The organism is Paracoccus sp. MC1854 (genome assembly GCF_014164635.1).
Taxonomy (GTDB): Bacteria; Pseudomonadota; Alphaproteobacteria; order Rhodobacterales; family Rhodobacteraceae; genus Paracoccus.
On record NZ_JACJFU010000018.1, the window covers coordinates 1 to 48,016 of the forward strand.

At 67.2% G+C, this 48,016-nt stretch carries 50 protein-coding genes, 3 tRNA genes and 1 pseudogene; 26 read left to right on the forward strand and 28 right to left on the reverse strand.

The window, feature by feature from the left end:
• The 9 genes and pseudogenes from H5395_RS12850 to H5395_RS12890 all read left to right on the forward strand — a co-directional run.
• On the forward strand, positions 1–194 hold a 194-nt coding region (locus H5395_RS12850; protein ID WP_182791347.1), incomplete at its 5' end, for a transposase.
• Between the two features lie 90 nt (positions 195–284).
• Positions 285–833 (forward strand): aminomethyl transferase family protein, encoded by a 549-nt coding sequence (locus tag H5395_RS12855; RefSeq protein ID WP_182792982.1) that lies wholly within the window; start codon positions 285–287, stop codon positions 831–833.
• 535 nt (positions 834–1,368) lie between these two features.
• Complete coding sequence (locus H5395_RS12860; RefSeq protein WP_182793024.1) at positions 1,369–2,625, forward strand: DEAD/DEAH box helicase; 1,257 nt, start codon at positions 1,369–1,371, stop codon at positions 2,623–2,625.
• A gap of 250 nt (positions 2,626–2,875) precedes the next feature.
• Positions 2,876–4,042, forward strand: a complete 1,167-nt coding sequence (locus H5395_RS12865; protein ID WP_182792983.1) for a D-alanyl-D-alanine carboxypeptidase family protein — start codon at positions 2,876–2,878, stop codon at positions 4,040–4,042.
• Positions 4,043–4,054: 12 nt separating this feature from the next.
• Positions 4,055–4,492 (forward strand): annotated as a pseudogene (gene tmk / locus H5395_RS12870) (dTMP kinase); the annotation flags it as partial.
• Positions 4,493–4,800: 308 nt separating this feature from the next.
• A complete protein-coding gene (locus H5395_RS12875) occupies positions 4,801–5,904 on the forward strand; it encodes a DNA polymerase III subunit delta' (protein ID WP_182792984.1) in 1,104 nt (367 codons plus the stop codon).
• Positions 5,905–5,908: 4 nt separating this feature from the next.
• Positions 5,909–6,712, forward strand: a complete 804-nt coding sequence (locus tag H5395_RS12880) for a TatD family hydrolase (protein WP_182792985.1) — start codon at positions 5,909–5,911, stop codon at positions 6,710–6,712.
• Positions 6,709–7,509 (forward strand): MBL fold metallo-hydrolase, encoded by an 801-nt coding sequence (locus H5395_RS12885; RefSeq protein ID WP_182792986.1) that lies wholly within the window; start codon positions 6,709–6,711, stop codon positions 7,507–7,509. Before H5395_RS12880 ends, H5395_RS12885 begins: the two co-directional genes overlap by 4 nt.
• Positions 7,506–8,450 (forward strand): AEC family transporter, encoded by a 945-nt coding sequence (locus tag H5395_RS12890; RefSeq protein ID WP_182792987.1) that lies wholly within the window; start codon positions 7,506–7,508, stop codon positions 8,448–8,450. The genes H5395_RS12885 and H5395_RS12890 overlap by 4 nt, the downstream gene beginning before the upstream one ends.
• Here the strand turns inward: H5395_RS12890 and H5395_RS12895 are convergent.
• The 12 genes from H5395_RS12895 to obgE form a co-directional block, all read right to left on the reverse strand.
• Positions 8,447–9,004 carry a hemerythrin domain-containing protein gene (locus H5395_RS12895; protein WP_182792988.1) on the reverse strand — a complete coding sequence of 186 codons (558 nt, stop codon included), beginning with the start codon at positions 9,002–9,004 and terminating at the stop codon, positions 8,447–8,449. The genes H5395_RS12890 and H5395_RS12895 overlap by 4 nt on opposite strands.
• Positions 9,001–9,972 carry an ABC transporter permease gene (locus tag H5395_RS12900; protein ID WP_182792989.1) on the reverse strand — a complete coding sequence of 324 codons (972 nt, stop codon included), beginning with the start codon at positions 9,970–9,972 and terminating at the stop codon, positions 9,001–9,003. Before H5395_RS12900 ends, H5395_RS12895 begins: the two co-directional genes overlap by 4 nt.
• A 5-nt stretch (positions 9,973–9,977) precedes the next feature.
• Positions 9,978–11,273, reverse strand: a complete 1,296-nt coding sequence (locus H5395_RS12905) for an ABC transporter permease (protein WP_182792990.1) — start codon at positions 11,271–11,273, stop codon at positions 9,978–9,980.
• Positions 11,274–11,312: 39 nt separating this feature from the next.
• Positions 11,313–12,386, reverse strand: coding sequence for an ABC transporter substrate-binding protein (locus H5395_RS12910; protein ID WP_182792991.1), 1,074 nt, complete (start codon positions 12,384–12,386; stop codon positions 11,313–11,315).
• A 54-nt stretch (positions 12,387–12,440) separates the two neighbouring features.
• Positions 12,441–13,520 carry an ABC transporter substrate-binding protein gene (locus H5395_RS12915; protein WP_182792992.1) on the reverse strand — a complete coding sequence of 360 codons (1,080 nt, stop codon included), beginning with the start codon at positions 13,518–13,520 and terminating at the stop codon, positions 12,441–12,443.
• 62 nt (positions 13,521–13,582) lie between these two features.
• Positions 13,583–14,665, reverse strand: coding sequence for an ABC transporter substrate-binding protein (locus H5395_RS12920; protein WP_182792993.1), 1,083 nt, complete (start codon positions 14,663–14,665; stop codon positions 13,583–13,585).
• A 27-nt stretch (positions 14,666–14,692) separates the two neighbouring features.
• Entirely contained in the window at positions 14,693–15,793 is a 1,101-nt protein-coding gene (locus H5395_RS12925; RefSeq protein ID WP_255440650.1) for an ABC transporter ATP-binding protein, read from the reverse strand.
• Between the two features lie 199 nt (positions 15,794–15,992).
• Positions 15,993–16,079, reverse strand: a tRNA-Leu gene (locus H5395_RS12930).
• 49 nt (positions 16,080–16,128) lie between these two features.
• Positions 16,129–19,860 carry a methionine synthase gene (gene metH / locus H5395_RS12935; protein ID WP_182792994.1) on the reverse strand — a complete coding sequence of 1,244 codons (3,732 nt, stop codon included), beginning with the start codon at positions 19,858–19,860 and terminating at the stop codon, positions 16,129–16,131.
• A gap of 170 nt (positions 19,861–20,030) precedes the next feature.
• A complete protein-coding gene (locus H5395_RS12940; RefSeq protein ID WP_182792995.1) occupies positions 20,031–22,625 on the reverse strand; it encodes a calcium-binding protein in 2,595 nt (864 codons plus the stop codon).
• Between the two features lie 334 nt (positions 22,626–22,959).
• A complete protein-coding gene (gene proB, locus H5395_RS12945) occupies positions 22,960–24,078 on the reverse strand; it encodes a glutamate 5-kinase (protein ID WP_182792996.1) in 1,119 nt (372 codons plus the stop codon).
• Positions 24,066–25,094 carry a GTPase ObgE gene (obgE, locus tag H5395_RS12950; RefSeq protein WP_182792997.1) on the reverse strand — a complete coding sequence of 343 codons (1,029 nt, stop codon included), beginning with the start codon at positions 25,092–25,094 and terminating at the stop codon, positions 24,066–24,068. The genes proB and obgE overlap by 13 nt, the downstream gene beginning before the upstream one ends.
• A 177-nt stretch (positions 25,095–25,271) precedes the next feature.
• On the opposite strand from obgE, the gene H5395_RS12955 reads away from it, so the two are divergent.
• From H5395_RS12955 to H5395_RS12975, 5 genes are all read left to right on the forward strand, one after another.
• Positions 25,272–26,684, forward strand: coding sequence for a YdiU family protein (locus H5395_RS12955; RefSeq protein WP_182792998.1), 1,413 nt, complete (start codon positions 25,272–25,274; stop codon positions 26,682–26,684).
• Between the two features lie 46 nt (positions 26,685–26,730).
• Complete coding sequence (locus H5395_RS12960) at positions 26,731–27,423, forward strand: endonuclease/exonuclease/phosphatase family protein (protein WP_182792999.1); 693 nt, start codon at positions 26,731–26,733, stop codon at positions 27,421–27,423.
• 97 nt (positions 27,424–27,520) lie between these two features.
• Entirely contained in the window at positions 27,521–28,798 is a 1,278-nt protein-coding gene (eno, locus tag H5395_RS12965; protein ID WP_182793000.1) for a phosphopyruvate hydratase, read from the forward strand.
• 320 nt (positions 28,799–29,118) lie between these two features.
• Entirely contained in the window at positions 29,119–29,532 is a 414-nt protein-coding gene (locus tag H5395_RS12970) for a DUF983 domain-containing protein (RefSeq protein WP_182793001.1), read from the forward strand.
• Entirely contained in the window at positions 29,529–30,215 is a 687-nt protein-coding gene (locus H5395_RS12975; protein ID WP_370576453.1) for a DNA mismatch repair protein MutT, read from the forward strand. The genes H5395_RS12970 and H5395_RS12975 overlap by 4 nt, the downstream gene beginning before the upstream one ends.
• Here the strand turns inward: H5395_RS12975 and H5395_RS12980 are convergent.
• From H5395_RS12980 to H5395_RS13010, 7 genes are all read right to left on the reverse strand, one after another.
• On the reverse strand, positions 30,203–30,667 hold the full coding sequence (locus H5395_RS12980) for a cytochrome c-type biogenesis protein (protein WP_200559485.1): 465 nt from the start codon (positions 30,665–30,667) through the stop codon (positions 30,203–30,205). The genes H5395_RS12975 and H5395_RS12980 overlap by 13 nt on opposite strands.
• A 5-nt stretch (positions 30,668–30,672) precedes the next feature.
• Entirely contained in the window at positions 30,673–32,631 is a 1,959-nt protein-coding gene (locus tag H5395_RS12985) for a heme lyase CcmF/NrfE family subunit (RefSeq protein ID WP_182793003.1), read from the reverse strand.
• A 92-nt stretch (positions 32,632–32,723) separates the two neighbouring features.
• The gene (locus H5395_RS12990) at positions 32,724–33,335 is read right to left on the reverse strand and encodes a holin family protein (RefSeq protein WP_182793004.1); all 612 of its coding nucleotides are present in this window, start codon (positions 33,333–33,335) and stop codon (positions 32,724–32,726) included.
• Positions 33,326–33,937 (reverse strand): holin-associated N-acetylmuramidase, encoded by a 612-nt coding sequence (locus H5395_RS12995; protein ID WP_182793005.1) that lies wholly within the window; start codon positions 33,935–33,937, stop codon positions 33,326–33,328. The genes H5395_RS12990 and H5395_RS12995 overlap by 10 nt, the downstream gene beginning before the upstream one ends.
• Before the next feature lie 75 nt (positions 33,938–34,012).
• The gene (gene ccmE, locus H5395_RS13000; RefSeq protein ID WP_182793006.1) at positions 34,013–34,456 is read right to left on the reverse strand and encodes a cytochrome c maturation protein CcmE; all 444 of its coding nucleotides are present in this window, start codon (positions 34,454–34,456) and stop codon (positions 34,013–34,015) included.
• An 18-nt stretch (positions 34,457–34,474) separates the two neighbouring features.
• Entirely contained in the window at positions 34,475–35,287 is an 813-nt protein-coding gene (locus H5395_RS13005; protein WP_182793007.1) for a glutamate racemase, read from the reverse strand.
• Between the two features lie 82 nt (positions 35,288–35,369).
• Entirely contained in the window at positions 35,370–36,179 is an 810-nt protein-coding gene (locus H5395_RS13010; protein WP_234450810.1) for a M48 family metallopeptidase, read from the reverse strand.
• Between the two features lie 140 nt (positions 36,180–36,319).
• On the opposite strand from H5395_RS13010, the gene H5395_RS13015 reads away from it, so the two are divergent.
• Complete coding sequence (locus H5395_RS13015) at positions 36,320–36,562, forward strand: hypothetical protein (RefSeq protein WP_182793008.1); 243 nt, start codon at positions 36,320–36,322, stop codon at positions 36,560–36,562.
• Between the two features lie 2 nt (positions 36,563–36,564).
• Here H5395_RS13015 and H5395_RS13020 read toward each other — a convergent pair whose 3' ends face one another.
• Positions 36,565–36,825, reverse strand: a complete 261-nt coding sequence (locus H5395_RS13020) for a DUF167 domain-containing protein (protein ID WP_182793009.1) — start codon at positions 36,823–36,825, stop codon at positions 36,565–36,567.
• 105 nt (positions 36,826–36,930) lie between these two features.
• Here H5395_RS13020 and H5395_RS13025 point away from each other — a divergent pair, with 105 nt between their 5' ends.
• On the forward strand, positions 36,931–37,497 hold the full coding sequence (locus H5395_RS13025; protein ID WP_182793010.1) for a nitroreductase family protein: 567 nt from the start codon (positions 36,931–36,933) through the stop codon (positions 37,495–37,497).
• Positions 37,494–38,186, forward strand: a complete 693-nt coding sequence (locus tag H5395_RS13030; protein ID WP_370576454.1) for an EI24 domain-containing protein — start codon at positions 37,494–37,496, stop codon at positions 38,184–38,186. Before H5395_RS13025 ends, H5395_RS13030 begins: the two co-directional genes overlap by 4 nt.
• On the opposite strand, the gene H5395_RS13035 is transcribed toward H5395_RS13030, so the two are convergent.
• Both H5395_RS13035 and mce read right to left on the reverse strand, forming a co-directional pair.
• Entirely contained in the window at positions 38,167–38,436 is a 270-nt protein-coding gene (locus H5395_RS13035) for a DUF1467 family protein (protein ID WP_182793011.1), read from the reverse strand. The two genes, H5395_RS13030 and H5395_RS13035, sit on opposite strands and share 20 nt — an antisense overlap.
• Entirely contained in the window at positions 38,436–38,840 is a 405-nt protein-coding gene (mce, locus tag H5395_RS13040) for a methylmalonyl-CoA epimerase (RefSeq protein WP_182793012.1), read from the reverse strand. Before mce ends, H5395_RS13035 begins: the two co-directional genes overlap by 1 nt.
• 126 nt (positions 38,841–38,966) lie before the next feature.
• On the opposite strand from mce, the gene H5395_RS13045 reads away from it, so the two are divergent.
• The gene (locus H5395_RS13045) at positions 38,967–39,701 is read left to right on the forward strand and encodes a response regulator (protein WP_182793013.1); all 735 of its coding nucleotides are present in this window, start codon (positions 38,967–38,969) and stop codon (positions 39,699–39,701) included.
• A 9-nt stretch (positions 39,702–39,710) separates the two neighbouring features.
• Here the strand turns inward: H5395_RS13045 and H5395_RS13050 are convergent, their stop codons facing one another.
• Positions 39,711–39,980, reverse strand: a complete 270-nt coding sequence (locus H5395_RS13050) for a DksA/TraR family C4-type zinc finger protein (protein WP_182793014.1) — start codon at positions 39,978–39,980, stop codon at positions 39,711–39,713.
• A gap of 162 nt (positions 39,981–40,142) precedes the next feature.
• Between H5395_RS13050 and ihfA the strand changes: the two genes are divergently transcribed.
• The 4 genes from ihfA (at position 40,143) to H5395_RS13070 (ending at position 42,311) form a co-directional block, all read left to right on the forward strand.
• Positions 40,143–40,442, forward strand: a complete 300-nt coding sequence (gene ihfA / locus H5395_RS13055) for an integration host factor subunit alpha (protein ID WP_182793015.1) — start codon at positions 40,143–40,145, stop codon at positions 40,440–40,442.
• Positions 40,443–40,449: 7 nt separating this feature from the next.
• Entirely contained in the window at positions 40,450–41,031 is a 582-nt protein-coding gene (locus H5395_RS13060) for a MerR family transcriptional regulator (RefSeq protein ID WP_182793016.1), read from the forward strand.
• 67 nt (positions 41,032–41,098) lie between these two features.
• Positions 41,099–41,176 (forward strand) — tRNA-Pro (locus tag H5395_RS13065).
• A gap of 67 nt (positions 41,177–41,243) precedes the next feature.
• Positions 41,244–42,311 carry a 2'-deoxycytidine 5'-triphosphate deaminase gene (locus H5395_RS13070; RefSeq protein ID WP_182793017.1) on the forward strand — a complete coding sequence of 356 codons (1,068 nt, stop codon included), beginning with the start codon at positions 41,244–41,246 and terminating at the stop codon, positions 42,309–42,311.
• Between the two features lie 3 nt (positions 42,312–42,314).
• Here H5395_RS13070 and H5395_RS13075 read toward each other — a convergent pair whose 3' ends face one another.
• The 5 genes from H5395_RS13075 to H5395_RS13095 all read right to left on the reverse strand — a co-directional run bounded on the left by H5395_RS13075 (position 42,315) and on the right by H5395_RS13095 (position 46,076).
• Positions 42,315–42,536, reverse strand: coding sequence for a hypothetical protein (locus tag H5395_RS13075; RefSeq protein ID WP_182793018.1), 222 nt, complete (start codon positions 42,534–42,536; stop codon positions 42,315–42,317).
• A gap of 9 nt (positions 42,537–42,545) precedes the next feature.
• Positions 42,546–43,130 (reverse strand): SMC-Scp complex subunit ScpB, encoded by a 585-nt coding sequence (scpB, locus tag H5395_RS13080; RefSeq protein WP_182793029.1) that lies wholly within the window; start codon positions 43,128–43,130, stop codon positions 42,546–42,548.
• A gap of 41 nt (positions 43,131–43,171) precedes the next feature.
• Positions 43,172–43,939, reverse strand: coding sequence for a ScpA family protein (locus tag H5395_RS13085; RefSeq protein ID WP_182793019.1), 768 nt, complete (start codon positions 43,937–43,939; stop codon positions 43,172–43,174).
• A 153-nt stretch (positions 43,940–44,092) separates the two neighbouring features.
• Positions 44,093–44,710 (reverse strand): 30S ribosomal protein S4, encoded by a 618-nt coding sequence (gene rpsD / locus H5395_RS13090; RefSeq protein WP_182793020.1) that lies wholly within the window; start codon positions 44,708–44,710, stop codon positions 44,093–44,095.
• 127 nt (positions 44,711–44,837) lie between these two features.
• On the reverse strand, positions 44,838–46,076 hold the full coding sequence (locus H5395_RS13095) for a multidrug effflux MFS transporter (RefSeq protein WP_234450808.1): 1,239 nt from the start codon (positions 46,074–46,076) through the stop codon (positions 44,838–44,840).
• Between the two features lie 101 nt (positions 46,077–46,177).
• On the opposite strand from H5395_RS13095, the gene H5395_RS13100 reads away from it, so the two are divergent.
• The 4 genes from H5395_RS13100 to H5395_RS13115 form a co-directional block, all read left to right on the forward strand.
• Positions 46,178–46,603 (forward strand): DUF1489 family protein, encoded by a 426-nt coding sequence (locus H5395_RS13100; RefSeq protein WP_182793021.1) that lies wholly within the window; start codon positions 46,178–46,180, stop codon positions 46,601–46,603.
• Positions 46,604–46,643: 40 nt separating this feature from the next.
• A tRNA-Gly gene (locus tag H5395_RS13105) sits at positions 46,644–46,717 on the forward strand.
• Between the two features lie 584 nt (positions 46,718–47,301).
• The gene (locus H5395_RS13110) at positions 47,302–47,721 is read left to right on the forward strand and encodes a hypothetical protein (protein WP_182793022.1); all 420 of its coding nucleotides are present in this window, start codon (positions 47,302–47,304) and stop codon (positions 47,719–47,721) included.
• A gap of 34 nt (positions 47,722–47,755) precedes the next feature.
• Positions 47,756–48,016 (forward strand): transposase (locus tag H5395_RS13115; protein WP_182793023.1); only part of this gene is annotated, 261 nt, incomplete at its 3' end.

Sequence of the window (48,016 nt, forward strand, 5' to 3'; positions counted from 1 at the left end):
GCATTGCTCGGCGGACAGTGGACAGCAGCGAGAGGTTGGGCTGCCACCGCTGGGTCGTCGAACGAACGCTTGCCTGGCTCAACCGCTTCCGCCGTCTGACTATCCGCTATGAGCGACGCGCCGACATCCACGAGGCCTTCGTAATCCTCGGCTGCGCCCTCATCTGCCTCAACCAGATCAGAAGGTTTTGTTAGATGCTCTTAGGCCTCTTTAGTCTTGGCTTCGGTCCATTCCTGGTCTGCTGCTGAGCTTTGTCAGACGCCGGCCCCCGTGACCTGACCTGCATGTGCCGCGTGGCGCAGGACCGGGGGCTGGACGTCACCCTGACCGACGCCTCCGAGGACCGCATCACCATCGGCTTCTGGGGCCCCGAGGCCCGCGCGAAGCTGCAGAAGGTGGTGGAAGACCCCGCCGCGCTGGAACCCGAGGCCTTCCCCTTCGCCGCCCTCCACCCGATCAGGATCGCGGGGCGCGAGGTCACGGCCTTCCGCATCTCCTATGTCGGGGAACGGGGGTGGGAACTGCACATGGCCTACGAGGACGGGCTGGCCGTCTGGGACGCCCTGCGCTCGACCGGCGCCATCGCGGTGGGGATCGAGACCTACGCGAACTCGCGCCGGATGGAGAAAAGCTTGCGGCTGCAGAACGCCGACCTGCGGACGGAATACAACCTGTTCGAGGCGAGCCTTGCCCGGCCGAAGGTGAAAGAGGCAGATTTCCGCGGCAAGGCGAAGCATCTGGAATATGCCGCGCGGGACCACCAGCCGGCGATGCTCTGCACGCTGGTGATGACCGACAACATCGACGGCAACGGGATTGCCCGCTATGCCTGAATGATGCTGCGCGGTTGCCGGACCAGACGCCGGCCGAGGAATCCGGAACTCAAGGGATTCTGACGAAGCTGGCGGAAGCCGCAATCAACCGATCGACCGCCTGCCTGTTTTCCGCCACGTTTTCGGCAGCGGCAACCCTCTGTCCTTGACTTTTCCCCCAGACTGGCCATGTTGTCCCGGTCGCCACCCGCTGCCGCGTGAGCAGCCGCAGGGCATCCTGTTCCCGCCAGGGCCGACGATCAGACTGGTTCCCCATGTCACGCAGGGTTGCCGGCGGGTTTCGTATCTGACCCGCGCCCCTGCCTGCCGCAGCCCCGTGCCGCGGCCTTCCGCGCGTCCCGGTACGAGGGACGGCGACCAAGGACATGAGATGACAGACACCACCACCACCCGTCCGGCACGCGCCCGGACCGACCGCAACCAGCGCGACCACGACAAGCCGCGCTCGGCCGGCTTCGACGCCCGCCGCGGTCCCGGCCGCGCCAAGAAGGCCCGCACCGAACCCGAGCCCTTCATCCGTCGCGCCATCCCGGACATGGACACGCCCTTCACCCGCATGGGCATCGACGCACGCGTGGCGATCAACCTGCCGGAACTGGGCCTGAACGAACCCACCCCGATTCAGACCGAGGCGATCCCGGCGCTGGTCGCGGGCCGCGACCTGCTGGGCCTCGCCCAGACCGGCACCGGCAAGACGGCGGCCTTCAGCCTGCCGATGCTGTCCCGCCTTGTCATCAAGGGCGAGCGGGCCGAGCCGCACAGCTGCAAGGCGCTGATCCTGGCCCCCACGCGGGAACTCGCGACCCAGATCGCCCAGAACGTCGAGGGCTTTGCCCGCGGCACCGGCATCCGCGCCTTCCGCGTGGTCGGCGGCGCCTCGATCAACGTGCAGATCGACCGCCTGTCGCGCGGCGTCGATGTGCTGATCGCGACGCCCGGCCGCCTGATCGACCTGATCGAGCGCAAGGCCGTCCGCTTCGATCAGACCCGCTATCTGGTGCTGGACGAGGCCGACCAGATGCTCGACATCGGCTTCATCCACGCGCTGCGCCGCATCGCCAAGCTGCTGCCGCGCGACCGCCAGACGATGCTGTTTTCCGCCACCATGCCCAAGCTGATGGAGGAACTGGCCGAAAGCTACCTGACCGATCCGGTCCGGGTGGCGGTGGACCCGCCGGGCAAGCCGGCCGAAAAGATCGACCAGGGCGTGCATTTCGTGAACCAGGGCGACAAGGCGGAGCTGCTGACCGAATACCTGTCGAAGTATCCGGGCGAGCTTGCCATCGTCTTCGGACGCACCAAGCACGGGTCCGAAAAGCTGGCCAAGCTGCTGGAGAAGTGGGGCTTCAAGGTGGCCGCCATCCACGGCAACAAGAGCCAGGGCCAGCGGGAACGCGCCTTGGCCTCGTTCCGGGCCGGCGAGACGCAGGTGCTGGTGGCGACCGACGTGGCGGCGCGCGGGCTCGACATCCCGCAGGTGGCGCATATCTACAACTACGACCTGCCGAACGTGCCGGAAAACTATGTCCACCGCATCGGCCGCACCGCGCGGGCGGGACGCGATGGCCGCGCCGTGGCTTTCTGCGCCCCGGCCGAGGCAGGGGAACTGCGAGCGATCGAAAAGGCGATGAAGGCCGCAATTCCGGTGATCGGGGGCGAGCCGCCGGTCGGCATCCCCGCCGCGCCGCGCCCTTCCGGCCGCCCTGCCCGGTCGACCCGTCCCGAGGGACAGCACAAGCGTCCCGCCCGCCGCCCCTCGCGCGCGCCAAAATCGCAGCAGCGCGACGGCTGATTACGGCTCTGAGAACCATCTGGAAAACGCGCCACCGGCGCGTTTTTCACATTGAGGCCTTGTCGCAGGCCGATAGCGGCTGTTCTGTCGCGGCAGAGGGTGGCGGTCGGTCGGGCTGGTCTGCACGCTTCCCGTGCGAACGGCATTCAGCGAATCTTTATCTCTGGATGCAATGACTGCGGGGACGGGCAACGTTGCGGGGCGGAACCGGCTGGGCTAACGCTTGGCCGAAACTGGGAAAGGAAACCTCATGCGCGCGCTCTGGTCCCGTGTTCTCGCCGGAATCGTTGCGGCGGTCGTCCTCGGCCCGCTCGGGGTGGCGGCGCAATCCTTTGACACCAATGCCCAGTCCGCCTGGGTCTATGACGTCGCGACCGGCAGCGTGCTGATGGAAAAGAACGCGCATGAGCCGATGCCGCCCGCCTCGATGTCCAAGCTGATGACCGTCTACATGCTGTTCGAGGCGCTGGATCAGGGCCGCGTGACGCCCGATACGCGCTTTCCCGTGTCCACCAGGGCACGGCAGATGGGCGGCTCGACGATGTTCCTGAACGAACTCGACCGGCCCACGGTGGACGAGCTGATCAAGGGCATCATCGTGCTGTCGGGCAACGACGCCTGCGTCGTGGTGGCCGAAGGGCTGGCGGGAACCGAGGAGGCCTTTGCGCGCGAGATGAACGCCCGCGCGCAGGAACTCGGCCTGCAGGATACGCATCTTGTCAATTCCTCGGGCTGGCCCGCGCCGGGGCACGTCATGTCGGCCAGCGACCTGGGCAAGCTCGCCCAGCATCTGGTCGAGGATTTTCCCAAGCTTTACAGGAACTTCGCCCTGAGCAGCTTTGAGTATGACGGCCGCGCGCCCGCCAATACCCGCAACCGCAACCCGATTCTGGGGCTTGGCATCGGGGCGGACGGGCTGAAGACCGGGCACACGCAAGAGGCGGGCTATGGCCTTGTCGGCTCGGCCGTGCAGGACGGGCGGCGGGTGATCTTCGTGGTCAACGGCCTGCCCTCGGAACGCGCGCGGGCCGAGGAATCCGAACGCATCGTCAACTGGGCTTTCCGGCAGTTCACCATGAAGACAGTGATCCCCAAGGGCGAAACCGTTGCTTGGGCGCCGGTCTGGCTGGGTCAGTCGCGCCGCGTCGCCCTGACCGCGCCCGAGGGCGTGAACGTGCTGATACCCGCGGGCGCGGCCTTGGGCGTGACCGCGGAAGCCGTCTTTGACGGCCCCATCGAGGCGCCGATCGCCGCCGGTCAGCGGGTGGGCGATCTGGTTGTATCCGTGCCTGGCTCGGTCGAATCCCGCCTGCCGCTGGTTGCCGCGACCGAGGTGGCCCGCGCGGGCTTTGTCGGGCGGCTGCAGAACGCCGCCTTCCGGCTGGGCGAGCGCGCCGTGGCCGCTGTCGGCGGCTGAGACGGCGCCACGGTGTTCATCAGCTTCGAAGGCATCGACGGGTCGGGCAAGTCCACCCAGGCGCGGCGGCTGGCCGAAAGCCTGCAGGCCGAGGGCCGCGAGGTCGTGCTGACCCGCGAGCCGGGCGGCTCGCCGGGGGCGGAACAGATCCGCCGCTTGCTGGTCGAGGGCCGCGCCGACCGCTGGTCGCCGGAAACCGAGCTTCTGCTGTTCACCGCCGCCCGCCGCGACCACCTGGAACGCACCATCCTTCCCGCGCTGGATCGCGGCGCCTGGGTGGTGACCGACCGTTTCGCGGATTCCACCCGGGTCTATCAGGGCGTCGCCCGCGCCGATCTGGCGCAAGCTGTCGAGGACCTGCATCGCCTGCTGATCGGGATCGAGCCGGACCGGACCTTCGTGATCGACCTCGACCCCGCCGAGGCGCTCGCAAGGGCGACAGGCCGGATGCCCGCCTCACCCTTCCCCATTGCCCATGATCCCGCTTGGGCCTCGCCGCCCCCTTTGGCCAAGGATGTCGAATCGCCGGTCCCTGCCGGGACCGTCACGCCTGCGGTTGCAGACCGGCAACCTGATCCCTCGCCCCCTCCGGTTGCGGATCTTGCCGCCGAGGACCGCTTCGAGGCCATGGGCCTCGGCTTCCAGACCGCGCTGCGCCAAGGCTTCCAAGATCTCGCCCGCGCCCATCCCAACCGCGTCCGGCTGATTGACGGCAGCGGCCCGGCCGAAGCCGTGGCCGCCCGCGTCAGGGGTGCTTTATGAGCGACGATCCCGATCTCCCGGTTGAATCCGACCGCGTTCCCGGCGCGCCGCACCCGCGCGAGACGCGCCGGCTGGTCGGTCAGGACCCGGCACTTGCCGCCTTCCGAACCGCAGCCGCCTCGGGCCGGATGCATCACGGCTGGCTCATCACCGGCCCCCGCGGCACCGGCAAGGCGACGCTGGCCTGGATCATCGCCCGCTGGCTTCTGGCCGGAACAGGCTCGCCCGACCTGTCGGTGCCCGAGGATCACCCCGTCGCCCGCCGCCTGCGCGCCCTGTCCGAGCCGCGCCTGCATCTGGTCCGCCGCTCTCTCGACGACAAGGGCCGCCTGCGGGCCGAGATCGTGGTCGAGGATATCCGCAAGCTGCTGTCCTTCTTCCACATGAGCGCGGCCGAGGGCGGCCGCCGCGTCGCCATCATCGACGCCGCCGACGACATGAACACCGCCGCCGCCAACGCCGTGCTGAAAATGCTGGAAGAACCGCCCGAGGGCGCGGTCCTGCTGCTGGTAGCGCACCAGCCCGCGCGGCTTCTGCCGACGATCCGCTCGCGCTGCCGCGAGTTGCGGCTGATGCCGCTGTCGCCCGAGGACATGGCGACGGCGCTCGCGCCGCTTGAGGTGGCGGGCAATCCGGCGCGACTGGGGGCGCTGGCAGGCGGTTCGGTCGGCGAGGCGCTGCGGCTTTCGGGCCAGGACGGGCTGGACCGCTATGCCGATCTCGTCGCGCTGTTTGCCCGGCCCGAGATGGACCGGCAGGCCGCCGCTGCCTTCGCGCAGGACGCGGCGGGCCGTCCGGGCGCCGGGGGCGATCCCTTTGACCTGACCATGACACTGCTCGACCGCTTTCTTTCCCGCGCGGCGCGCACCGGGCTGATGGGCGCGCAACTGCCCGAGGCGGCCGAGGGGGAAAGCGCGGTGCTGGCCCGCATCTCGCCCGACGACCGCGCCGCCCGGCACTGGGCCTCTGCGCAGGCCGAACTTTCGGCGCGCGCCCGCGCCGGGCGGGCGGTCAACCTTGACCCTGTGGCGCTGGTGATGGATATGCTCCTGACCCTGGCGCAGACCCCCGGTGCCACCGAGGCGCGGGGCCGAGGATGACGCGATGACCCCGACCGACAATCTTGCGCCGGCATTGGTGGACAGCCACTGCCACCTGGACTTTCCCGATTTCGACGGGCAGCAGACCGATCTGGTTGCCCGTGCCCGTGCCGCCGGCGTCACCCGCATGGTCACGATCTGCACCCGCCTGCGGCTGGAACCGCAGGTCCGCGCCATCGCCGAGGCGCATGAGGGCGTCTTCTACGCCGCCGGCACCCACCCGATGCAGGCGGCCGAGGAACCCCTTGCCAGCGTCGGGGAACTGGCTGTCCTGTCCGCGCATCCCAAGTTCGTCGGCATCGGCGAAACCGGGCTGGATTACCACTATACCGCCGACAGCGCCGCCATTCAGGCCGAAAGCTTGGAAGTCCACATAGAGGCCGCGCGGCAAACCGGGCTGCCGCTGATCATCCATTCGCGCGATGCAGACGACGACATGGCCGCGATCCTGACCCGCGAGCACGCGGCGGGGCCGTTCTCGGCCGTGATGCACTGCTATACCTCGGGGCCGCAATTGGCGCGCACGGCGCTGGACCTCGGCTTCTACCTGTCGATGTCGGGGATCGCGGCCTTCCCCCGCTCGACCGAGATCCGCGAGATCTTCGCGGCCGCCCCCCGCGACCGGGTGCTGGTGGAAACCGACGCGCCCTTCCTTGCGCCCCCGCCCCATCGCGGCAAGCGCAACGAACCGGCCTATGTCGCCCATACCGCCCGCGTCGGCGCCGAGCTTTTCGGCATGACCTTCCCTGAGTTCGCGGTGCTCACCAGCGCCAATTTCGACCGCCTATTCCCCAAGGCCGCCGCATGATCCGCGCGACGATCCTCGGCTGCGGGTCGTCGGGGGGCGTGCCGAGGCTGGGCGGAAACTGGGGCGCCTGCGATCCGGCGAACCCCAGGAACCGGCGCCGGCGCTGCGCGCTGCTGGTCGAACGGCAGGGCGCCGGGGGGGCGACCCGCGTGCTGATCGACACCGGGCCGGACATGGTGCCGCAACTGCTGGACGCGGGCGTAGGACTGCTGGACGGGGTGGTCTGGACCCATCCTCATGCCGACCACATCCACGGCATCGACGACCTGCGCCAGATCGTCCACAACCGGCGATCCATCCTGCCGGGCTGGGCCGACCGGCCCACCACTGCGGCGCTGATGAACCGCTTCGGCTATGCCTTCGAGACGCCGCCCGGATCGCCCTATCCTCCGATCCTTGAACTGCATCTGATCGGCGGTCCCTTCACGATCCACGGCGAGGGCGGCCCGATCCATGTCACCCCCTTCACCGTGGACCACGGCATTCCCGCGCTGGGACTTCGCATCTTTGGGGGTGAGGACGCCCCGGCGCTGGTCTATCTGCCGGACGTGCTGGCGATCCCCGATGACGCCTGGCCCGCGATCATGGACGCAGAGGTCTTCATCTGCGACGCCCTGCGCCGCACGCCCCATCCCAGCCACGCGCATCTGGCGCTGGCGCTGGAATGGATCGAGCGCTCACGCGCCCGGCGTGGCATCCTGACCAACATGCACATCGACCTGGACCATGACGCAGTGATGGCCGAGACGCCCGATCACGTCATCCCCGCCCATGACGGGATGGTCGTCGAGCTTTGAGCGCGCTGTTCGACGTCATCCTGCCGGTCTTCCTGGTGATCGGCGCGGGCTATCTCGTCTCTTGGCGCGGGTGGTTCAGCCCGGCGGGGGTCGACGGGCTGCAGCGCTATGCCCAGAACTTCGCGGTGCCGGTGCTGCTGTTCAGCTCGATGGCGGCGCTGGACCTGTCGGCCGACTTCGATCCATGGCTGTTGCTGGCCTTCTACCTTGGCGCGTTCACCTCGTTCCTGGTCGGCTGGATCGTCGCGTGGCGGGTGATCGGCCGCTCGCCCGAGGATGCCGTCGCCATCGGCTTCGCCTGCCTGTTCTCGAACTCGCTGCTGCTGGGCATCCCGATCATGGAGCGCGCTTACGGTCCGCAGTCGCTGGCCGGCAACTTCACCATCATCGCACTGCACTCGCCCCTGCTTTACACGCTGGGGATCACGGTGATGGAGTTCACGCGCGCCCATGGCAGCGGGGTCTCGCCCGGCCGGGTCGCCCTGCGGGCACTGCACGGGGTCGTGCGGACGCCGCTGGTCATCGGTATCCTTTGCGGGCTGGCGGTGAACCTGCTGACGCAAGGCGGGCTGGTCCTGCCCGAAGGCTTCTGGGCGGCGGTCGAGATGATCGCGCGCTCTGCCCTTCCCGCGGCGCTGTTCGCCTTGGGGGGCGTGTTGCTGCGCTACAAGCCCCAAGGGGACGCGGCGTCCATCGCCCTGATCTGCGGCTGCTCGCTGATCCTGCACCCCGGCCTGACCTATGGGCTGGGGATGATCTTCGGGCTGGATACGGACGGGCTGCGGTCGGCGGTGGTGACGGCGACGATGGCGCCGGGCGTGAACGCCTATCTGTTCGCCAATCTTTACGGCACAGCCATCCGAAGCGCGGCTTCGGCGGTGCTCATTGGCACGGCCCTGTCGATCCTGACGGTCTGGGGCTGGCTGGAGATCCTGCCCTAGACCCGCACCCCGTAGTAGCCAATCGCGGGGCCGATCTCGTCTTCCTCGTAGCGGAAATGCGACCGCACGGCGCGGTCCAGCGCGGCAAAGCGCTCGGCGCAGGCATCGAACCGTGCAGGCGACGGATCCGTGGCCAGCGCATCGGCGGCCTCGGCCAGCACCTCGATCAGATGCTCAAGCCCGCGATGTTCCTGCCGCAGCCGGAACAGCACGGCGTTCAGGACCTCGTTCCCCTGCACTTCCAACTGCGGGTAAAGGTGGAAATCCTTGATCTGGTGATGCGTGGTGATCGCCCGGCAGGATGCCCCGCAGGCCGTCCCGAACAGCCTCAGGTTTTGCGCCATCGGCATCCCGCGCACCGCAGGCGCAAGCTCGCCGGGCTGCCGCAGCCCCGCCCGGATGTCGCCCATCAGCGCGCCCACCGCCGACAGGTCGCGCAGATACAGGCGGTGGATCGCGGCCAGACCCCGGCCGTTCAGTTCCTGAAAAGGGTCCAGCGTGAAGCCGGGCGCGCGGGGGCGGGCGACATCGTCCGCGATCTCCTCGGGCGTCATGAGTGGGTCAACCCGCGCAGCCGCTCGCCCCGGCGGCGCAGCAGTTCCACCGTCGCCAGCAGCGCGATCGAGAAGATCACCAGCAGCGTGGCGACGGCGAGGATCGCCGGGCTGATCTGCTCGCGAATGCCGTTCCACATCTGCCGCGGGATCGTCTGCTGGTCGGGGCCGGCAATGAACAGCACCGCCACCACCTCATCGAACGAGGTGACGAAGGCGAACAGCGCGCCCGAGATCACGCCCGGCAGGATCAGCGGCATCGTGACCTTGAAGAAGGTCGTCCTCGGGTTCGCCCCCAAGGACGCTGCTGCCCGGTTCAACGACTGGTCAAAGCCGATCAGCGTCGCGGTCACGGTGATGATGACGAAGGGAATCCCCAGTGTCGCATGGGCGAGGATCACGCCCAGGTAGGTATTGGCCAGGCAGCCCGAGTTCGACAGCACCGGCGCCAGCAGTCGCCCGAAGGTCGAGGTCGTGTCCACGCAGGCGGACGAATAGAAGAAGAACATCCCTGTCGCGGTGATGATGATCGGCACGATCATGGGCGAGATCAGCACCGCCATGATGATCCGGCGGAACGGCATCTCTTTCCGCGCCAGCCCCAGCGCCGCCAGCGTCCCCAGCACGGTGGCAAGGATCGTCGAGAAGAAGCCGATGATCAGCGAGTTCTTGGCCGCATTGATCCAGCGCGCGTTGTTCCACGCATCCGCCCACCAGCTTGTGTCCCGCGGCGCATCCGGGTTCGCCATGCCGAATGTCAGCAGCGTGTCATACCAGCGCAGGGAATAACCCTCGGGGTCGAAGGAGCGCATCCTGTCGGTGAAGGTGAAATAAGGCTCGGCGTTGAAGCTGAGCGGGATCACCACCACGATCGGCGCGATCAGGAAGAAAAAGATCGCTACGCAGATCGCGATGTAGATCCAGTGCCAGATCCGTTCCAGCGGCGAAGCATAGGTCGGCAGCGCCATTCGGTTCACCCCAGCTTGAGATTGTCGATCCCGACCATGCGGTCATAGACCCAGTAGAGGATGAGGACTCCGGCCAGCAGCAGCGCGGCCAATGCCGCGGCCATCGACCAGTTCAGCGTTTCCGTCATGTGCATGGCGATCATGTTGGAAATCAACTGCCCCGAGGACCCGCCCACCAGCGCCGGCGTGATGTAGTAGCCGACCGCCAGGATGAACACGAGCAGGGCGCCCGCTCCCAGCCCCGGCAGGGTCTGTGGGAAATAGACCCGGCGGAAGGCCGTCCAGCTTGTCGCCCCAAGCGAGCGGGCGGCGCGGACATAGCTGGGATTGATCGTCCGCATCACGGAATACAGCGGCAGGATCATGAAGGGCAGCAGGATATGGGTCATGGCGATGATCGTGCCGGTCCGGTTGTAGATCATCTGCAGCCGCCCGTCCTGCCCGATCATCCCCAGCCAGACGAGGATGTCGTTCACGACCCCCTGCTGCTGCAGCAGGACCATCCAAGCTGTCGTCCGCACCAGAAGCGAGGTCCAGAAGGGCAGCAGAACCAGGATCATCAGCAGGTTCGATTTCCGCGTCGGCAGCGTCGCCAGCAGATGCGCGATGGGGAAACCCAGCACAAAGGTCAGCCCGGTGATCAGCAGCGACAGCCAGAAGGTCCGCATGAACAGCATCCCGTAGACCTGCTGGCGCTCGGGGACGCTGACGATCTCGTTCTGGTCGTTGCGGGTCAGGTCCATTGCGGCCAGGTAGAAATTCGCCGTATAGGCTGTCGAGGCCGAACGCATGGCCCGCCACAGCGTCGGGTCCTGCCACCGAGGATCGACCTCGGTCAACGCCTCGCGGTAAGGTGGCTCGAACCCGCCGCGCGCCTGCCGGCCGGTCGAGGTGAACAGCGAGCGGGTGCCCGGCACGTCATAGTTCATCCGGGTGCCGACGATGCCGATGGTGCGGGCCTCGGCCGCCGCCGTCAGGTCGGCGGTCAGCGCGGCGAAAGCCGTCTCGTCGGGCTGGGTGCCGGGCGGGTTCTCGGCGAACCAGGCGGAAATCTGCGGCATGTTGGCCGCAAAGCCGTCGTTGTACATCGAGCGGTGCAGCATCTGCCCGATCGGAATCACGAAGGTCACGACCACGAACAGCAGCAGCGGCGCCACCAGCAGGAAGGCCCGCCGGCGTGACCGAGCCGAACTGCGGGCCAATGCCCGGGCCAAGGGGCGGCCGTCCGCGGTCGTCAGCATTGCGGGCGCGCCGCCGGCTTTCCTGACGATGGCTGCATGGGGGTCGAGAGCGGTTGCCATGTCGGTCCTATCGCTTTGGCCGCGGTATCGGGCCGGTCGTCATTCGCTGCCCAGCCACGCGGTGAAGCGGGCGCGCAGTTCGGTTTCGTGGTCGGCCCAGAATGCCGGGTCCACGAACAGGGAACTGGTCATGTTGTCGGGTGCGGTTGGCAGGTGCGGACCCATCGGCGTTGTGCCATCGCCTACGAAATTGCCTACCATCGCCTGCGCCGACCGGCGGGGCGGACCATAGGGCAGGATCTCGGCGGCATGGGCCAGCACCTCGGGCGAGGTCGAGAAAGCCACGAAATCCCGCGCGGCCTCAAGGTTCGGCGCACCTTTCGGGATCACCCAGCCCTCGACTTCCAGCATCTGGGCGTCCCACAGGATCGCCAGCGGCAGCCCGTCCACCTGCGCGGCCTTGAAGACGCGGCCGTTATAGGCATGGGCCAGCGCGACCTCGCCATCGGCAAGAAGCTGGATCGGCTGGGCCCCGGCCTCCCACCAGACGATCTCGTCGCGAATGGTGTCGAGCTTCGCCAGCGCGCGTTCCACCCCCTCGGGCGTGGCCAGCACGTCATAGACCTGGTCCAGCGGCACGCCGTCGCCGACCAGCGCGAGTTCCATCGTGAACTGGGGCGTGCGGCCCAGGCCGCGGCGTCCGGGAAAGCGCTGCAGGTCGAAGAAGTCGGCAGCCGTGGCGGGGGGCGTTTCAAGCCGCCCCGCATCATAGGCGATGACGGTCGAATAGATATCCGTGGCGACAAAGCATTCGGTCAGGGTGCCGGGCAGGAAATCCTCGGCCACCGTGCCGTTCGCCGCCGGTGCGAGGCGGGAGGGATCGATCGGCTCGGCATCGCCTTCCTCGCAGAGCCGCATCCCCGCCCCCTGCCCGACGCTGGCGACATCGGCGGAAACGTTGCCGGCCTCGACCTGCGCCTTGACCATTCCGGCAGGGTCATCGGTATCGACGAAGCGCACCGGACGGCCGGTCCGTTCAGTAAAGGGGCGGGCCATCGCGGCATCCTGCAGCGCCGCAAAGTCGCCGCCCCACGAGACGATCACCAGCGGCTTCTGCTGCGCCCAAGCGGGCGCGGCAAGCATCACGGCGGCAAGGATCAGCGATCGGTGCATCGGAATGTCCGGGTTGCAAGGGGCAGCCGGGGCGCGAACGCCCCCGCCATCATGTCAGCCAGCAAGCCAGGCGTTGAAGCGTTCCGTCAACTCGGTGCCATGGTCGGCCCAGAAGCCGGCGTCGTTGACCAGCGCGCTTTCGGCGTTCTCAGGGGTGGTCGGCAGGTAGGGCGCCATCTCGGTGGTCCCGTCCTTGTAGGTGCCGACGCTGGCCGCCGCCGATTTGCGCGGCGGGCCATAGGCGATGTATTTCGACAGGTCTGCCTGCCGCGCCGGGTCCGAGGCAAAGGCGATGAACTGCATCGACTTCTCGACATCCGGCGCGCCCCTCGGCACCACCCAGTAATCCATGTCCAGGTTCGCGCCGTCCCAGATAAAGGCGAAAGGCTTCCCTTCCTCGACAATGGCGTCGAAGATCCGACCGTTATAGGCCAGCGTCATCGAGACCTCCCTGTCGGCCAGCAGTTGCGGCGCCTGCGCGCCTGCCTCCCACCAGACCACCTGGTCCTTGATCGTGTCCAGCTTGGCAAAGGCGCGGTCCACGCCCTCGGGCGTCGAAAGCACGTCATAGACTTGGTCGGGCGGCACGCCGTCGCCCAGCAGGGCGAATTCCAGCGCATATTTCGGGCGCTTGATGATGCCGCGCTTGCCGGGGAACTGCGCCGTGTCAAAGAAATCCGCGACAGTCGCGGGCGCGCCGTTCGGGAAAGCCTCGGTGTCATAGGCGATCACGGTCGACCACACCATGATGGCGGTCGCGCAGTCATGCAGCGCCTGCGGCAGGTAGTCGTCGGCAGCGGTGGTCCCGTCCGCCGCGGCGGGCAGCGTCGCCGGGTCGATCGGCTCGATCAGCCCCTCGTCGCACAGGCGGATCACGTCCGACTGCTCGACGTCATAAACGTCGCTGGTGACGTTGCCGGCCTCGACCTCGGCCTTCAGCTTGGCCGGAGGGTCCGAGTTGTCGACCATGTTGGCCTGGATGCCGGTCGCCTCGGTGAAGGGCCGGGCGAAGGCCTGGTTCACCGCCTCGCCGAAGGCGCCGCCATAGGTAGTGATGTTGATTGAATCCTGCGCCTGCGCCGCGCCCGCGAGGGCCAGCGCCAAAGCCGTTCCCGCGATCAGGTTCCGTGCCATGTCCGCTCTTTCGCAACCATAAGGGTGAAGGCGGCGCCATGCCCGGCGCCGCCGCAGGACCGTCAACCGGCCAGCCAGGCGTTGAAACGCTCGCTCAGTTCGCCGTCGTGATCGACCCAGAAGTCGAGGTTCGAGGCGATCCCCTGTTCGAGGTTCTCGGGCGAGGTCGGCAGGTGCGGCGACATCGGGGTTTCGGTGCCCGCGACATTGCCGACCAGCGACGACGACGACCGGCGCGGAGGGCCGTAGCTGATATGCTCGGCGGCCTTGGCAAGCTGCTCGGGGCGGGTCGAGAACTCGATGTATTTCAGCGCGTTTTCCATGTTGGGCGCGCCCTTGGGGATGACCCAGCCTTCCATCTCGTAGATCTGGCCGTTCCAGATGATGTTGAAGGGCTTGTTCTCGCCAATGGCGGCGTTGAAGATCCGGCCGTTGAAGGCAAAGGCCATCGTGACCTCGCCATCCGCCAGCAGTTGCGGCGGCTGGGCGCCGGCTTCCCACCAGATCACGTCGTTCTTGATCGTGTCGAGCTTGGCAAAGGCGCGATCCACGCCCTCGGGCGTCGCCAGCACGTCATAAACCTCGGCCGGGGGGACGCCATCGGCCATCAGCGCCAGTTCCAGGTTGAACTTGGCCCCTTTCCGCATGGTGCGCTTGCCGGGGAAGGCGGCGGTGTCGAAGAAATCGGCCGGGGATGCCGGCTTGGCGTCGGGGAACTTGCTGTCGTCATAGGCCAGCACCATCGAATAGACATCGGTCGCCACGAAGCAATCCGTCAGCGCGCCCTCGATGAAATCCTCCTCGGCCGAGGTGCCGTCGGCAGCCGCGCTGAGGATCGACGGATCGATCTCTTCCAGCGCGCCCTCGTCGCAAAGCCGAACAGCGTCGGCATATTCGACCGAGGCCACGTCGGCGGTGACGTTGCCCGCCTCGACCATCGCCTTGATCGGGGTCGCTGGGTTGTCGGCGTCGGCCACGGTGATGCGGATGCCGGTCTCGGCCTCGAAGGGCGCGTTATAGGCGATGGCATGGGACTGGCCGTAGGCCCCCCCCCAGTCCAGAACGTTCAGCACGCCGCCGCTTTGGGCAAAGGCCGCCGAGCCAAGACCGACCAGCGCGGTCGTGGCGATCAGAAGTTTCTTCATGTCTTTCCTCCCTTTATTGTTATTCATTCAAACCGGATCGAGCGCCCGCGCATCCTGCGGGTTCCAGCCGATGCGGATATGCTGGCCGGGCTGCAGACGGGTCTGGCCCAGCGTGTTGCGGAATTTCATCACGAAGTCGTCGCTGCCCGCGACCTTCATCCGCGCCCGCAGGATATCACCCATGTAGATCACGTCGCGCACCTCGGCGTCGATCGTATGGGTGCCCGCGGGCATCAGGTCGGGCTTGAACTCGACCCGTTCCGGGCGGATCGAGACCATCGTCTGCTGCCCCACCTCACGGATGTTGACGGCAGTGGCGTCGATCAGCTCGCCCGTCGCCAACCGAACCTCGGCGCGTTGGCCATCCAGTTTCTCGATCGTGCCGGACAGCTTGTTGTTTTCCCCGATGAACCCGGCAACAAAGCTGTTTTCCGGCTGTTCATACAGCACCGAGGGCGGCGCGAGCTGCTGGATGCGCCCGTCGTTGAAGACGGCGATGCGGTCCGACATCGTCAGCGCCTCGCCCTGGTCATGGGTCACATAGACGACCGTGATCCCGAGATTGTCATGCAGCGACTTGATCTCATACTGCATATGCTCGCGAAGCTGCTTGTCCAGCGCGCCCAGGGGTTCATCCATCAGCACAAGCTGCGGGTCGAAGACCAGCGCGCGGGCCAAGGCGATCCGCTGCTGCTGACCCCCCGAAAGCTGCGCCGGACGGCGGTTGCGGAAGCGGCCCATCTGCACCATGTCCAGCGCCCGGATGATCCGGCTTTCGCGTTCGGCCTTGCCCATGCCGCGCACTTCAAGCGGAAAGGCCAGATTCTCGCCCACCGTCATGTGCGGGAACAAGGCGTAGTTCTGGAACACCATCCCGATGCCGCGCTTGTGCGGCGGCACGTCGTTGATGTTGCGATCCCCCAGCCTGATCTCGCCATGGGTCGCTGTCTCGAAGCCCGCCAGCATCATCAGGCAGGTGGTCTTGCCGGAACCGGACGGCCCCAGCATCGTCAGGAACTCGCCCTTGCCGATCGACAGATTGAGGTCTTTCACCACAAGCGTCTGGCCGTCGTAACTTTTCTGGACGTGGTCGAAGACGACGAATCCGTCATTGCCGGTCGGGGTCAAGGCGTCTGCTCCCTGTCTTCCTGTTCTTTGTTGCGTCACTCTATGCAACGGAAACGCAAAGCTGCAACGTGATAATGCGGCAGGTTTTACCGGGCGTGGCACGGACCGGAAACTTGCCGGATGCAAGGGCATCCTGCCGGACAGCACGGCATTCCACGCCCGGGACATGAAAAAGGCGCCCCGAGGGGCGCCCTTGTCATGGTGCGGTCGAAAAGACTCGAACTTTCACTCCGGTTAAGGAACAGCGACCTCAACGCTGCGCGTCTACCAATTCCGCCACGACCGCATTCCGTGGTGGGCGTGACATAGCCGCGCCCGCCGCGTTTGAAAAGGGGTCATTCGGCGGCGATCACCGCGCCGGGCACATAATTCAGCACGGGCGCGAGCCAGCGTTCCGCCTCGGCCAGGCTCATCTCCTTGCGGGCGGCATAGTCGGCAACCTGGTCAGCCTCGACCTTGGCGACGCCGAAGTAATAGGCATCCGGGTGCGCGATATAGAGGCCCGAGACGGAAGACCCCGGCCACATCGCCATCGACTCGGTCAGTTCAACCCCCGTCGCGGCGGTGGCGTCCAGCAGGTCGAAAAGCGTGCGCTTCTCGGTATGGTCGGGCTGGGCAGGATAGCCGGGCGCGGGGCGGATGCCGCGATAGGGTTCGGGGATCAGTTCCACAGGCGTGAAGGACTCGTCGGGGGCATATCCCCAGAACTCGCGCCGCACCCGTTCGTGGACCATCTCGGCCAAGGCCTCGGCGAAGCGGTCGGCCAGAGCCTGCAGCAGAATCGCCGAGAAATCGTCATGCGCATCCTTGAACGCCTGCACGCGGGCTGATTCGTCGCCTGCTGTCACGACAAAGCCACCGATCCAGTCGGGCTGCCCTTCCGGCGCCACGAAATCCGCCAGCGCAACGTTCGGCCGCCCGTCGCGCTTGGTCACCTGCTGGCGCAGCGTGTGCATCGTGGCAAGCTCGGTCCCGCGATCCTCGCCCGTCCACAAGCGGATGTCGTCGCCGACGCGGTTCGCGGGCCAGAAACCCACCACGGCCCGAGGGCTGAGCCACTTTTCCTCGACAATCTGCTTCAGCATCGCCTGCGCATCCGCGAACAGCGCGCGGGCGGCCTCGCCCTGAGCAGGATGGTCCAGCAGCTTGGGATATACGCCCTTCATCTCCCAAGTCTGGAAGAACGGCGTCCAGTCGATGTAGCGGGCGGCCTCGGCCAGATCCCAGCCATCAAGGGTCTTCGTGCCGACGAACTGCGGCGGCGTCGCCTCGTAGGCCGACCAGTCAACCTTCACCGCATTCGCCCGCGCATCCTCGATCGACAGCCGGGCACGCTTGTCGTCGCCACGGTTATAGCGGGTGGCAACCTCCTGATATTCATTTCTCACATTGCTGATGTAGCTGATCTTTTCGTCCGACAGCAGGTTCGAGACGACGCCCACGGCACGGCTTGCATCGGTGACATAGACGGTCTGGCCCTTGTGATAGCGCGGGTCGATCTTGACTGCCGTATGCACCCGGCTGGTCGTCGCGCCGCCGATCAGCAGCGGAATGTCGAAGCCCTCGCGTTCCATTTCCGCGGCGACATGCACCATTTCGTCCAGGCTGGGCGTGATGAGGCCGGAAAGGCCGATGATGTCCACCTTCTCGGCCTTGGCGGTCTCAAGGATCTTCTGCGCCGGGACCATCACACCGAGGTCGATGATCTCGTAGTTGTTGCAGGCGAGGACCACGCCGACGATGTTCTTGCCGATGTCATGGACGTCGCCTTTCACGGTCGCCATCAATATCTTGCCCGCGGAACTTGAAGCTCCGTCAGATTTTTCCGCCTCCATGTATGGCAGAAGGTGGGCGACGGCCTGCTTCATCACACGGGCGGATTTCACCACCTGCGGCAGGAACATCTTGCCCGCGCCGAACAGGTCGCCCACGACGTTCATCCCCCCCATCAGCGGGCCTTCGATGACGTGCAGGGGGCGGGCGGCGACCAGCCGCGCTTCTTCGGTGTCCTCGGTGATGAACTCGGTGATGCCGTTGACCAACGCGTGTTCCAGCCGCTTGTCCACCGGCCATTCGCGCCAGCGCAGGTCTTTCTCGCGCGCCTTGGCCCCCCCTTCGCCCTTGTAGCGCTCGGCCAGTTCCAGCAGCCGCTCGGTCGAATCCGCACGGCGGTTCAGGACCACGTCCTCGCAGGCCTCGCGCAGTTCCGGGTCGATCTGGTCATAGACGGCAAGCTGCCCCGCGTTCACGATCCCCATGTCCATGCCGGCCTGGATCGCGTGATACAGGAAGACGGCGTGCATCGCCTCGCGCACCGGCTCGTTGCCGCGGAAGCTGAAGGACAGGTTCGAGACGCCGCCCGAGACATGGACATGCGGCAGTTGCTGCCGGATGCGGCGCGTGGCGTTGATGAAATCTACGCCGTAGTTGTCGTGTTCCTCAATCCCCGTGGCGACTGCGAAGATGTTGGGGTCGAAGATGATGTCCTCGGGCGGGAAGCCCACCTCGTTCACCAGCAGGTCATAAGCGCGGGCGCAGATTTCGACCTTGCGGTTTTCCGTGTCGGCCTGCCCCGTCTCGTCAAAGGCCATGACGACAACCGCCGCGCCATAGCGGCGGCAAAGGCGGGCGTGGTGCAGGAACGCCTCCTCGCCCTCCTTGAGGCTGATCGAGTTCACGATTGCCTTGCCTTGGGTGCATTTCAGCCCGGCCTCGATCACCTCCCATTTCGACGAATCGATCATCAGCGGCACGCGGGCGATGTCGGGTTCCGCCGCGATCAGGTTCAGGAAGGCGGTCATGACGGCGGCCGAATCGATCAGCCCTTCGTCCATGTTCACGTCGATGATCTGGGCGCCGTTTTCCACCTGGTCCCGCGCGACCTCCAGCGCGGCCGGATAGTCGCCCGCAGTGATCAGCTTGCGGAAGCGGGCCGAGCCGGTGACGTTCGTCCGTTCCCCCACGTTCACGAAGGGGATCGCATCGGTCTTGACGAAAGGCTCCAGCCCCGACAGCCGCAGTTGCGGCGCGATCTCGGGCACCGAACGGGGGACCTTACCCGCCACGGCTTCGGCAATCGCGGCGATATGTTCGGGCGTCGAGCCGCAGCAGCCGCCGACGATGTTGACCAGCCCTTCCTCGGCAAAGCCGCCGATTTGGGCAGCCATCAGCGTGGGCGTCTCGTCATAGGCCCCCATCTCGTTCGGCAGGCCCGCGTTCGGATAGGCGCAGACCAGCGTATCCGCGACCTCGGACAATTCCGCCAGATGCGGGCGCATCGCATCCGCGCCCAGCGCGCAGTTCAGCCCCACCGTCAGCGGCCGCGCGTGGTGGATCGAGTGCCAGAAGGCCGTTGGCGTCTGCCCCGACAGCGTCCGCCCCGACAGGTCGGTGATCGTGCCCGAGATCATCACGGGCAGGATCAGGCCGGTGTCCTCGAACACCTCTTCGGCGGCAAAGATCGCGGCCTTGGCGTTCAGCGTGTCGAAGATCGTCTCGATCAGGATCAGATCGGCCCCGCCCGCGATCAGCCCCTGGATCTGCTCGGCATAGGCCACGCGCAGCTGGTCGAAGCTGACCGCGCGGAAGCCGGGGTTGTTGACGTCGGGGCTGAGCGAGGCCGTCCGGTTCGTCGGTCCCAGCGCGCCGGCAACCCAGCGCATCCGCCCGTCCTGCGCCGTCGCCCGGTCCAGCGCCCGCCGCGCCAGCGCCGCGCCCTCGCGGTTCAGGGCGAAAACCCGTTCCTGCATCCCGTAATCGGCCTGCGCGATCGAGGTCGAGGAAAAAGTGTTCGTCTCGACGATATCCGCTCCGGCGAGTGCGTATCGGAAATGGATTTCCTCGATCGCCTCGGGCTGGGTCAGGTTCAGAAGGTCGTTGTTGCCCTTCTGCGGATGGTCCGAATGAAGATGACAGGCGCATCCCCCTGCCCGGTTCGTCTCTCCCTGAAAGTCATCCTCGGACAGGCCGAGTTGCTGGATCTGCGTGCCCATCGCCCCGTCGAGGATCAGGATGCGCGCTTGGGCGGCGGCGCGGATGGCATCGAACACAGGGGACAACTTGGGCATGACGGACCTCGGGCAATTACCGGTCCGGTATAGCGGGCAAAGAAGGAAAGGTGAAACTCATGTCTTGCAGATAAGACATGAACTCAGCTCATGATAAACCATGGCGCCATTGCCGGGCACGGGCATTGGCGCCATGTCGCGCGCAAGATCAGCCTTCCTGCGACGCCGGCCTAAACGAAATCAAGCGGATCATGGTTCTTGAAGATATAAACGTCGTCGCCGACCTTCATCACCGTGTCGGGACCGGCGGCATGAAGACCCCCGAACACCCGCATCTCCATGATCGCCTTCAGCCCGAAGGTGCCGCCGATGCTGATACTGTCAACGCCGATCTCGAAATCGGTGAAGGTCGCCCTGCTCTGCCCCGAGGAATGGATGTTCAGAAAGACGAAGTGATCGGCCCCCGCGCCCCCGGTCAGGAAACTGGTGCTGGTGCCGCTCATGTTGCAGACGAACCGGTCGTTTCCGTTGCCGCCATCCAGGTAGTCGGTCCCCGCGCCACCGTCGAGATAGTCGTCGCCGTCCCCGCCGTTCAGCACATCATTGCCGTTGTTGCCGTAAAGCGTGTCATCGCCCGACTGGCCATGCAGGGTGTCGTTGCCCTCACCGCCATGCAGGGTATCGGCATGATTGCCGCCAAGCAGCAGGTCGTGACCGCCATTGCCGATCAGCCGGTCGTCGCCGTCGCCGCCGGTGATCGTGTCGTTGTCGGCGTTTCCGTCGATCACGTCGGCGCCGTCGCCTCCGTCCAGGCTGTCATGCCCGCCGCCGCCAAGGAGTTCGTCATCGCCGGCATCGCCATGGATGGTGTCGTTCCCGACCGCGCCCAGAAGCCGGTCGTCCCCCGCTCCTCCGCGGATCAGGTCGTTGCCGTTGCCGCCGTCCAGCGTATCCGCGCCGTCATTCCCCCATAGGGTATCGTTGCTGGCCCCCGCGGCGATGTGGTCATCGCCGGCACCGCCTTCCAGCCAGTCATTGCCGGTGCTGCCGGTGATGGTGTCGTCGCCCCCAAGCCCGTGCACGCGCCCGCCGTCGCGGGTGAAACGCTCGCCCTGGATGTCCTGGAAGCCGACCGCGATGCTGTCCGCGTCTTCCGTGCCCTGGATGATCCCGTCCGGCCGGCGGAGGTTCATCAGGATCACCTGGCCCGCCCCCCAGTCCAGCATCATGTCATCGACGACGCCATCGCCGTCATGGTCCAGGTATTGTCCCGCTTCCATGATGCGATCGCTGCCCCAGAGCTGCCCGCCCAGTGTCAGCCGGTCCCCCTGATCATGGCGCAGATCCGTGATCACGGCCTTGCCGGCCGACAGGATGAACTGATCGGCACCGCGTCCGCCGGTCAAAATGTCGCTGCCCGCGCCATCGTGCAGCACGTCGTCCCCGTCGCCGCCCGACAGCACGTCATCCCCCGCGCCGCCATGCAGCGTATCATCGTCGCCCTGCCCGAAAAGATAGTCGCGCCCAGAGGTTCCGGTCAGGACATCGTTCCCCCGGCCGCCATAAAGCATGTTCATCGCCTGATCGATGGCCGTCAGCGTGTCGTTGCCACCATGGCCGGCAGCATAGCCAAGGCCTTTCAGGTTCAGCCAGGTGCCATCTTCGGCATAAACGTTGCCTGGCAGCAGCGTGGCGGTGATCCGGTCGTTGCCGGCGCGGGCCGGATCATTCTCATCCAGCAGAAAGCCGTTCATCCCGTGGGCATAGCTGTCGGGATGCTGGAAGTTGATGAAGCGACCGTTGTTGATGGTGACAAAGGACGAGCCGCTGGTCTCGGCCCCCGGGAACCAGCCAAGGCCGATCCCGGCATCGGCAAACACCTCATAGGCGCGCGCCATCCAGAAGGACACGTCGCCCGAGCGAACATCGTTTACTGCCGAGCCAAGCGCATTTGTCTCGGTCAGGATCACGTCATCATCGCCCAAGGCCGCATACTGCTGGCGGATGAAGGACTCGAAGCCCTCGATCTCCTGCCCGGCAGAGCGGGTCCAGTGGGGATAGAGATGCGCCGACCAGACCAGATCCGCGCCCGCGGCCTGCCGGATCTGGTCGAGAACGCTGCGCCCGTCTTCGCTGGACGCGGTTCTGGCCAGAACGTCGAACTGGGCGGAATACATCCACCCGCCGATCATGATCTTCGCGTCGGAATGCGCATCGACCAGCGCCGCGAATTCGGCCATGTGGTCGCCGTAGAGCCGCACGAACTCGCCGGTGCCGCCGGCGAGGTTTTCCGCGCGTCCGTAGGCCGCAGGCTCGTTCGCGGCCTCAAGCGCGTAGATGGCCGCGTCCACGACGGGGTGGCGGTCGAGCCAGGCGAACATCCTTTCCCATGACCCGATCATCCGGTCGTGGACCGATCCGCCCAGCGCGTCGCGCATCTGCGCCAGATCGGCGCTGTTGTTCTCGCCCAGTTGCTGCGTCTCGCCGTCGGCATAGACCATGACGATCCCGAACCCCTGTCGCGCGGCTTCGACAAGGAAGCGTTCGTACATGGGATCGAGGCTTCCATCCGCGTTGAACGAATAGGCGTTGAACGGAAGCCGCAGGGTGCTCACATCCGGCAGGCTCTGCCGCAGCAACCGGGCATAAGCCTCGGGCTGGTTTTCCATCCCCATGGGGCGCGTCTGGAACTGCGACTGCCAGATATAGTATTTTTCGTTGCCGGCGATATTGCCCGCGTATGTGCCATTGGCCCTATCTGCCCACATGACCTCTTCGGCCATGACCTGCAGGTTGATCATGTTGATATGAGCAGTAGCTGACATGGACAGCCTCTTTTCTATCTTAGGTTGATTCTTTCGATTATTCTGCCCTTATAGTTGTGAAGGTTAGGTAAGACACGTTAATGGATAGTTAAAACTATAATAAACAACTTTAAGTTGCGATCCATGAACAAGCTGCTGAAAGCCTTCGCAGAGGCAGTTCAGAATGCAGGTATCCGGCCTCAAATTATTGATATATTAAGATCATTCCTGCAGTCATGCGCAGGAAGAACGATGACCTTCTCTGCGGCACCCGACGAAGCCGGACAGAAGTGCATGGGATTTTAGGCAGAACAGCGCCGTGCCGTTCCGCGGCAGCCTGGCCGTGAACCGCGCTTCAGCGGTTCACGGCCATGTCGTCGCGGTGAACAAGGGCCGCGCGGACCTGTTCGCCCAGAAGCGCGGCGATCTCATTGCTGCGCTTGCCCGCGATCTGCACGGCGTCGGTCGAATCGTACCGTGCCAGTCCCTGTCCCAGTGCAGCGCCGGACGGCCCGCGGATCAGCACCGGATCGCCGCGATGGAAGACTCCGGTGACCTGCCGCACCCCGGCGGGCAGCAGCGAGCGGCCATCCGCCAGCGCCCGCGCCGCGCCCTCGTCCACGATCAGCTCGCCCCGCGGCTTCATCGCCGCGATCCACCGCTTGCGGGCGGCCTGAGGGTCGCCTTCTGGCAGGAACCACGTCACCCGCGCGCCATCGGCCACTGCCGACAGCGGCCGCATCACGGCCCCTTGGGCGATCGCCATTGCGCAGCCGCCGGAAACGGCGGTGCGCGCGGCCATCAGCTTGGTCTTCATCCCGCCCTTGGACAGCCCGGACACGGGCTCGCCGCCCATGGCCTCGATCTCGGGTGTCAGCGCCTCGACCACGGGAAGATGCCGGGCCGAGGGGTCGATCCGGGGATTCGCCGTGTAAAGCCCGTCCACGTCCGACAGCAGCAGAAGCTGGTCCGCCCCGCAGGTCACGGCGATCTGCGCGGCCAGCCGGTCGTTGTCGCCATAGCGGATCTCGTCGGTCGCCACGGTGTCGTTCTCGTTGACGATGGGCACCACGCCCAGGCCCAGCAGGGTTTCCATCGTCGCGCGACTGTTGAGGTAACGGCGGCGGTTCTCGGTATCCTCCAGCGTCACGAGGATCTGCGCGGTGGTCACGCCATGGGGGGCCAGCATCTCCTCATAGGCGCGGGCAAGCCGGATCTGGCCCACGGCAGCGGCGGCCTGCGATTGTTCGAGCGTCAGCGCACCCGAGGGCAGGCCCAGCACCCGGCGCCCCAGCGCGATGGACCCCGACGACACCAGCACCACGTCGCTGCCCCGCTGCCGCCACAGCGCCACGTCCTCGCAGAGCGCCCGCAGCCAGTCGGCGCGCAGCCCCTCGAACCCGACCAGCAGGGCGCTGCCGATCTTGATGACCAGACGCCGCGCCTTCGCGATGTCAGGCGTCACGGCTGCCATGTCGTCGTTTTCTCGACCTTCGGCGCGCGGGTCGGCACGATCTTCTCCCACAAGGCGCGCAGCACCTCGGTCAGCCCCTCGCGCGAGACACCGGACATGGACAGCACCTGCCCGCCGACTTCCGCCTGCAGGGCGGCCAGACGCTCGGCCCGGGTCTCTTCGTCCAGCGCGTCGATCTTGTTCAGGACGGTGATGCGCGGCTTCTCGGCCAGAACCGGCGAATAGGCCTCAAGCTCGGTCAGGATCGTGCGGGCATCCGCCGCCACCTCCTCGGACGTGCCATCCACCAGATGCAGCAGCACGTTCGAGCGTTCCACATGGCCAAGGAACTGGTCGCCCAGACCCTTGCCCTCGCTGGCCCCTTCGATCAGCCCGGGAATGTCGGCCATCACGAACTCATGCCCGTCGATGCCGACCACGCCGAGGTTAGGGACCAGCGTGGTGAAGGGATAGTCCGCGATCTTGGGCCGGGCGTTCGACACGGCGGCCAGAAAGGTGGACTTGCCCGCGTTGGGCAGCCCCACCAGCCCCGCATCGGCGATCAGCTTCAGCCGCAGCCACAGCGTCCGTTCCACCCCCGGCAGGCCGGGGTTGGCATGACGCGGCGCGCGGTTGGTCGAGGACTTGAAATACAGGTTCCCGAAGCCGCCGTTGCCGCCCTTGGCCAGCAATACGCGCTGCCCGGCCTCGGTCAGGTCGGCGATCACCGTCTCCTGATCCTCGTCGAGGATCTCGGTCCCGACCGGCACCTTCAGCACGATATCGTCTCCGCTCGCGCCGGTGCGCTGCGCCCCCATGCCGTGCTGGCCGGATTTCGCAAAGAAATGCTGCTGATAGCGGAAGTCGATCAGGGTGTTCAGCCCCTCGACCGCCTCAGCCCAGACATCGCCGCCGCGACCGCCGTCGCCGCCATCCGGGCCCCCGTATTCGATGAACTTCTCGCGCCGGAAGGACACCGCGCCCGCGCCGCCGCCGCCCGAGCGGATATAGACCTTGGCAAGATCGAGGAACTTCATGGACGGCATCTCCGGCTGTTGCGCATGGGGATACGCGGCCCGTCTTCACCACGCAAGGCAAAGGCCGCCTCCCTGCCGGGCTTCTTCTTCGCCTAAATATCCCGGGGTGAGGGCCGCAGGCCCAAGGGGCGGCGCCCCTGTCTTACAATCAAGCTCGCCCCTTCCCAAATCGACGGCATGACCCAGCCCATCGCCTTCGACAACAGCTACGCCCGGCTCGGCCCCGGCTTCTTCACCCGGACCCCGCCGACCCCGGTCGCCCAGCCCGGCCTGATCGCAGTCAATGACGCACTTGCACAACGGCTCGGCATTGACGCGGACTGGCTGCGCGGCCCGCAGGGACTGGCGATGATCGCCGGGAACACGCCCCCCGAGGGCGCCGAGCCGATCGCCCAGGCCTATGCCGGCCACCAGTTTGGCGGCCTGTCGCCCCAGCTTGGCGATGGCCGCGCGGTGCTGCTGGGCGAGGTCGTGGCCCCTGACGGCGGGCGCTTCGACATTCAGCTCAAGGGCTCCGGCCCCACCCCCTTTTCGCGCCGGGGCGATGGCCGCGCTTGGCTTGGTCCGGTGCTGCGCGAATACGCGGTCAGCGAGTTCATGCACGCCATGGGGGTCCCCACCACCCGCGCCCTTGCTGCCGTCACGACCGGAGAGGTCGTCTTGCGCGAATCCGCCCTGCCCGGCGCGGTCCTGACCCGCGTGGCGTCCAGCCACATCCGCGTCGGCACCTTCGAGTTCTTCGCCATCCGTGGCGATACGGACCGGCTGCGGGCGCTGGCCGATCATGTCATCGCCCGCCACTACCCGGATGCATCCTCGCCCATGGACCTGCTTGGCCAGGTCGTCGCGCGGCAAGCGGAGACCATATCGCACTGGATGGCGCTGGGCTTCGTCCATGGCGTCATGAACACCGACAACATGGCCGTGTCGGGCGAAACCATCGACTACGGCCCCTGCGCCTTCATGGACGCTTATCACCCCGACACGGTGTTTTCGTCCATCGACCGCCACGGCCGCTATGCCTGGTCCCAGCAGCCGCAGGTCGCCGTATGGAATCTCGCGCAGCTTGCGTCCTGCCTTTTGCCGCTGATGCCCGATCCCGAGGCGGCGGTGCCTGAAGCCACCCGGATCGTCCACGGCTTCCCCGCCCTTTATCAGGCAGCTTGGCTCAAGCGCTTCGCCGACAAGCTGGGGCTGGCCGAGGCCGCGATGGAGGACCGCCCGCTGGTCGAGCGCCTGCTGACGATGATGGCCCAGCAGGAAGCCGACTTCACCCGCACATTCCGGGGCCTCGTGACCGGAGAGACTGCAGCCGAGTTCGCCGACCCCCAGCCTTTCCGTGACTGGGAACGCGACTGGCGCGCGCGCGGCCCCGACCTGGGCCTCGCGGCGCGGGCGAACCCCGCCCGCATCCCCCGCAACCACCGCATCCAGCAGGCCATCGACGCGGGCGTAACGGGCGACTTCGCCCCCTTTAACCGACTCGCCCTCGCCGTGACCCACCCCCTCGACGACCGCGCCGACTGGGCCGACCTCGCCCTGCCCCCGGCCACGGGCGAGGAAGTGCGCGTGACCTATTGCGGCACCTGAGCGTTCGTCGGACAACCTCTTCGACCCGGACCCGGACGGACTGACCATGCGCCTGCGCCTTGCCAGCTACAACCTGCACAAGTGCCGGGGCACCTTCGGCCCCTATGCGCCCGAGCGGAACCTCGAGGTCATCGCCGGCCTCGGCGCCGATGTGGTGGCGCTGCAGGAGGTCGATTTCCGCATGGGCCAGCGTCCCGAGGCCCTGCCCCGCAACATGATCGAATCGGCGACGGGGCTGGTGCCGGTCGAACACCGCCGCACCTCGGACCAGTCGCTGGGCTGGCACGGGCAGACGATCCTGCTGCGCCCGGATCTGGTCGAACACGCGCGTTCCCAGCCTTTGGCGCTGCCGGGGGTGGAACCGCGCGGCGCGGTCATGCTGCGGCTGCCGGAACTGACGGTGATCGCCACCCACCTGGGGCTGATGCGCTCGTCGCGGCGGGCGCAGCTTGCGCGGCTGGCCGCCAAGGTCGGGCGGGCCGGCGGCAACCCCGTGGTGCTGACGGGCGACTTCAATGAATGGCGGGGCGAGCGCGGGCTTGAGGCGCTGACCGACCTTGACGTGATCGCGCCGGGGGAAAGCTGGCCCGCCGCCGCGCCGCAACTGCGCTATGACCGCATCGCGGTCTCGCCCGGCATCGAGGTGCTGGACTGCGGCGTGCTGGACACGCCGCTTGCCCGCATCGCCTCGGACCACCTGCCGATCTGGGCCGATCTCTGGGTGCGCGGGCAGGGCTGAGAGGCTGGTGGCGCAAACAGCGCGCTCGCGGCTTTCGCCGGGCGGCTTCCGGGGCTAGAAGACGCGCGAACCCGCCCCAAAGGACAGGAACCGCCCCATGACCGCCATCATCGACATCTTTGCGCGCGAGATCCTCGACAGCCGCGGCAATCCCACCGTCGAGGTGGACGTGACGCTCGAAGACGGCACGATGGGCCGGGCGGCGGTGCCGTCGGGCGCGTCCACCGGCGCGCATGAGGCGGTGGAAAAGCGCGACGGCGACACGGCGCGCTACATGGGCAAGGGCGTGCTGGAGGCCGTGGCCTCGGTCAACGGCGAGCTTTCCGAGGCGCTGATCGGCGAGGACGCGACCGAGCAACTGGCCATCGACCGCATGATGTGTGAGCTGGACGGCACCGCCAACAAGGGCCGACTGGGCGCGAACGCCATCCTCGGCGTGTCGCTGGCCGTCGCCAAGGCCGCGGCCGAGGCGACCGGCCAGCCGCTCTACCGCTATGTCGGCGGCACGGGCGCGCGCATCCTGCCGGTGCCGATGATGAACATCATCAACGGCGGCGAGCACGCCGACAACCCGATCGACATCCAGGAATTCATGGTGATGCCGGTCAGCGCGGAGAACATCCGCGAGGCCGTCCGCATGGGGTCCGAGGTCTTCCACACGCTGAAGAAGGAACTGTCGGCGGGGGGCTTGGCGACCGGCGTGGGCGACGAAGGGGGCTTTGCGCCGAACCTGTCCTCCACACGCGACGCGCTCGACTTCATCCTGCGCTCCATCGAGAAGGCCGGCTACAAGCCGGGCGACGACATCATGCTGGCGCTCGACTGCGCCTCGACCGAATACTTCAAGGGCGGCCGCTACGAGATGGTCGGCGAAGGCAAGTCCTTCACCTCGGCCGAGAACGTGGACTGGCTCGCCGCGCTCTGCGCCGACTACCCGATCCTGTCCATCGAGGACGGCTGCGCCGAGGACGACTGGGACGGCTGGCGCCTGCTGACCGAGAAGCTGGGCAGCTCGGTCCAGCTTGTGGGCGACGACCTGTTCGTGACCAACCCGGCGCGGCTGGCCGAGGGGATCGCCCAAGGCTGCGGCAACTCGCTGCTGGTCAAGGTCAACCAGATCGGCACCCTGTCTGAAACGCTGGACGCGGTGCGGATGGCGGATCGGGCGGGCTACACCTCGGTCATGTCGCACCGCTCGGGCGAGACCGAGGACGCCACCATCGCCGATCTCGCGGTCGCGACCAACTGCGGGCAGATCAAGACCGGCAGCCTCGCGCGCTCCGACCGGCTGGCGAAATACAACCAGCTCATCCGCATCGAGGAAATGCTGGGCGCAACCGCCGAATACGCGGGCCGCTCGATCCTGAGGAGGTGAACTTTTCGCCCGAAGCCGGGGCTTGCCTGCTACCGCTTCGCCGCTTCGGTGGCCCGCTGCGCTAGAAAACGGTCCATCGGCTGCACATGACCGGAAAACATCCGTGCGGCTGTTTTCCAGTCCACCTGCTGCCCGGGAACCCTGAAGCCGCGCCGATAGCGGAAACCCGAACCCTGCTCGACCTGCGGCAGCGAGCCAGTCCGATCCCTTCAGCAAGGCAGCCGGGCTTCGGATAGTTGACGGGCGGAATCTTGCCCGCCATGGTGGCATTCGCGCCCGCCAGCCCCTATCTTCCGTCAAAAGGCATCCCAAGGATCGACATGACTCTGAGGACCGAACATGCACCCGCCGAACGCGTTCTGGGCGAGGCGGTGCGGCGCGGTGCGCTCGGGCGCTGCCCCAACTGCGGGCAGGCGCGGATCTTCACCGGCTACCTGCGCGTCAAGGATCACTGCCCGAACTGCAACGAGGAACTGCACCACCACCGCGCCGACGACGGCCCGGCCTATGTGACGATCCTCATCGTCGGGCATGTGGCGACCGTTCTTCTGCTGACGGTCTACATGCTCTATCGCCCCTCGTCCGAGGTGCTGATGGCGGTGTTCCTCGGCGGCTCGCTGGTGGCCTCGCTGATCCTGCTGCCGATCATCAAGGGCGCTTGGGTCGGGATGCAATGGGCCAAGCGGATGCACGGCTTCGACGGCGCGGGCGAGGATCGGCCCCCGCAGCCGTGACCACGCCCGCGCCCCTCGCCCACCCGTCCGACCCCGCGCGGTCCGGCAAGCCGGCGGCGGACCGCATCCGCGATGCGGCGACGGTGATCCTGATCGACCGGGACCGGACCGGCGGCCCTTCCGTCCTGATGGGGATGCGGGGGGCGGGCGCGGCCTTCATGCCCTCGAAATACGTATTTCCCGGCGGGGCGGTGGATGCCGAGGACGACGCGCCCTGCCCTGACGCGCTGTCGGACCAGTGCCGTGGCCGGCTTGCGGCCGAGCCTCTGGCAGGCGCCAGCGTCACGCCAGACGCGCTCGCCTGCGCGGCGCTGCGCGAGATGGTCGAGGAAACCGGCCTGACCCTTGCGCCGTCCGCCGACGATCCGTTGCTGTTCGTCTTCCGTGCGATCACGCCGCCCGGTCGCCCGCGCCGCTTTGACGCCCGCTTTTTCCTGATCGACGCGCGCAACATCGTCGGCGACCGCGACGACTTTTCCGGCGCCTGCGATGAGCTGAGCCACCTGCACTGGGTCCCGCTGACCGAGGCCCGTGCCCTTGACCTGCCCTTCATCACCGAGGTCGTGCTGGCCGAGGTCGAGGCGCTGGTCCGCGCTGCAGACGGCGGTCCGCTGCATGTGCCCCGGACCGTGCCCTTCTTCGACAATCGCGGGTCCGAGCCGCGTTTTCTTCAGCTTTCCTGATCGCGCATCAGCGCGTCGAGCCGCGCCCGTTCCTCGGCCGTAAGCCCCGCAGGCGCAGGCGCCGCCTCGGGCCGGCGTCCGCGCAGGAACAGGAATGCCCCCACGGCGGCAACCAGCGCCATCAGCGGCCCGGCCCAGTAGAGGATGAGGTTCCCGCCCTCGGCCCTCGGTTGGAACAAAACGAACTCGCCGAAGCGGTCGGTCACCGCGTCGATCACCTGCACGTCGCTGTCGCCGGCAACCAGCCGCTCGCGGACATACAGCCGCAGGTCGCGGCTGATCGGCGCGTTCGATTCATCGATGTTCTCGCCCTGGCAGACGGGGCAGCGCAGCATCTGACCGATCTCGCGGGCGCGATGCTCAAGCGCAGGGTCTGCCAGCACCTCGTCGGGCTGCACGGCCCATGTCGCCTGTGCCGCGACCAGTGCAAGCACGGTAGCAATTGCCCGCAGCCCCCTCATTCCGCGGCCACCGCACGCGGGGCGGGCTTGCGCGCGGTCGCGGCCACCCGCCAGCGCCGGTCGGTCAGGCTGATGAGGCCCCCCAGTGCCATCAGCCCCGACCCCATCCAGATCCAGAAGGCGAAGGGCTTGACATAGCTGCGGACCGCCCATCCCCCGCCTTGCTGCGGATCGCCGATGACAAGATAAAGATCGCCCACGAAGGAGGTGCGGATCGCCGCCTCGGTCGTCGGCATCGCCTGCACCGGATAGACGCGCTTTTCGGGATGCAGCACGCCGATCTCGCGCCCGTCGCGCATTACCCGCAAGGCGGCGGTGGTCGAGATGTAGTTCGGACCCTGCACCTCGGATACGTCCTCAAGCGTGATCTGGTATCCGGCAACCTCGAAGGTTTCGCCTTCGCGCGCGACGCGGATGTCCTCGACCGACCAGGCCATGAGCAGGCTGATGCCGACAAAGGTGACGCCGAGTCCCGCATGGGCCACGACCCGGCCCCAGTCGGCGCGCGGCAGCCGCAACAGGCGTCCGGCCTGCCCGCCTGCCCGCTGCCAGATGTCCAGGGCGGCGCCGGCGATGATCCAGGTGCCCAGCGCCGTGCCGATGACGGCAAGCCCGCTGTTGCCGGTGGATACCGCATAGACCAGCGCGGCAACCGCCAGTGTCAGGATCGCGGCGGGCATCAGCGTCCGGCTGGCGCGGGCGATGCTGCCGCGTTTCCACGGCAGGATCGAGCCGATGGGCAGCGCCACGGCCAGCGCGATCATGAAGGGCGTGAAGGCCTTTTCAAAGAACGGCGCACCGACGGACAGGCGGCGGTCCCACATCATTTCCGCGACCAGCGGCCAGATCGTGCCGATGAAGACCACGAAGCAGGCGACCGCCAGCAGCAGGTTGTTCAGCAGCAAGGCCCCTTCCCGCGACACCGGGGCGAAGACCCCTCGTGTTGTCATGGCCCCTGCCCGCGCCGCATAAAGCGTCAGCGCCCCGCCCACGAAGAAGGCGGTGATGCCGAGGATGAACACCCCCCGCGCCGGATCGCTGGCGAAGCTGTGGACCGAGGTGATGACGCCCGAGCGCACGATGAACGTCCCCACCAGCGAGAAGCCGAAGGCGAGGATTGCCAGAAGGATCGTCCAGCTTTTCAGCGCCTCGCGCTTTTCGACGACGATGGCGGAATGCAGCAGGGCCGCGGCGATCAGCCAAGGCATGAAGCTGGCGTTTTCCACCGGGTCCCAGAACCAGAAGCCGCCCCAGCCAAGCTCGTAATAGGCCCACCATGACCCCAGCGCGATGCCGATGGTCAGGAACACCCACGCAGCCAGCGTCCAGGGCCGCACCCAGCGCGCCCATGCAGCATCCACCCGCCCCTCGATCAGAGCGGCCACGGCGAAGCTGAAGGACATCGAGAGGCCGACGTAGCCGAGGTAAAGGAACGGCGGATGAAAGGCCAATCCGGGGTCCTGCAGCAGCGGGTTCAGGTCTCGCCCGTCGAAGGCGGGCGGGCTCATCCGCGCGAAGGGGTTCGACGTGAAGATGATGAAGGCCAGGAACGAGGCCCCGATCGCCCCCTGCACCGCCAGCACGCGGGCGCGCAACCCGGGCGGCAGATGCTCGCCGAAGCTGGCCGCCGTCGCGCCGAACAGGGCGAGGATCAGAACCCACATCAGCATGGACCCCTCGTGGTTCCCCCAGACGCCGGTGATCTTGTAGATCATCGGCTTGGCCGAGTGGCTGTTCTCGTAGACCAGCGCCACGCTGAAATCCGAGGTGATGAAGGCCACTGTCAGCGCCGCGAAGGCGATGCCCAGCAGCCCGAACTGCGCCACCGCCGCGGGGCGGGCGCTGTCCATCCAGGCGGGCCAGCCGCGCGCGGCGCCGGCCATCGGCACGACCGCCTGGAACAACGCGACGCCAAGGGCGAGGATCAGCGCGAAATGTCCAAGCTCGGCAATCATGGAAAAACCCCCGGATGAAGCCCGGGGGTTACAGTAAGGTCTGACGCGCCCCACCACCAGCCCCAAGGCCGCGCCGGGTTGTCACAGGGCTGTCAGCCCCGCAGCGACCGCGCCCAGTCCCGCAGCGCGGCGTTGTCGGCGAAATCGTCCTCGGACAGCGTGAAGGACGCGGCCGGGGTGGCTTCCGCCGCTGCGTCGGGGGCGGTCGGGACAAGGGGTGCGCGCCAGCCCTCGTCCACGGGAACCTGCGGCGCGGTCCAGCCTGCATCGCCCGCGACCGTGGTGCGGACCTTGGCAGAGGGCCAGACCCGCCTGCGGAAGTAATGCGCCTCGCGCGCGCCGAAGTAGAAGCTGACGATGGCGCCCATCAGCCACCACAGCGGCTCGGGCACCAGCGCCAGACCCTCCATACGTGCCGAGAAGCCGGGCGGATCGACCATCGCATAGCCGAACAGCCCGATGGTGCCCAGGGTCAGCAGCGGGCGCGGCAGGCGGTTCAGCCCGTTCATCAGGCTGTCCCACCATGTGTGTGGAGCCTGGCTGAATTCGGCCTGCGCCTGGCCAATGGCGCGGGCATAGGCCTCCTCGTCCAGTTCCATCCGACGGGTGACGTTGGGGGTGAAGATCTCGGCCACGCTGCCGGCGGCCTCGGTCACGGCGGCGATCCCGCCGGAACGCGTGAGAAAGCGGTCGATCATGCCCATCGGGCGGTCCTTTCGCGGTGCTGCGCGTCGGTCAGGTGATGGCGGGGGGCGATGAACTCCTCGGCCCGGGTGATCCAGCCGCCCTTGCCGCCGTCCTTGCGCCGCGCGAACTTGCGGCTGGCCGGGCGAACGTCGGCCAGCGCATAGTAATAGTTGCGCCGCGCGATGCCGTAGGCGTCGGCCAGATGCGCCGGGGCCACCGCCGCCGCGGCCCGGACGGCGGCCTCGGTCCTTGGCCCGACAAGCCCGTCGTCGGCGCAGGGAAAGCCCATGCGCGACACCAGCCGCTGCAGGATCTTCACCGCATTGGCCCCGGCATTCACCTGCATGTCGAAGACGCTGGCCTGCACCACTTGCGGCAGGCGGTCCAGACGCGGGCGACGGAAGTAATGCTCGACATAGATGCGAGCGGCCTGCGCGGGGTCCAGCTTGCGCACATCCGCCTTGTCCACCCGGCCGTTGCCGTCGAGGTCCAGCCCCAGCGACCGCATCGTGCCGATGGTGACGCCGTGGTTCGTGGCCCCGCCGGGGTCATCGGGATCGTCCACGAACCCCCCTTCGCGCGCCACGATGGCGGCGGCTATCTGTTCGACTGTCTGCATCCCCTGCTCCCTCTTTCGAGGCAGGCAGGGTGGCGCGGCCGCGTTAACCTTGCGTTAACTCACCGCGCGCTGCGCTCAGGAGGTCGGCTCCTTGTAGACGCCCTGCTCTTTCAGGGAATCGGCCACTTCGCGGGGCATGTAGTTCTCGTCGTGCTTGGCGAGGATCTCTTCGGCGACGAAGACGCCGTCGACCATCTGCCCGGTCCCGATCATGCCGGCGTTCTCGGCGAACAGGTCCGGCAGGACGCCGCGGAAGCTGACCGGCACGACCTCTCCGCCGTCGGTGACGGCAAAGGTGACAGTCTCTCCCTCGCCCCGCACGATCGAGCCTTCCTCGACCAGCCCCCCCAGGCGGAAGACCTCGCCCACAGGCGGCGGCGCCTCGGCCAGCTGGCTGGGCGAGCGGTAAAGGTTGATGCCGTCGCGGAAGCCGTAGCCGATCAGCACGGTCGCCATGACCAGCGCGACAGCCGCCACGATCAGAACCTGGATGCGGCGCTTCTTCTTGAGAGACTTCATGAGTTTGCCCTTGCGTTCTCAGGCCGCTTCAAAGCGGATCGGTTGGCGCAGGAATTGCGTGGCCTTTGATGTCACACGCGCGGGATCGCCAGTGGTGAGGAAACGGGACTGCGTGCCGGAACCCAGGAACTCGGGCCTGCGGCGCAGGTAGTCTTCAAGGCTTTCCGCGACCAGCCCCGCCTGCGAATAGACGGCGACGCCCGGTCCCAGCGCCTCGCGGAAGGCCTTGTCCATCAGCGGATAATGGGTGCAGCCGAGGATCGCGGCCTCGGGGTGCGGCATCCGCCGCTTGAGCGCCTCGACGTGGGACCGCACCAGCGCCTCGGCCAGCATCTCGTCGCCGTCCTCGATGGCATCCACGACGCCGCCGCAGGGCTGTGCCTCGACATCGACGCCAATGGCGCGGAAGGCCAGTTCCCGCTGGAAGGCGCGGCTGGCGACGGTCGCGGGGGTGGCGAACAGGGCGACGTGCTTGACTGCGACCTCACGCGGCGGGCTGTTGTCGCCCCAGTGGCGCTCGGTCAGCGCCTCGATCAGCGGGACGAAGACGCCGAGGACGCGCTTGTCCTTGGGCAGCCAGCTTTCCTGCATTCGCTTCAGCGCCGCCGCGCTGGCGGTGTTGCAGGCGAGGATCACGAGGTCGCAGCCTTCCTGCCATAGCCGCTCGACCCCCTTGCAGGTCAGATCGAAGATATCGTCATGGGTGCGGACGCCGTAAGGCGTGTGGGCGTTGTCGCCCAGATAGACCAGCGGCAGGTCCGGCATCCGACTGGCGACGGCCTGGTGGACGGTCAGGCCGCCCAGACCCGAATCGAAGACGCCGACTGCCATCCGAACCTCCGTGAAGCGTGGGTCACATCTAGGCCCCGCAGGGGGCAAGTTCCATGACCTTGGTCATCTTGCCGCGTCCGACTTACCGGGCACGGCCCGAGGACACGTCCGCCACTGCCTGCGCCACCCGCGCCTGCCGCTGGGCGCGGGACGGATGCGTGCCCAGGATCTTGTCGCCCGGATCGGGGATGCGGGTGAAGAATTCGGCCCCGCGCACGGGGTCATAGCCCGCGTTCAGCGCGACGATGGCGCCGAGGTAGTCGGCCTGCAGTTCCCAGTCGCGGGAATAATAGCGCGCGCCGACATTGGCGCCCATCTGCTGCGCCGCCCGGATCGTCGCGGGGTCCGCGCCCGACGCCGCGACGATCCCCGACAGGATCACCGCCCCCGCCGTCGCCGCCCCCGTGCGCTGGTGGATGTGGTTGAGGATATGGTGCGACGCCTCGTGCCCGACCACGAAGGCCAGCTCGTCGGCGTTCCGCGCCTCGGCGATCAGCGACAGGGTGAAGCCGATGATCGGGCGACCGGTGTTGTCCAAGGTCTGGAAGGCGTTGGGTTCCAGCCCTCGCCGGTCGTCCACGACGAACTGGAAGTCGCAGTTGATCTGGGCTTGGCGGCGCTGGATGCATTCACGCTCGACCACGGGTTCCATCGAACGGATCACCGTCGCGAAGCTCATCGCCGTGCCCTGCGGGGTGCGCGGGATGTCGGGACTGACATTCCGGACGACGGGGGCGGAGATGACGGGATCGGCGGGCAGCGGCACGCCCTCCTGGACGGCGCAGCCGGCCAAGGTTGCCGCGGCCAGCACCACCAGCGCAAGGCCCCGCAGCTTCCGCGGGCCGTCACCAGGATCACGGCGGCAGGCCAGGGCCATCGGCATTGTCGTCATGTCGTTCCCGCTGTCTTTAGGGCGTCACTGTCCGGCGCCAAGCTACAGGCTAAAGCCGGCTGCTGCAAAGCGGCGGGGATTGCCTTCGGTCCCGCTCTCACGCGAATGTTGCCGCGCTGCGTCATCCACGAGGTCCGGCCATGTTCACCATCGAGCACGATTTCGATTCGACCGTCATCACCCTGGTCGACGAGGCCAGGCCGGGCGCCCGGCCGCTGAACGAGGACGTGGTGATCCGCTCGTTCGACGACCAGGTGGTGATCGAGCAGATGGAGCCCGAGGGGTCGGGCGTGTCCCGCATCGTCCTGTCGATGGAACAGTTGAACGAATTGCGCGCGGCGCTGAACCTGCCGGAAGGCAACTACCGCCTGACGCGTGGCTGAGGTCAGTCGATCCGAAAGACCTTGTCACGCGAGGTGGCGCCGCCGGTCAGCGTCAGCCGCGAGGGCGCGACGCCCAGCGCGCGGGCCAGCAGCTTGCGGGTGGCGGCATTGGCCTTGCCGTCCTCGGGCGGGGCGGTCACGCGGACATGGATGCCGCCCGCTTCGTCCAGCGTCAGCGCATCCCGTCCGCCGCGCGGGGTCACGCGCAGGGCGATCGGGGCGCCCGGAACGGCAAGCGGGGAAAGGTCGAGCGGCTTGGCCATCCCGACCTCTTGCGGCGGCACCGCCCGTCCCGTCAACCCGCGCGTCTTTCAATGCGGGGCGCGCGCCGCTATGCCTCGGGGCCAATCAGCACAGGAGGCACCGCGATGCAGCACCAGAACCCCCAGGCTCTCGAGTTCCTCGGCCGCCGCCGCTCGCACCCGCCGAAGACGTTGACCGGCCCCGGCCCTGACCGCGCGCAACTGATGGAGTTGCTGACCATCGCCGCGCGGGTGCCCGACCACGGCAAGCTGGAACCCTGGCGCTTCGTCGTGCTGGAACGCGCGACTCTGGATCGGCTTGCGCCCACGCTGGCGGCCTACGTCCGCGACAAGGGCGGCGATGACGCGGTGGCGGAAAAGGCCGCCAGCGCTTTCGCCTCTCCGGTGATCGTGGCCGTGGTCTCCTGTCCTTCGGACAGTCCGAAGGTCCCGCAGTGGGAACAGGAGATGTCGGCCGGCGCGGTCTGCCTGTCGCTGCTGAACGCCGCGCTGGCGGCAGGTTGGGGCGCCGCCTGGCTATCCGGTCCCGCGACCGACCCGGATTTCGCCCGCTCGTATCTGGGCATCGGCCGGAACGAGCGTATCGTCGGGCTGGTCCATATCGGCAGCCGCACAGGCGATGTGCCGGACCGGCCCCGTCCCGACGTGGCCGCGCGGACGAGTTTTCTGTGATCCCGGCCCTGCGCGCGCTGGCCCTTGGCGTGGCGGACCTGTTCAGCCCGCGCGTCTTTGCCGTGCTGGCCATGGGCGTGGCGCTGACGCTGGGGCTGTTCATCCTGCTTCAGGCGCTGGCCTTCTGGGCGCTGCGCGCCTGGGGACCTGAATCCATCGCCCTGCCCTGGATCGGCAGCCTTCCCATCGGCGAGGCGCTGTCCTGGGGCTCGCTGGCGCTGTTCCCGCTGATGAGCCTGTTTCTCGCCGCCCCGGTTGCGGCGGGCTTCGCCGGGCTGTTTTCGGAACAGGTGTCGGAAACCGTCGAGGCCGCCCATGGCTATCCCCGCGGGACCAGCCTCGGGCTGCTGGACGGGCTGGCGGAATCGCTGCTGGTGATCGGCGCCGTGGTGGTCGTCAGCATCGCCGTGCTGATCCTGACCCCTTTCATCGGCCCGCTGGCACCAATCCTGTTCTACGCCGCCAACGGCTGGCTGCTGGGGCGCGAGTTCTTCCAGATGGTCGCCCGCCGCCATCTGCCGGCCGAGGATGCGGACAGGCTGCGCCAGCGCCGGCCGGGCGCAGTGGTGACGCTTGGCATCGGCGTCGCCTTGCTGCTGACGGTGCCGCTGCTGAACATCCTGGTGCCGGTGCTGGCCGCTGCGGCCTATACGCACCTGTTCCACATTGTCAGCGCGAGACGCGGTTGAAATCCATCATGTCCTGCCGGGTGATGATGCCCGCGTCGAGGAAAAGCCAGATCCCGCCCACCAGCAGAGCCGAGATCGCCAGCGCCCAAAGCGCCTTTTTCCCCAGCATCGGCCGCATCGGCGCCCCTTCCGGCGTGCCGGGGACGATGTGGCCTGCCTCTGCCTGGCTCTGGTGCCCGATCGGCAGCAGCAGGAACATGACCACGAAAAACAGCGAGGCGAACAGGACAAGGCCCCCGGTGATCGTCATCAGACCTGCTCCAGCTCGATCAGGCAGCCGTTGAAGTCCTTGGGATGCAGGAACAGCACAGGCTTGCCATGGGCGCCGATCTTCGGTTCCCCGTCGCCGAGGACGCGGGCGCCCTGGGATTTCAGCGTGTCGCGGGCGGAAAGGATGTCCTCGACCTCGAAGCACATGTGATGGATGCCGCCCGAGGGGTTCTTGTCGAGGAACCCCTTGATCGGGCTGTTCTCGCCCAGCGGATGCAGCAGCTCGACCTTGGTGTTCGGCAGCTCGATGAAAACGACGGTCACGCCATGGTCGGGCTCGTCCTGCGGCGGGCCAACGGTCGCGCCCAGCGTGTCGCGATACTGCGCCGATGCCGCCTCAAGGTCGGGGACGGCGATGGCGACATGGTTCAAACGTCCGATCATGGGGGCCTCCGGCTGTTTCGCCCTCAATAGTCGCTGCCCCATCCAAGGGAAAGACCTTGGCGGTTAACCATGCGTTAGGGACGCGAGGCTAGCCTTTCATCATGCGCGATTCGAAAGGATGACGCCATGGATCGACAGGTTGCCACTGTTCACGACGACTCCTCCCCCCTATGGCGCGGCGCACCGCCGGGTCGCCCGCTGACCGGCCTGACCGTGCTGGTGGTCGAGGATTCGCGCTTCGCGTCCGAGGCGGTGCGGCTGCTCTGCCTACGCTCGGGCGCGCGTATCCGCCGGGCTGACTGCCTGCGGACGGCCGCACGGCACCTGCAGATGTATCGTCCGGCGGTGGTGATCGTGGATCTCGGGCTGCCGGACGGGAACGGCGCGCAACTGATCGCGCAGATGGCGGCGATGTCGCCGCGCGTGCCCGTCGTGCTGGGAATGTCTGGCGATCCCGACAACGAATCCGTGGCCCTTGCCGCCGGCGCGGACGGATTCATGCCAAAGCCGATCGAAAGCCTTGCGCTGTTTCAGCACGCGATCCTGTCGGTTCTGCCGCCCGAGGCGCGGCCGACCGGGCTGAGGGTTGTCAGCGACGAGATGGTGGCCCCCGACCAGGGCGCGCTGCGCGACGACCTGGCCCATGTGGCCGAGGTGCTGGCCTCTTCGGCGGACACAGGCGCCATCGACTATATCGCACGCTTCCTTGCGGGCGTGGCGCGATCCGCCCGCGACGAGCCGCTGGAGCAGGCGGCGGCGGCGCTGGCCCGCGACCATTCAGCAGGACGGGCGCTTGCGGCGGATCTGGCCCGGATCAGCGGGATGGTGCAGGACCGGCTTTCCGCCGCGAACGGCGCCTGAGCCCTTCCGTTACTTGAGCAGGCTGTCCTTGGACGCGCGGCGGTTCATCCCGCCGGATGGACGCCGGAGGCGATCCGCCTCGGACTGGCAGGCGACGCAGAGGGTCACGCCGGGCTGGGCGCGACGGCGCGCCTCGGGGATCGGCTCGCCGCAGTCGGCGCATTCCGCCAGGCTCTCGCCCCCGGTGCGGTTCCGCAACCGCATCCGCGCCAGCGCCTCCTCGGTGCTGACCTCGATCTGCTGATTGACTGCGTCATCCGTTGCCCAGCCGCCTGCCATCGTGCACGGTCCATCCCTTGTTTTCATGAATGATAGGCACCCGAGGCAGATCGGACAAGACAAGCGCGCCTTGCGCCTGCGCCGGCCGGAACGAAGCGCCCCTGTCGTCGTTGACTTCGATTACATGCGACAACAGTGTGTTAGAAATGAAAGGTTCCCTGCATGAGCGACAAGACGCTGACCCGAATGGATCTGGCCGAGGCGGTCTTCCGCGAGGTCGGCCTGTCCCGCCATGAAAGCGCGCAGCTTGTCGAAAGCGTGCTGGGCCATGTCTCGGACGCGCTGGTGCGCGGAGAGCAGGTCAAGATATCGTCTTTCGGCACCTTCTCGGTGCGCGACAAGAACGAACGGGTCGGGCGCAACCCCAAGACCGGGGAAGAGGTGCCGATCACGCCACGCCGCGTCCTGTCGTTCCGCCCGTCGCACCTGATGAAGGAACGCGTCGCGGCGGGCAACAGATAGGCCGCCCATGAAATCGCCGCAAGCCTTCCGCAGCATCGGCGAGGTCGCGGGGCTGGTCGGCGTGGCGACCCATGTCCTGCGCTACTGGGAAACGCAGTTCCCTGCGCTTGCCCCGGTCCGCCGCCCCGACGGGCGGCGCTATTACCGGCCTGATGACCTCTTCCTGGCCGCGGGATTGTGTGAGGTCATGCGCGAGGATGGACTGACCATCCGGGGCGCGCGGCGCCTGATCGAGATGGACAAGGGCGCTGCCATCCGCCAACGCGGACGCCAGCGCCTGCAGGGGGTGCTGTCCCCCGAGATGGACGACCGCAGCCATCATGGGACGAACGGCGGGAAACCGACCCCTTCCGTGCCGCAGGATGACAATTCCGAGGCTCATTCTCAGCAAGCGAACAAAGGGGCGGGCTCGTCGGCAAAGGCCGATGCGGATGGCATTGCGCCGGTTCCTGTCGCGCTGGATGTAGACTGGCTTGCGCGACTGAACGCCACCGCTGCGGTGCTGCGAAGCGGGAGCATCGTTTTGCCCGATGCGGCCCGCGATCTCGCGCAGGCGCTGCATACGGGGCGGGCCGGGCGGCAATCCTGACCGCATCGCGGAAATCGCCCGGCGGCCCCTTGTGCAGCCCTGCGGCTTCGATCTATATGGCCGGCGTCGGGCCGTGGCGCAGTCTGGTTAGCGCGTCCGTCTGGGGGGCGGAAGGCCGCGAGTTCGAATCTCGCCGGCCCGACCATCACGAAACGCCCACCCTACGGGGTGGGCGTTCGACAATCAGGAATCTGGCCTAAGGACATGTTGAGATGAACGGCGTTCTTCCCGACAGCGCCCTGCGCCGCCTGATCGACGAAGGCGCGATCCGCGCCGCCATTGACATCACTCCGGACCAGATCCAGCCCGCCAGCCTCGACCTGCGGCTGGGCACCACCGCCTGGCGGCTGCGGGCCTCGTTCCTCGCGGGCCGGGGGCGCAGCGTCGCGGACCGGCTGGCCGATTTCGAGATGCACCGCATGGACCTGACCCATGGCGCTGTGCTGGAAAAGGGCTGTGTCTATCTGGTCCCGCTGCTGGAACGCATCACCCTGCCCGACGGGATCGAGGCCGTGGCGAACGCCAAGTCTTCGACCGGCCGCCTCGACCTGCTGACCCGGCTGGTCACCGACAACGGGACCGAGTTCGACCGCCTTCCCCCCGGCTACGACGGCCCGCTTTACGCCGAGATCTGCCCGCGCAGCTTTTCGGTGCTGGTCCGGCCGGGGATGCGGCTGAACCAGTTGCGCCTGCGCCGGGGTCACGCGGTTCTGGACGACGACGCCCTCGCCGCGCTGCACGCCGCCGAGCCGCTGGTCGGGGGCGAGCCGCTGATCGACGGGGGCCTCGGCTTCTCGGTCGACCTGCGCCCCGATGCAGCCGAGTTGGTGGGCTACCGCGCCCGCCCCCATACCGGCGTCATCGACCTCGACCGCATCGGCGGCTACGAGGCGCGCGATTTCTGGGACGAGCTGCGCGCCGAGCAGGGGCGCCTGATCCTCGATCCGGGCGCCTTCTACATCCTCGTCAGCCGCGAGGCGGTTTCGATCCCGCCCGACCACGCGGCCGAGATGTCCCCCTACCTAGCCATGGTAGGCGAGTTCCGCGTCCATTACGCGGGCTTCTTCGATCCCGGCTTCGGCCACGGGCCGGCAGGTGCCGGTGCCCGGGGCGTGCTGGAGGTGCGCTGCCACGAGGCGCCCTTTGCCCTGGAACACGGGCAGGTCGTCGGCCGGCTGGTCTATGAACGCATGGCCGAACTGCCCGAGCGGCTTTACGGCAGCGGCATCGCCTCGAACTATCAAGGGCAGGGGCTGAAGCTCGCCAAGCAGTTCCGCTGAGGCTCAGCGCAGCCGGCGGGTGATCCGGGCCGCCTGGCGGGCGCGCTTGGCCGCCTGCCGCGCGGCCTTGGCCTGCTTGGACGCCGCGGCCGAGGGCTTGCCGTCGGCCGTGGTGCCGCCCGTCCGGCGGGTCGCGACGTCGATGCCCTTGTTCATCCCCCAGTTCATCAGGCGGCGGGTCAGCATCCGGCCCAGCGGGCCGTTCAGCAGCGAATTCCAGTTCATGCACGTCCCTCAGTCGCCGAAAAGATCATCCCCCGGCTCGTCGCTGCGAATATCGGTGTCGCGGCCGGTTCCCGCAAGCCCCGGATGCAGGGGGTGGCTGTCCAGCAACCCGGCCGCCCGCAGTTCGGCCAGACCCGGCAGGTCACGGGTGCCGGCAAGGCCGAAATGATCGAGAAATGCCTCGGTCACCACAAAGGTGACAGGGCGGCCCGGCGTCTCGCGGCGGCGGCCGAGCCGCACCCAGCCCATCCCGATCAACTGGTCCAGCGTGCCGCGGCTGACGGCAACGCCGCGGATCTCCTCGATCTCGGCGCGGGTGACGGGCTGGTGATAGGCGACGATCGCCAGCGTCTCGGTCGCGGCGCGCGACAGGCGGCGGGTTTCGACCACCTGTTCCTGCATCAGAAAGGACAGGTCGGCGGCGGTGCGGAAGGCCCAAGCATCGCCCAGGCGTTCAAGCTGGACGCCCCGGCCCTCATAGCGGGCGCGCAGGCGCCGGACCGCCTCGGCCGGGTCGCAGCCGGCGGGCAGCCGCGCCGCAAGGTCCCGCAGGCTCAGCGGCCCGGCCGAGGCGAACAGCAGCGCCTCGACCATCCGTTCCTGCTCGTCCAGCAAAGGCGGCGCAAAGACCGGCCTCACCGCAGGCGCACCGCGATGGGGGCGAAGCTGCCGTCCTGCCGCAGCTCGACACGGCCCTGCCGGGCCAGTTCCAGCGAAGCGGCGAAGGTGGCGGCCGTGGCCGAGCGGCGGCGGGCAGAGGTTGCCGACCAGCCCTCGGGCAGAAAGCGCATCAGATCGGTCCAGCGTCCCGCATGGCCGATCAGCCCGCGCATCCGCTCCAGCGCCTCGTCCAGCGTGAAGACGTCGCGGCGGTCACAGGCATAGGGCCGGAACTCGTCGCGGGTCCGCAGCCGGGCATAGGCCTGCAGCAGATCGATCAGCCCCGCCTGCCACAGGATCGAGCGCGACCGCGGCACCATCTCGGGCGCGCCGCGGGCAAAGCGGTCCTGACCCAGCCGCGCCCTCCCCATCAGCCGGGCCGCGGCCTCGCGCATGGCGTTCAGCCGTTCCAGTTGAAAGGCCAGATGCGTGGCAAGTTCGTCGGCGGACGGGCCTTCAGCCTCGGGATCGGGCGGCAACAGCAACCGCGACTTGAGATAAGCCAGCCAGGCCGCCATCACGAGATAATCGGCGGCAAGCTCGATCCGCAGGCCGCGGGCGCGGTCGATGAAGTCCAGGTATTGTTCGGCCAGCGCCAGAACGCTGATCTGCAGCAGATCGACCTTCTGCGTGCGCGCCAGCGTCAGCAGCAGGTCCAGCGGGCCGTCATAGCCCGGCACGTCCACGATCAGCGCCTTGTCGGCAGTTGCCTTGGACTGGGAAATCTGCGCGCTGTCCTTCATGGCCTCACAGTCGGCAAGCCTGCCGGCCTCTGTCAACTATCCTGTCTTTCGGCCTCAAGTATCCCGGGGTCCGGGGCAGCGCCCCGGTCCGGCAGCGCAGAAAGAAAAAGGCCGCCCCGACAGGACGGCCTTCCAAGGTCGGGAAAACCCGGATCAGCGCGAGTAGAATTCGACAACCAGGTTCGGTTCCATCTGCACCGGATAGGGCACGTCGCCCAGCGCCGGGCTGCGGACAAAGGTCGCGGTCATCTTGTTGTGGTCCACGTCCAGGTAATCGGGTACGTCACGCTCGGCCAGCCCCACGGCTTCCAGCACGATGGCCAACTGGCGCGAACGCTCGCGGACGGCAATCAGGTCGCCTTCCTTGACGCGGTAGGAGGCGATGTTCACGCGCTGGCCGTTCACGGTCACATGGCCGTGGTTCACGAACTGGCGGGCGGCCCAGATGGTCGGCACGAACTTGGCGCGATAGACGACCGCGTCCAGGCGGCGTTCCAGCAGGCCGATCAGCATCTCGCCGGTGTCGCCGCGCTGGCGGACAGCCTCGGCATAGATGCGCTTGAACTGCTTCTCGGTCAGGTCGCCGTAGTAGCCCTTCAGCTTCTGCTTTGCGCGCAGCTGGGTGCCGAAGTCCGACAGCTTGTTCTTGCGGCGCTGACCGTGCTGGCCGGGGCCGTATTCCCGCTTGTTCACCGGGGACTTGGCGCGGCCCCAGATGTTTTCGCCCATGCGGCGGTCGAGCTTGTACTTGGCAGAGGTGCGTTTCGTCACCGCTGATCTCCTTCGTCTGTGTATGAAGGGCGTTGTCCTTTTCCCCGCGAACGGAGCGACAGGCTTCCCCTTGCGGGGTCCACCAACACCAATGGAAGTGGCGCTTATAGCCGCCGTTCGGGCAGAGTCAACGCTGCGCCCGCTGTTGCCGCACCGGGTCGCGCATCCAGCCCATGATGACCCAGGCGAGGATCGAGCAGATCACCGCCGCGACCGCCACGGGGATTGCAGTGCCGTCATAGGCCAGCCCCACCGGCGCCGCGATCACCACAGACCCCACCGTGGAAATCGCCGCCACAACCGAGGCCGTCAGCCCGGCGATATGCCCCATCCCCTGCAGCGCCAGCGCGTTGAGGTTCCCGAAGGTCAGCCCCGCCATCATGTAGATGCCGACGGCCCACAGGAAAAACGCAGGAAAGCGCAGGCTCTCCGGCAGTGCGCCGGTCACGAGCGCCAGCAGGAAGGCGCCCGAGACGAAGATCTGCGCCGCATAAGCCGCGCGCGCGATCCGCCGCATCCCGATCCGCATGACCAGCCAGGTGTTGATGAGGGTGCCGGCCCCCGCCAGCGTCGCCATCGCCGCGAACCACAGCGCGAACTGCTCGCCCTTGCCATAGGCGTCCCCGAAAAGCTGCTGGGCCGAGGACATCAGCGCGAACATCTGCGCGAATCCCAGCGTCATCGTCACCGTGCTCAGCATCACCTGGCGGTCGCCCAGCACCTCGCGCGTCCCGGACAGCAGCGTGGCAAACTGCAGCGGGCGGCGGGCCTCGGGGGCGAGGGTCTCAGGCTGGCGCAGGGACAGCCACAGCCAGCCGGTCGCCGCGAAGATGATGCAGCCGATGAAGATCCCATGCCAGCCCAGGGCGATGATGAAGCCTTGCCCGATCAGCGGCGCAAGCGCGGGGACGATCGTGAAGACCATCATGATGAAGCTGGTGATCCGCGCCATCTCGCGCCCGGAATAAAGGTCGCGCACCAGCGCCGTGCCGACGATCCGCGGCGAGGCCGCGCCAAGGCCCTGCGCAAACCGCGCCACCAGCAGCAGTTCCAGCGAGTTCACGAACAGCGCCACCGCCGAGGCCGCAAGATAGATCGCAAAGCCGATCCCCATTGCCGGCTTGCGCCCGATCGCGTCCGAGATCGGCCCCGCGAACAGCGTCCCGATCCCCATGCCCGCCATGAAGCTGGTCAGGATCAGCTGCGCCCGGTTCACATCGTCCGGCGTCAGTTCCGCCGCGATCTGCGGCAGCGCCGGCAGCATCGAGCCGATCGAGAAGGCGACGGTGGCGAACAGGAAGGCCAGCATGGCGATCAGTTCGCCCTGCGGCATCCGGCGGGGTGCCGTGACGGTTTCTGTGGTCATGGGAGGCTTCCTTTCCCCAGCCTGCTACGCCCTCGCCCCGGCCCCTGCAAGACGGCGGCGGCCCCCTGTTAACCTTTCGGCCGCTCGCCTATATGGCCGCCATGACGGCCCCATCCCTGCACATGATGAAGCTTTGCGTCGGCGCCCCCGCGCCCGAGTCGCTGGAACGCTGGCAGGCCGAACGCTTCGGCCACGGCCCGGCCGAACACGTCACCCGCATGTGGCCCAAGCGGGCCGGGGAACTGCTGGCCGGCGGCTCGATCTTCTGGGTCTTCAAGGGCACCATGCTGGCCCGCCAGCGGCTTCTGGACCTGCAGGAAAGGATCGGGCCTGACGGCATCACCCGCTGCGCCCTGATCCTCGACCGCGAGGTGGTGCGCGTCTCGGCCCTGCCCCGCCGCGCCTTCCAGGGCTGGCGCTATCTTTTACCCGCCGATGCGCCTCCCGACCTGCCCCCCGGCCGCACTGCCGAATCCCCGCTGCCGCCGAAGCTCGCGCGCGAGCTGGCCGAGATGGGGCTGCTCTAGCCTTGACCGGCGGCGCGGCCCACGTTATCGGAAACGCGTCGCGGGTGTAGCTCAATGGTAGAGCAGAAGCTTCCCAAGCTTACGACGAGGGTTCGATTCCCTTCACCCGCTCCAATCTCCTTCCTTCCATCGCGCGCAAGTCATTGAAATGGCTAATGCACAAGCTATCTGGAGCGTTCCGCGGTCGTCTTTTGGTGCACAAGTTGCTGCACAAGGTGCTGCACGGGAACTGGAGGGAGAGCGATCATGAAGGTGATCTCGCGGGGCAAGAACGGTCTGTTTTCAACTCGGGTCCGGGTGCCTAAGCGGTTTTCTAACGTCGAAGAGCGAGAGGTGGTCTGAGTATCGCTGAAGACCGACAGCAAGTCCGAGGCTCGGAGAAAGTTGCCATTCGTGCGAGACCAACTGATCGCCTCGTGGGAAGCAAAGCTCGCAGGACGGTCGGAGAATGTAGCAGAGCGCTACGAGGCGGCAAGACACTTGGCTGAGGCTGCGGGCCTCCGGTTCATGCCTGCAAGCGACATTGCGCGCCTTACGGTCAGCGAGATCGTGGCTCGGACCAAGATGATGGGGGCACGGAGGACGCGCCGGATAGTGTTGCTGCGCGTGCGTTCCTGGGTGGGGCGGAGAAGCCCATACTGACGGTCTCGGGGGCTCTGGAGCTCTACTTTGCCCTCACTCAGGACAAGACAAATGGCATGTCTGCCGATCAGAAGCGGATCTGGATCAATCCTCGGAAGAAGGCGGTGGCCAATTTCATTGAGCAAATCGATGACTTGGCACTCGACCAGATCACACGCGACCACATGCTCGACTTCCGAAAATGGTGGAGCGACCGCGTCAGCGACGGAGAAGTCAGCACGAACTCGGCCAACAAGGAAATCGGCCATCTGTCGAGCATCCTGTTCACCGTCAACGAACTCAAGCGGCTCGGGCTGAACCTCCCTCTTGGTGTCCTTACCCTCAAGAAGACCGATCAGAAGAATCGCTCGCCTTTCAGCAACGAGTGGATAAAGACCAAGCTGCTGGCTCCCGGTGCACTTGATGGTCTGAACATCAAGGCGCGAAATATTCTTCGTGTGGTAATCCTCCCCGAAAGTAAGGGGCTTCATAAGTAGAATTTTCTCGGCAAGATGAACGAGGAGATTTCGAATGAAGACAAGCAGATACACTGAGGCTCAGATCATCGCGATCCTGCGGCAGGCTGAAGGCGGTGTGCCGGTGGCCGAGCTGTGCCGCGAGCACGGCATGAGCAACGCGTCGTTCTACAAATGGCGGGCGAAGTATGGCGGCATGGATGCGTCCTTGATCAGCCAGATGAAGGCCATGGAAGATGAGAACCGCCGGTTGAAGCGGATGTATGCGGACCTGAGCATGCAAGCCGATCTGCTGAAGGAGGCTCTTGGAAAAAAG

Coding starts and splice junctions, on each gene's coding strand:
- H5395_RS13095 (WP_234450808.1), bottom strand. CDS start 46,076: ATGACCACAGAAACCGTCACGGCACCCCGCCGGATGCCGCAGGGCGAA.
- H5395_RS12985 (WP_182793003.1), bottom strand. CDS start 32,631: ATGATTGCCGAGCTTGGACATTTCGCGCTGATCCTCGCCCTTGGCGTC.
- H5395_RS13070 (WP_182793017.1), top strand. CDS start 41,244: ATGAACGGCGTTCTTCCCGACAGCGCCCTGCGCCGCCTGATCGACGAA.
- H5395_RS13050 (WP_182793014.1), bottom strand. CDS start 39,980: ATGGCAGGCGGCTGGGCAACGGATGACGCAGTCAATCAGCAGATCGAG.
- H5395_RS13005 (WP_182793007.1), bottom strand. CDS start 35,287: ATGGCAGTCGGCGTCTTCGATTCGGGTCTGGGCGGCCTGACCGTCCAC.
- H5395_RS12995 (WP_182793005.1), bottom strand. CDS start 33,937: ATGCAGACAGTCGAACAGATAGCCGCCGCCATCGTGGCGCGCGAAGGG.
- eno (WP_182793000.1), top strand. CDS start 27,521: ATGACCGCCATCATCGACATCTTTGCGCGCGAGATCCTCGACAGCCGC.
- H5395_RS12895 (WP_182792988.1), bottom strand. CDS start 9,004: ATGACGCCCGAGGAGATCGCGGACGATGTCGCCCGCCCCCGCGCGCCC.
- H5395_RS12900 (WP_182792989.1), bottom strand. CDS start 9,972: ATGGCGCTGCCGACCTATGCTTCGCCGCTGGAACGGATCTGGCACTGG.
- H5395_RS13020 (WP_182793009.1), bottom strand. CDS start 36,825: ATGGCCAAGCCGCTCGACCTTTCCCCGCTTGCCGTTCCGGGCGCCCCG.
- H5395_RS12860 (WP_182793024.1), top strand. CDS start 1,369: ATGGACACGCCCTTCACCCGCATGGGCATCGACGCACGCGTGGCGATC.
- H5395_RS13015 (WP_182793008.1), top strand. CDS start 36,320: ATGTTCACCATCGAGCACGATTTCGATTCGACCGTCATCACCCTGGTC.
- H5395_RS12880 (WP_182792985.1), top strand. CDS start 5,909: ATGACCCCGACCGACAATCTTGCGCCGGCATTGGTGGACAGCCACTGC.
- ccmE (WP_182793006.1), bottom strand. CDS start 34,456: ATGAAGTCTCTCAAGAAGAAGCGCCGCATCCAGGTTCTGATCGTGGCG.
- proB (WP_182792996.1), bottom strand. CDS start 24,078: ATGGCAGCCGTGACGCCTGACATCGCGAAGGCGCGGCGTCTGGTCATC.
- H5395_RS12955 (WP_182792998.1), top strand. CDS start 25,272: ATGACCCAGCCCATCGCCTTCGACAACAGCTACGCCCGGCTCGGCCCC.
- H5395_RS12915 (WP_182792992.1), bottom strand. CDS start 13,520: ATGGCACGGAACCTGATCGCGGGAACGGCTTTGGCGCTGGCCCTCGCG.
- H5395_RS12990 (WP_182793004.1), bottom strand. CDS start 33,335: ATGGGCATGATCGACCGCTTTCTCACGCGTTCCGGCGGGATCGCCGCC.
- H5395_RS12960 (WP_182792999.1), top strand. CDS start 26,731: ATGCGCCTGCGCCTTGCCAGCTACAACCTGCACAAGTGCCGGGGCACC.
- mce (WP_182793012.1), bottom strand. CDS start 38,840: ATGATCGGACGTTTGAACCATGTCGCCATCGCCGTCCCCGACCTTGAG.
- H5395_RS12885 (WP_182792986.1), top strand. CDS start 6,709: ATGATCCGCGCGACGATCCTCGGCTGCGGGTCGTCGGGGGGCGTGCCG.
- H5395_RS12855 (WP_182792982.1), top strand. CDS start 285: ATGTGCCGCGTGGCGCAGGACCGGGGGCTGGACGTCACCCTGACCGAC.
- H5395_RS13010 (WP_234450810.1), bottom strand. CDS start 36,179: ATGACGACAATGCCGATGGCCCTGGCCTGCCGCCGTGATCCTGGTGAC.
- H5395_RS12905 (WP_182792990.1), bottom strand. CDS start 11,273: ATGGCAACCGCTCTCGACCCCCATGCAGCCATCGTCAGGAAAGCCGGC.
- H5395_RS13045 (WP_182793013.1), top strand. CDS start 38,967: ATGGATCGACAGGTTGCCACTGTTCACGACGACTCCTCCCCCCTATGG.
- H5395_RS13100 (WP_182793021.1), top strand. CDS start 46,178: ATGACGGCCCCATCCCTGCACATGATGAAGCTTTGCGTCGGCGCCCCC.
- H5395_RS12920 (WP_182792993.1), bottom strand. CDS start 14,665: ATGAAGAAACTTCTGATCGCCACGACCGCGCTGGTCGGTCTTGGCTCG.
- H5395_RS13060 (WP_182793016.1), top strand. CDS start 40,450: ATGAAATCGCCGCAAGCCTTCCGCAGCATCGGCGAGGTCGCGGGGCTG.
- H5395_RS12970 (WP_182793001.1), top strand. CDS start 29,119: ATGACTCTGAGGACCGAACATGCACCCGCCGAACGCGTTCTGGGCGAG.
- H5395_RS12875 (WP_182792984.1), top strand. CDS start 4,801: ATGAGCGACGATCCCGATCTCCCGGTTGAATCCGACCGCGTTCCCGGC.
- ihfA (WP_182793015.1), top strand. CDS start 40,143: ATGAGCGACAAGACGCTGACCCGAATGGATCTGGCCGAGGCGGTCTTC.
- H5395_RS13085 (WP_182793019.1), bottom strand. CDS start 43,939: ATGAAGGACAGCGCGCAGATTTCCCAGTCCAAGGCAACTGCCGACAAG.
- obgE (WP_182792997.1), bottom strand. CDS start 25,094: ATGAAGTTCCTCGATCTTGCCAAGGTCTATATCCGCTCGGGCGGCGGC.
- H5395_RS13110 (WP_182793022.1), top strand. CDS start 47,302: ATGTCTGCCGATCAGAAGCGGATCTGGATCAATCCTCGGAAGAAGGCG.
- metH (WP_182792994.1), bottom strand. CDS start 19,860: ATGCCCAAGTTGTCCCCTGTGTTCGATGCCATCCGCGCCGCCGCCCAA.
- H5395_RS13025 (WP_182793010.1), top strand. CDS start 36,931: ATGCAGCACCAGAACCCCCAGGCTCTCGAGTTCCTCGGCCGCCGCCGC.
- H5395_RS12940 (WP_182792995.1), bottom strand. CDS start 22,625: ATGTCAGCTACTGCTCATATCAACATGATCAACCTGCAGGTCATGGCC.
- H5395_RS12865 (WP_182792983.1), top strand. CDS start 2,876: ATGCGCGCGCTCTGGTCCCGTGTTCTCGCCGGAATCGTTGCGGCGGTC.
- H5395_RS13035 (WP_182793011.1), bottom strand. CDS start 38,436: ATGACGATCACCGGGGGCCTTGTCCTGTTCGCCTCGCTGTTTTTCGTG.
- scpB (WP_182793029.1), bottom strand. CDS start 43,130: ATGGTCGAGGCGCTGCTGTTCGCCTCGGCCGGGCCGCTGAGCCTGCGG.
- H5395_RS13075 (WP_182793018.1), bottom strand. CDS start 42,536: ATGAACTGGAATTCGCTGCTGAACGGCCCGCTGGGCCGGATGCTGACC.
- H5395_RS12910 (WP_182792991.1), bottom strand. CDS start 12,386: ATGCACCGATCGCTGATCCTTGCCGCCGTGATGCTTGCCGCGCCCGCT.